The sequence below is a fragment of the Caulobacter segnis genome (assembly GCF_023935105.1).
In the GTDB taxonomy this organism is placed as follows: Bacteria; Pseudomonadota; Alphaproteobacteria; order Caulobacterales; family Caulobacteraceae; genus Caulobacter; species Caulobacter segnis_B.
In genome coordinates, this window is sequence record NZ_CP096040.1 from 5,215,539 (window position 1) to 5,271,650 (window position 56,112).

53 protein-coding genes and 1 pseudogene (2 of these 54 running past the window's edge) are annotated in these 56,112 nt (G+C 68.8%); 36 read left to right on the top strand and 18 right to left on the bottom strand.

What is annotated here, in order from left to right:
• Window positions 1-507: the 3' portion of a nitroreductase gene (locus tag MZV50_RS24165; RefSeq protein ID WP_252631886.1), read on the top strand. The gene continues 156 nt to the left of window position 1, outside the view; 507 of the gene's 663 nt are visible here — the last part of the coding sequence; its start codon lies beyond the left edge, outside the window; the stop codon is at window positions 505-507.
• Here the strand turns inward: MZV50_RS24165 and MZV50_RS24170 are convergent.
• A complete protein-coding gene (locus MZV50_RS24170; protein WP_252631887.1) occupies window positions 504-1,535 on the bottom strand; it encodes a WD40 repeat domain-containing protein in 1,032 nt (343 codons plus the stop codon). The two genes, MZV50_RS24165 and MZV50_RS24170, sit on opposite strands and share 4 nt — an antisense overlap.
• Before the next feature lie 263 nt (window positions 1,536-1,798).
• On the opposite strand from MZV50_RS24170, the gene MZV50_RS24175 reads away from it, so the two are divergent.
• On the top strand, window positions 1,799-2,245 hold the full coding sequence (locus MZV50_RS24175; protein WP_252631888.1) for a biopolymer transporter ExbD: 447 nt from the start codon (window positions 1,799-1,801) through the stop codon (window positions 2,243-2,245).
• Window positions 2,246-2,437: 192 nt separating this feature from the next.
• Here the strand turns inward: MZV50_RS24175 and MZV50_RS24180 are convergent, their stop codons facing one another.
• Together MZV50_RS24180 and MZV50_RS24185 are read right to left on the bottom strand one after the other, a co-directional pair.
• Window positions 2,438-3,568 (bottom strand): CobW family GTP-binding protein, encoded by a 1,131-nt coding sequence (locus MZV50_RS24180; RefSeq protein ID WP_252631889.1) that lies wholly within the window; start codon window positions 3,566-3,568, stop codon window positions 2,438-2,440.
• A gap of 48 nt (window positions 3,569-3,616) precedes the next feature.
• The gene (locus MZV50_RS24185) at window positions 3,617-4,246 is read right to left on the bottom strand and encodes a hypothetical protein (RefSeq protein WP_252631890.1); all 630 of its coding nucleotides are present in this window, start codon (window positions 4,244-4,246) and stop codon (window positions 3,617-3,619) included.
• Between the two features lie 204 nt (window positions 4,247-4,450).
• Here MZV50_RS24185 and rplU point away from each other — a divergent pair, with 204 nt between their 5' ends.
• The 3 genes from rplU to MZV50_RS24200 all read left to right on the top strand — a co-directional run bounded on the left by rplU (window position 4,451) and on the right by MZV50_RS24200 (window position 6,061).
• Window positions 4,451-5,023, top strand: a complete 573-nt coding sequence (gene rplU, locus MZV50_RS24190) for a 50S ribosomal protein L21 (RefSeq protein WP_252631891.1) — start codon at window positions 4,451-4,453, stop codon at window positions 5,021-5,023.
• Window positions 5,024-5,053: 30 nt separating this feature from the next.
• Window positions 5,054-5,323 (top strand): 50S ribosomal protein L27, encoded by a 270-nt coding sequence (gene rpmA / locus MZV50_RS24195; RefSeq protein ID WP_252631892.1) that lies wholly within the window; start codon window positions 5,054-5,056, stop codon window positions 5,321-5,323.
• A 204-nt stretch (window positions 5,324-5,527) separates the two neighbouring features.
• Window positions 5,528-6,061 (top strand): GNAT family N-acetyltransferase, encoded by a 534-nt coding sequence (locus MZV50_RS24200; RefSeq protein WP_252631893.1) that lies wholly within the window; start codon window positions 5,528-5,530, stop codon window positions 6,059-6,061.
• Between the two features lie 129 nt (window positions 6,062-6,190).
• Here MZV50_RS24200 and MZV50_RS24205 read toward each other — a convergent pair whose 3' ends face one another.
• On the bottom strand, window positions 6,191-7,228 hold the full coding sequence (locus MZV50_RS24205; RefSeq protein ID WP_436792192.1) for a hypothetical protein: 1,038 nt from the start codon (window positions 7,226-7,228) through the stop codon (window positions 6,191-6,193).
• 137 nt (window positions 7,229-7,365) lie between these two features.
• Here MZV50_RS24205 and obgE point away from each other — a divergent pair, with 137 nt between their 5' ends.
• The 8 genes from obgE to MZV50_RS24245 all read left to right on the top strand — a co-directional run bounded on the left by obgE (window position 7,366) and on the right by MZV50_RS24245 (window position 15,920).
• Entirely contained in the window at window positions 7,366-8,430 is a 1,065-nt protein-coding gene (obgE, locus tag MZV50_RS24210; protein WP_252631895.1) for a GTPase ObgE, read from the top strand.
• Window positions 8,427-9,557 carry a glutamate 5-kinase gene (gene proB, locus MZV50_RS24215; protein ID WP_252631896.1) on the top strand — a complete coding sequence of 377 codons (1,131 nt, stop codon included), beginning with the start codon at window positions 8,427-8,429 and terminating at the stop codon, window positions 9,555-9,557. Before obgE ends, proB begins: the two co-directional genes overlap by 4 nt.
• Window positions 9,558-9,573: 16 nt before the next feature.
• Window positions 9,574-11,109, top strand: a complete 1,536-nt coding sequence (locus tag MZV50_RS24220; protein ID WP_252631897.1) for a UbiD family decarboxylase — start codon at window positions 9,574-9,576, stop codon at window positions 11,107-11,109.
• A 7-nt stretch (window positions 11,110-11,116) separates the two neighbouring features.
• Complete coding sequence (locus tag MZV50_RS24225; RefSeq protein ID WP_252635309.1) at window positions 11,117-12,931, top strand: M14 family metallopeptidase; 1,815 nt, start codon at window positions 11,117-11,119, stop codon at window positions 12,929-12,931.
• A 187-nt stretch (window positions 12,932-13,118) separates the two neighbouring features.
• Window positions 13,119-13,520, top strand: coding sequence for an MAPEG family protein (locus MZV50_RS24230; RefSeq protein WP_252631898.1), 402 nt, complete (start codon window positions 13,119-13,121; stop codon window positions 13,518-13,520).
• A 38-nt stretch (window positions 13,521-13,558) separates the two neighbouring features.
• Window positions 13,559-14,890 carry a TldD/PmbA family protein gene (locus tag MZV50_RS24235; protein ID WP_252631899.1) on the top strand — a complete coding sequence of 444 codons (1,332 nt, stop codon included), beginning with the start codon at window positions 13,559-13,561 and terminating at the stop codon, window positions 14,888-14,890.
• Window positions 14,887-15,666 (top strand): 3'(2'),5'-bisphosphate nucleotidase CysQ, encoded by a 780-nt coding sequence (locus MZV50_RS24240; RefSeq protein WP_252631900.1) that lies wholly within the window; start codon window positions 14,887-14,889, stop codon window positions 15,664-15,666. The genes MZV50_RS24235 and MZV50_RS24240 overlap by 4 nt, the downstream gene beginning before the upstream one ends.
• A 20-nt stretch (window positions 15,667-15,686) precedes the next feature.
• Window positions 15,687-15,920, top strand: coding sequence for a DUF4170 domain-containing protein (locus MZV50_RS24245; protein WP_252631901.1), 234 nt, complete (start codon window positions 15,687-15,689; stop codon window positions 15,918-15,920).
• 131 nt (window positions 15,921-16,051) lie between these two features.
• Here the strand turns inward: MZV50_RS24245 and MZV50_RS24250 are convergent, their stop codons facing one another.
• Window positions 16,052-16,717 carry a tyrosine-protein phosphatase gene (locus MZV50_RS24250; protein ID WP_252631902.1) on the bottom strand — a complete coding sequence of 222 codons (666 nt, stop codon included), beginning with the start codon at window positions 16,715-16,717 and terminating at the stop codon, window positions 16,052-16,054.
• 140 nt (window positions 16,718-16,857) lie between these two features.
• Between MZV50_RS24250 and MZV50_RS24255 the strand changes: the two genes are divergently transcribed.
• Genes MZV50_RS24255 through lpxK form a run of 5 tightly spaced genes read left to right on the top strand, consistent with a single transcriptional unit; the run spans window position 16,858 to window position 22,638 of the window.
• Window positions 16,858-18,639 (top strand): ABC transporter ATP-binding protein, encoded by a 1,782-nt coding sequence (locus tag MZV50_RS24255; protein ID WP_252631903.1) that lies wholly within the window; start codon window positions 16,858-16,860, stop codon window positions 18,637-18,639.
• Complete coding sequence (locus MZV50_RS24260) at window positions 18,636-19,343, top strand: lysophospholipid acyltransferase family protein (protein ID WP_252631904.1); 708 nt, start codon at window positions 18,636-18,638, stop codon at window positions 19,341-19,343. Before MZV50_RS24255 ends, MZV50_RS24260 begins: the two co-directional genes overlap by 4 nt.
• Before the next feature lie 31 nt (window positions 19,344-19,374).
• Window positions 19,375-20,388 (top strand): cation diffusion facilitator family transporter, encoded by a 1,014-nt coding sequence (locus MZV50_RS24265; protein WP_252631905.1) that lies wholly within the window; start codon window positions 19,375-19,377, stop codon window positions 20,386-20,388.
• Between the two features lies 1 nt (window position 20,389).
• Window positions 20,390-21,634, top strand: coding sequence for a 3-deoxy-D-manno-octulosonic acid transferase (locus MZV50_RS24270; protein ID WP_252631907.1), 1,245 nt, complete (start codon window positions 20,390-20,392; stop codon window positions 21,632-21,634).
• Window positions 21,631-22,638, top strand: a complete 1,008-nt coding sequence (gene lpxK, locus MZV50_RS24275; protein WP_252631908.1) for a tetraacyldisaccharide 4'-kinase — start codon at window positions 21,631-21,633, stop codon at window positions 22,636-22,638. Before MZV50_RS24270 ends, lpxK begins: the two co-directional genes overlap by 4 nt.
• Before the next feature lie 132 nt (window positions 22,639-22,770).
• Here lpxK and MZV50_RS24280 read toward each other — a convergent pair whose 3' ends face one another.
• The 3 genes from MZV50_RS24280 to purD form a co-directional block, all read right to left on the bottom strand.
• A complete protein-coding gene (locus MZV50_RS24280) occupies window positions 22,771-24,057 on the bottom strand; it encodes a metal-dependent hydrolase family protein (protein WP_252631909.1) in 1,287 nt (428 codons plus the stop codon).
• A 7-nt stretch (window positions 24,058-24,064) separates the two neighbouring features.
• Window positions 24,065-25,147 (bottom strand): phosphotransferase family protein, encoded by a 1,083-nt coding sequence (locus MZV50_RS24285; RefSeq protein WP_252631910.1) that lies wholly within the window; start codon window positions 25,145-25,147, stop codon window positions 24,065-24,067.
• A 172-nt stretch (window positions 25,148-25,319) separates the two neighbouring features.
• Window positions 25,320-26,600, bottom strand: a complete 1,281-nt coding sequence (gene purD, locus MZV50_RS24290) for a phosphoribosylamine--glycine ligase (protein WP_252631911.1) — start codon at window positions 26,598-26,600, stop codon at window positions 25,320-25,322.
• A gap of 111 nt (window positions 26,601-26,711) precedes the next feature.
• Here purD and MZV50_RS24295 point away from each other — a divergent pair, with 111 nt between their 5' ends.
• From MZV50_RS24295 to MZV50_RS24305, 3 genes are all read left to right on the top strand, one after another.
• Window positions 26,712-27,392 (top strand): hypothetical protein, encoded by a 681-nt coding sequence (locus MZV50_RS24295; protein WP_252631912.1) that lies wholly within the window; start codon window positions 26,712-26,714, stop codon window positions 27,390-27,392.
• A gap of 53 nt (window positions 27,393-27,445) precedes the next feature.
• Window positions 27,446-28,222, top strand: coding sequence for a LytR/AlgR family response regulator transcription factor (locus MZV50_RS24300; protein WP_252631913.1), 777 nt, complete (start codon window positions 27,446-27,448; stop codon window positions 28,220-28,222).
• Window positions 28,223-28,374: 152 nt separating this feature from the next.
• Window positions 28,375-30,027 carry an ATP-binding protein gene (locus tag MZV50_RS24305; protein WP_252631914.1) on the top strand — a complete coding sequence of 551 codons (1,653 nt, stop codon included), beginning with the start codon at window positions 28,375-28,377 and terminating at the stop codon, window positions 30,025-30,027.
• 28 nt (window positions 30,028-30,055) lie between these two features.
• On the opposite strand, the gene phoB is transcribed toward MZV50_RS24305, so the two are convergent.
• From phoB to pstC, 5 genes are read right to left on the bottom strand one after another with little or no spacing between them, the layout of a single operon-like run.
• Window positions 30,056-30,748 (bottom strand): phosphate regulon transcriptional regulator PhoB, encoded by a 693-nt coding sequence (phoB, locus tag MZV50_RS24310; protein WP_223392819.1) that lies wholly within the window; start codon window positions 30,746-30,748, stop codon window positions 30,056-30,058.
• Window positions 30,749-30,766: 18 nt separating this feature from the next.
• Window positions 30,767-31,459, bottom strand: coding sequence for a phosphate signaling complex protein PhoU (phoU, locus tag MZV50_RS24315; protein ID WP_223392818.1), 693 nt, complete (start codon window positions 31,457-31,459; stop codon window positions 30,767-30,769).
• Between the two features lie 21 nt (window positions 31,460-31,480).
• The gene (pstB, locus tag MZV50_RS24320) at window positions 31,481-32,323 is read right to left on the bottom strand and encodes a phosphate ABC transporter ATP-binding protein PstB (protein ID WP_252631915.1); all 843 of its coding nucleotides are present in this window, start codon (window positions 32,321-32,323) and stop codon (window positions 31,481-31,483) included.
• A gap of 58 nt (window positions 32,324-32,381) precedes the next feature.
• Window positions 32,382-33,680, bottom strand: a complete 1,299-nt coding sequence (gene pstA, locus MZV50_RS24325; RefSeq protein WP_252631916.1) for a phosphate ABC transporter permease PstA — start codon at window positions 33,678-33,680, stop codon at window positions 32,382-32,384.
• Entirely contained in the window at window positions 33,673-35,106 is a 1,434-nt protein-coding gene (pstC, locus tag MZV50_RS24330; protein ID WP_252631917.1) for a phosphate ABC transporter permease subunit PstC, read from the bottom strand. The genes pstA and pstC overlap by 8 nt, the downstream gene beginning before the upstream one ends.
• Before the next feature lie 400 nt (window positions 35,107-35,506).
• On the opposite strand from pstC, the gene MZV50_RS24335 reads away from it, so the two are divergent.
• Window positions 35,507-37,276 (top strand): methyl-accepting chemotaxis protein, encoded by a 1,770-nt coding sequence (locus MZV50_RS24335; RefSeq protein ID WP_252631918.1) that lies wholly within the window; start codon window positions 35,507-35,509, stop codon window positions 37,274-37,276.
• Window positions 37,277-37,279: 3 nt separating this feature from the next.
• Here the strand turns inward: MZV50_RS24335 and MZV50_RS24340 are convergent.
• Window positions 37,280-38,694 (bottom strand): annotated as a pseudogene (locus MZV50_RS24340) (sensor histidine kinase).
• Window positions 38,695-38,858: 164 nt separating this feature from the next.
• On the opposite strand from MZV50_RS24340, the gene MZV50_RS24345 reads away from it, so the two are divergent.
• The 10 genes from MZV50_RS24345 (at window position 38,859) to MZV50_RS24390 (ending at window position 50,066) form a co-directional block, all read left to right on the top strand.
• Entirely contained in the window at window positions 38,859-42,116 is a 3,258-nt protein-coding gene (locus MZV50_RS24345) for an autotransporter outer membrane beta-barrel domain-containing protein (protein ID WP_252631919.1), read from the top strand.
• A 274-nt stretch (window positions 42,117-42,390) separates the two neighbouring features.
• On the top strand, window positions 42,391-43,854 hold the full coding sequence (locus MZV50_RS24350) for an OprO/OprP family phosphate-selective porin (protein ID WP_252631920.1): 1,464 nt from the start codon (window positions 42,391-42,393) through the stop codon (window positions 43,852-43,854).
• 117 nt (window positions 43,855-43,971) lie between these two features.
• Entirely contained in the window at window positions 43,972-45,021 is a 1,050-nt protein-coding gene (locus tag MZV50_RS24355; protein ID WP_252631921.1) for a sulfate ABC transporter substrate-binding protein, read from the top strand.
• A 171-nt stretch (window positions 45,022-45,192) separates the two neighbouring features.
• Entirely contained in the window at window positions 45,193-46,299 is a 1,107-nt protein-coding gene (gene lovK, locus MZV50_RS24360) for a photosensory histidine protein kinase LovK (RefSeq protein WP_252631922.1), read from the top strand.
• A 16-nt stretch (window positions 46,300-46,315) separates the two neighbouring features.
• Window positions 46,316-46,783: a response regulator gene (locus MZV50_RS24365; protein WP_252631923.1), complete on the top strand. Its 468-nt coding sequence runs from the start codon at window positions 46,316-46,318 to the stop codon at window positions 46,781-46,783.
• Complete coding sequence (locus MZV50_RS24370; protein WP_252631924.1) at window positions 46,783-47,055, top strand: SemiSWEET family sugar transporter; 273 nt, start codon at window positions 46,783-46,785, stop codon at window positions 47,053-47,055. The genes MZV50_RS24365 and MZV50_RS24370 overlap by 1 nt, the downstream gene beginning before the upstream one ends.
• A gap of 88 nt (window positions 47,056-47,143) precedes the next feature.
• On the top strand, window positions 47,144-48,058 hold the full coding sequence (argB, locus tag MZV50_RS24375; RefSeq protein WP_252631925.1) for an acetylglutamate kinase: 915 nt from the start codon (window positions 47,144-47,146) through the stop codon (window positions 48,056-48,058).
• Entirely contained in the window at window positions 48,055-48,720 is a 666-nt protein-coding gene (locus tag MZV50_RS24380) for a pyrimidine 5'-nucleotidase (RefSeq protein ID WP_252631926.1), read from the top strand. The genes argB and MZV50_RS24380 overlap by 4 nt, the downstream gene beginning before the upstream one ends.
• Window positions 48,717-49,562 carry a 2,3,4,5-tetrahydropyridine-2,6-dicarboxylate N-succinyltransferase gene (gene dapD / locus MZV50_RS24385; RefSeq protein WP_252631927.1) on the top strand — a complete coding sequence of 282 codons (846 nt, stop codon included), beginning with the start codon at window positions 48,717-48,719 and terminating at the stop codon, window positions 49,560-49,562. The genes MZV50_RS24380 and dapD overlap by 4 nt, the downstream gene beginning before the upstream one ends.
• Before the next feature lie 75 nt (window positions 49,563-49,637).
• A complete protein-coding gene (locus MZV50_RS24390; RefSeq protein ID WP_252631928.1) occupies window positions 49,638-50,066 on the top strand; it encodes a DUF805 domain-containing protein in 429 nt (142 codons plus the stop codon).
• A gap of 210 nt (window positions 50,067-50,276) precedes the next feature.
• On the opposite strand, the gene MZV50_RS24395 is transcribed toward MZV50_RS24390, so the two are convergent.
• On the bottom strand, window positions 50,277-50,612 hold the full coding sequence (locus MZV50_RS24395; protein WP_252631929.1) for a cell surface protein: 336 nt from the start codon (window positions 50,610-50,612) through the stop codon (window positions 50,277-50,279).
• Between the two features lie 110 nt (window positions 50,613-50,722).
• Between MZV50_RS24395 and fmt the strand changes: the two genes are divergently transcribed.
• Entirely contained in the window at window positions 50,723-51,649 is a 927-nt protein-coding gene (gene fmt / locus MZV50_RS24400) for a methionyl-tRNA formyltransferase (RefSeq protein ID WP_252631930.1), read from the top strand.
• On the top strand, window positions 51,649-52,407 hold the full coding sequence (gene truA, locus MZV50_RS24405; protein WP_252631931.1) for a tRNA pseudouridine(38-40) synthase TruA: 759 nt from the start codon (window positions 51,649-51,651) through the stop codon (window positions 52,405-52,407). The genes fmt and truA overlap by 1 nt, the downstream gene beginning before the upstream one ends.
• Before the next feature lie 102 nt (window positions 52,408-52,509).
• On the opposite strand, the gene MZV50_RS24410 is transcribed toward truA, so the two are convergent.
• The 3 genes from MZV50_RS24410 to dapE are packed head-to-tail and all read right to left on the bottom strand — an operon-like array spanning window position 52,510 to window position 55,027.
• Entirely contained in the window at window positions 52,510-53,430 is a 921-nt protein-coding gene (locus MZV50_RS24410) for a glutaminase (protein ID WP_252631932.1), read from the bottom strand.
• Window positions 53,427-53,867, bottom strand: a complete 441-nt coding sequence (locus MZV50_RS24415) for an EamA family transporter (RefSeq protein ID WP_252631933.1) — start codon at window positions 53,865-53,867, stop codon at window positions 53,427-53,429. Before MZV50_RS24415 ends, MZV50_RS24410 begins: the two co-directional genes overlap by 4 nt.
• Window positions 53,867-55,027 (bottom strand): succinyl-diaminopimelate desuccinylase, encoded by a 1,161-nt coding sequence (gene dapE / locus MZV50_RS24420; protein ID WP_252631934.1) that lies wholly within the window; start codon window positions 55,025-55,027, stop codon window positions 53,867-53,869. Before dapE ends, MZV50_RS24415 begins: the two co-directional genes overlap by 1 nt.
• A 64-nt stretch (window positions 55,028-55,091) precedes the next feature.
• On the opposite strand from dapE, the gene MZV50_RS24425 reads away from it, so the two are divergent.
• Together MZV50_RS24425 and MZV50_RS24430 are read left to right on the top strand one after the other, a co-directional pair.
• Window positions 55,092-55,571: a cupin domain-containing protein gene (locus MZV50_RS24425; protein ID WP_252631935.1), complete on the top strand. Its 480-nt coding sequence runs from the start codon at window positions 55,092-55,094 to the stop codon at window positions 55,569-55,571.
• Window positions 55,572-55,617: 46 nt separating this feature from the next.
• Window positions 55,618-56,112, top strand: partial view of a hypothetical protein gene (locus MZV50_RS24430; RefSeq protein WP_252631936.1) — the 5' portion only. Its footprint extends 120 nt past the window's final position; 495 of the gene's 615 nt are visible here — the first part of the coding sequence; it begins with the start codon at window positions 55,618-55,620; its stop codon lies off the right edge, out of view.

Here is a 56,112-nt window from a genome sequence, read left to right on the forward strand (position 1 = left end):
GCGCCGCTGGAGGCGCTGAAGGCGGACATGCTCAAGCGCGTGGCCTCGCCCGACCCGACCGAGTACGACGTCTATCCGGCCAACCTGTGGGAGCCGTTGCGCGGCCGCCGCTTCCAGGTCGGCGAGGACCTGTACGGGGCCTTGGGCATCCCGCGCGAGGACAAGCTGCGGCGCCTGCAATGGTTCTCGACCAATGGCCAGGGCTTCGGCGCGCCGGTTCAGCTGTTCTTTTCGATCGACCGTCGCTGCGGCCCGCCGCAATGGAGCGACGTCGGCATGCTGATGCAGACCTTCATGCTGCTGGCCGTCGAGCGTGGGCTCGACACCTGCCCGCAGGAGTTCTGGTCGCATTACAACAAGCTGGTCGACGCGCATGTCGGCCTGCCCGAGGGGCATATGCTGTTCTCCGGCATGGCCCTGGGCTATCGCGACGAGGCCGCCCCGGTGAACAACTTCCGTTCGCAGCGGGCGCCGTTCGAGGAGTGGGCTGAGCTGAAGGGATTCTAGCCCGCGAACTCGCGCGGGCCGCTGATGTCGGGGATCTCCAGCACGCCAGCCTCGCCGCTCTCGTCGCCCCAGGCGAAGAACTTGCCGTCGGCGCTGACCGACAGGGCGCTGATCGGGGCGCCCTTCTCGGCCTTGACGGTCTCGATGCGGCCGTTGCGCATGTGGGCGATCCAGATCTTGCCGTTGTCCTGGGCGGCCAGGCAGACCGGGTGCGTGTCGATGCCCGCCACCCGGACGACCATCGAATCGCGCGAGAAGCCGATCTCGGCGGCTTCCTTGCCCATCGGGCCGTTGGCGCCGGCGAACGGCCAGATGACCGCCCCCGAGGCGCCGGCCGTGGCCAGCAGATTGCCCTTGTCGAAGAAGGCCACGCTCTTGATCTTGGACGGATAGCCGCCCATCCGCATGTCCTTGCCGTCCGACAGGCGCCAGCCGTGCAGCTGGTTCTCCTGCATCGACGAGATCAGGAACTTGCCGTCCGGGCTGAAGGCCACGGCGATGTGGCTGCCGGCCCACTTCATCAGGGTCGGCTTCTGATCGGCGATGCGGGCGTACCAGAGATAGGCCCCGCCGTAGGTGGCGCTGGCCAGGCGTCGGCCCTTGGGCTCGAAGGCCAGGCCCGACACAGTCTTGTCGTGCGTGAAGGTCCGGGCGAAGGCCGGATCGGCGGCGTCGCGGACATGCACGTCCTTGCCGGCCGTGAAGGCGATCAGGCCCGAGGCGGCGCTGGTCGCCACGTGCTCGATCCACTTGTTCTTCACCTCGGCGATCAGGGTGGCGGCGACCTCGCCTCCCTCGATTCGGCTCCAGACCACCTTGCCGTCGTCGCCGCCGGTGACGACGCCGACGCCGCTGGGGTGGACGGCGGCGGCCAGCACGGCCCCGCCGAGCGGTCCGCCATGGGCCTCGACCGTGACGAATCCGTCCTGCGTCTGCAGGCGGACGGTGCCGTCGCCCAGGGCGAACATGGCGCGGCCGGAGCGGTCGAACAGGGCGTCGGTGACGAAGGCGTCGAAAGAAAAGATCATGCGCGCGAGATAAGGCGCCGGCCGCCCGACGACCAGACTCTTTGAAGAAAGCCCGCTTACGGGGCCGGTTTCGCGCCTCGGGCCAGAACATGGGCCGCGCGGCGCCCGTTCGAACAGCGTTCGACAAAAAAGACTCGAAAAGGGGTTGCCATCGCGCCGCGTCCTCGGGCTTTACTTCCGCGCCCGTCTGCGCCAGACGTGGCGAGGTAACGACATTTCAGGCGCGCCCCAAGCGGCGCGGCCTTCTGGGAGACAGTCAGGCTATGGCGGCTAAACTTGCTGGCGGCGGCGGTGGCCGTTATTCGCTGGGCCAGAATTCCGAAATCAACGTCACGCCCTTCGTGGACATTCTGCTGGTTCTGCTGATCATCTTCATGGTCGCGGTGCCGATGGCCGTGACCTCGATCAAGATCGACCTGCCTCCGGCGGTGCCGAATCCGACTCAAGAGAAGCCGAAGGAACCGGTCTTCATCTCGATCCAAAAGTCGGGCGCGATCTTCATCGCCGACAAGCAAACCAGCCTCGATGGCCTGGAAGCCGACCTGAACGCCAAGTTCAACGCGACCGGCCAAGCCGGCCCGAAGGACGATCAGCGCGTCATGATCCGCGCCGACGCCGACGTGCTGTACGCCGACTTCATGGGTGTGCTGAACCAGCTGCAGACCTCGGGCTGGTTCAAGGTCGGCCTGATCAACGAAGATATCCACTAGGGATCGTCCTCGGCGACAGCCAAGAACACGAAAGCCCCGGAACGAAAGTTCCGGGGCTTTTTCGTATTCAATCCTCTCCCCGTGGGAGAGGTGTCGGCTCGAAGAGACGACGGAGAGGGAAGTAGCCGGCTCGACTGGACTTCCCCCTCCGGTCCTTCGGACCACCTCCCCCTCTTGGGGGAGGATTGCTCCTTACGCCGCCGTGGCCTCGAAGCCCTTGCGCAGTTCGGCCTCGTCCAGGTCGCGGCCGATGAACACCATGCGGCTGTAGCGCTTGTCCTTATCGGTCCACTCGCGCTGGAAGTCGCCTTCCAGGATCATGTGCACGGCCTGGAAGACGAGGCGCTTGTTCTCGCCCTTCACGTCGATGATGCCCTTGGCGCGCAGGATGTCGGGGCCGCGCTTGGCCAGCAGGTCATTGAGCCAGGCGGTGATCTTCTGGCCGTCGACCGGCTTGTCCAGCGTCAGGGAGATGCCCTTCACGCCGTCATCGTGGATGGCGCTGGCGTGGCTGTGCCCATGGTGGTCGTGACCGCAATGCTCGTCGTGCACGTGGTCGTGGTCATGATCGTGGTGATGATGGCCATGGTCGTGGTGATCGTGGCCGCAGTGCTCGTCATGCACATGTCCCGCCTCGCCGTGGGCGGGATTCAGGAACGCCGGCTCCAGCTCGGTGATCCGCTCCAGGTCGAAGCTGTGCTTGCCGAGGATCGCCTCCAGCGGAACGTTGGAGCGCTGGGCGCGATGGATCGGGGCCAGCGGGTTGATCCGGCGGATGCGGGCCTCGACGTGGCGCAGGTCGTCTTCCGACACCAGGTCGGTCTTGTTCAGCACGATCTGGTCGGCGAAGGCGATCTGCTCGACGGCCTCCTTGCTGTCGCCCAGCCGCAACATGATGTGCTTGGCGTCAACGACGGCGGTGACTGAATCGAGAGCCGTGCGGGCCTTGACGTCCTCGTCGACGAAGAAGGTCTGGGCCACCGGGCCCGGATCGGCCAGGCCCGTGGTCTCGACCACGATGGCGTCGAAGCCGCCCTTTCGTTTCATCAGGCCCTGCAAGACGCGGATCAGGTCGCCACGCACCGTGCAGCAGACGCAGCCGTTGTTCATCTCGAACACTTCCTCGTCGGCCCCGACCACCAGGTCGTTGTCGATGCCGACCTCGCCGAACTCGTTGACGATCACGGCGTAGCGCTTGCCGTGCTCCTCGGTGAGGATGCGGTTCAGCAATGTGGTCTTGCCGGCGCCGAGATAGCCGGTCAGCACGGTGACGGGGATCTTGCTGGAAGCGGCGGGCGCGGCCGGGGAGGTGTCTTGGGTCATGGAGCGCTATTTAGGCGCTCGCCCCGCCAAACAAAAGCGGCGGACCGACTACAGCTCGAGGAAAGCCACCCCGATGCCCATGGCGATCAGGGCCAAGCCCAGGATGGTCGACTCGTAGCGGGCGATACGCTCCAGCCCCAGATGCTTGACGCCGGCCAGGCTCAGCGTCGTGAACAGCAGCATGCCGCCGGCCGTGGCGGCCATCAGCACGGCGCTGAGCGCGGCGAAACCGGTCCAGCCATGCTTCACCCCGGCCAGGTAGATCGGCAGGAAGGCCTCGCAGGGCGACAGGGTCAGCAGCACCACCAGCGCGATGATCGCCGCGCGGTCCGAGGCGTAGCGGCGGGTCGAAACCTGGCCTTCGCCATGGTCGTGACGACCGCGCCATAGATAGAAGAGCCCCAGGCCCATCATCAGAGCCCCGACCACCCAGCCGAACAGGTCGCCCATTCGCGGCTGCACGGCCAGGCCCGCGCCGACCAGGACGAGGCCCAGCAGGATGGTGAACGCCACATGCCCCAGGCCTGCCAGGAAGGTCACGCCCAGGGTCTTGCCCGCCGACCAGTGCTGACCGCGCCCGACCAGGACGAAGGGCAGCCAATGCGTCGGCAGGGCCGCGTGCAGGAAGGCGACCGTAAAGCCGGTGATGGCGATGGGAGCGAGAAGCGTCGGGTTCACAGGAAGGCATATAGCGTGTTATAAAATAACACACCAGAGACTTCATAAGGTCTATTCGCGCTTAAGGGCGGCGATCGCCAGAATCCGCCTTCACGGCGTTGACTCTCGGCCTTCTGGCTGTATAAGTCGCGCCCTCTTCGCCCGCCGGGTTTCCGAGCGGGCGTTCCCTATTTTGCGAACGCACGTTTTTAAGGCGCTAAACCTATGTACGCGGTGATCAAAACCGGCGGCAAGCAGTACCGGGTTCAAGCCGGCGACCTGCTGGTTGTCGAAAAGCTCGAAGGTGAACCCGGCGCTGCCGTGGCCTTTGGCGAAGTCCTGATGCTTGGCGAAGGCGAGGCCGTGACGGTCGGCGCCCCCACCGTGGACGGCGCTGTCGTCTCCGGCACCCTCATCGAAACCCGCAAGGGTGAGAAGGTGAAGATCTTCAAGAAGATCCGTCGCCAGGGCTACCGCCGCACCCGCGGTCACCGCCAGCTGGAAACCGTCGTGCGCGTCACGTCGGTCGCCGGCGCCGGCAAGGAAGCCAAGTGGGAAGGGTCGATCGACCTGACCCCGAAGGTCATCCTGGACGCCCGCGCTCGCGGTCTCGGCGACGCCGCCGTGCCGTTCTCGGTTCCGGCCGCCGTTGAAGCGACCCCGGTCGTGAAGAAGGCCACGAAGGCTAGCCCGGTTGTGAAGGCCGAAGTCGTCGAGCACGCCGACGCCGTCGCCGAAGCCCCGAAGAAGAAGGCTGCCCCTAAGAAGGCCGCCAAGAAGGAAGACGGCGAAGCCTAAGGCGACGCCCCCAGAGGATAGGAGAGCAAGATGGCTCACAAAAAATCTGGCGGTTCGTCCAGCAACGGCCGCGACTCAGAGTCGAAGCGCCTTGGCGTGAAGAAGTTCGGCGGCGAGAAGGTTCTCGCCGGCAACATCCTCGTGCGTCAACGCGGCACCAAGTTCTATCCGGGCGCCGGCGTCGGCATCGGTAAGGACCACACCCTCTTCGCGCTCGTCCAAGGCGCTGTTGGCTTCGTGACCAAGAAGCACAACCGCACCTACGTGACGGTGACGCCGGCCGCTCAACCGGCCGAGTAAGCACGAACCAGAGTTTCTTCGGATCGTGCTTCTCAAACAGAAGACGATCCGGACAGACGATCTCTAGCGGGGAGTCCGGAACGCCGGGCTCCCCGCTTTTGTTTTGTCTCGCCGCCCCTGGAAACCGAAGTCTGAAACAAACTTCGCCATGGCGGCGTCACGGTCCCACAGCAAAGAGGGCCGGAAGAACTCTGGGAGGCGCCGATGTGCGTCATCGAAGAAAGACCCGTCATCGAGACCCAGCGGCTGACGCTGCGCGTGCCGGCCGAGGCCGACGCCGAACGCGTGGCGGCCTTCTGCGCCGATCATGACGTGGCGCGCATGACCACGCGCATGCCCTGGCCCTACAGCCGCGCCCATGCGCAGGACTTCGTGGCCCGCTGCGGGACCCAGGATCGGTCGCGTGACAACACCTTCGCCATCGAACTGGCCGACGAGGGCCTGGTCGGGACCATCGGCATGTTCACCACCGCCGAGGGCCAGATCGAGCTGGGCTACTGGATCGGCCGTCCCTACTGGGGCCGCGGCTATGCCAGCGAGGCGACCAGGGCGGCGCTGGACTGGGCCCGATCGGCCTGGCGCAAGCGCTATGTCGTCGCTGGCCACTTCGCCGACAACGACGCCTCGGGCCGGGTGCTGGTCAAGGCCGGCTTCCTCTATACCGGCGTCGTCGAGCACAAGCCCTCGATCGCCCGGGGCGAGCCGGCGGCGACGCGGATGATGGTGTGGCTGGCGTAAGGTCTCACGCTCCTCCCTCTCTGGGGGAGGTGGCCCAGAGGGCCGGAGGGGGCAGCTCGGCGTAGGCCGGCGACGCCCCCTCAGTCGGCTCTGCCGACAGCTCCCCCGAAAGGGGAGCAGATTCTTTCCTTAAGCCGCTCGGTGGGTGTGGATCACCTTCTGCGGGCCTTCACGGAAGCGCTTCTCGGCGACGGTGATCCGCTCGCACAGGGCGTCGAGGTCCGACAGCAACGAGTAGGTCGCGTAGATGGGAATTTCCATCAGCGCCACTTGGGCCCGCGGCATGAACTCCGTGTATTTCTTCCAGGACACGTGGCTGTCGCGAGCCGCCATGGCCCGCTGGCCCAGCGGATTCCACAGGTCCAGGTCCATCAGCTCGTCGCGGCACTGCTTCATGACCGGCAGGGCGATGTAGAGGAACAGGAACGTCGGGGTGGCGGCGCGGGCGAACTGCGGCTGCACCTGCAGGTGCCAGATGCGGTAGGCCTCGAAGAAGCCCGCCTTGCGGGCCGGATCCGGCGGCAGCCAGGTGGCGCTCTCGTTGATCAGCTCGTTGACCACGCCCGAACGCTTGACCAGCTCGTCGGCGCTGGTGCCGGCCGGCATGGTCTTGGACAGGGCCGCGACCGGGATGGCCAGCTTCTTGGCGACGTCAGTATAGGCGACCTGCTTGCCGGCCATCGGCGTCCACTGGCCGAACGACGGCGCGCCCGGCGTACCGGCGCGCTTCACCGCGGCGGTCTTGTGCATGATCAGCTGTTCTTCGCGCTGCTTCTCGGCGCGCAGGCGATCGAACTCGGCCTCGTGGGCGGCCTGCTCCTCGGCCGTCATCCAGCGCGCGCGGCCCGGACCGTAGGTGCGTTCGAAGCGGTTCAGCAGAACCAGGCTGTGATCGGTGGACGGCTTGGTCCCCACCTCGGCGAGGAACGTCTTGAACTCGCGCCACTGCGGCGCGACGCCGGTGCCGCGTCCGATCAAGATGTTGCGGTGCGTCGAGGCTTCGGCGCTATACTTACGGTGAAGCTCTTGCGTCGACAGATCGCTAAGATCCTTCGCCAGCACCGCCTTTCCGTCGTCTTCCGTCGCCAAGGTCAGCCTCCCACTCCGTCGAAGATGAAACGACGGTTTTGCTGCCAAGACACTTTGTCGCACTAGGTGTTTTAACATTTCGTCACGACGCCGAACCACGGTCACGCTTTTTCGACGCCGCCCCCAGTGACGCAACGTCACAGGCGGCGAGGCTCGAAATCGCCGCGAGGGCCTTTTGGCTCGACGCGCGGGACGCCTTGGGACAAAAGAGCCCCATGAAATTCTTGGACCAATGCAAGATCTACATCCGCTCCGGCAACGGCGGCGGTGGATCGGTGTCGTTCCGCCGCGAGAAGTACATCGAGTACGGCGGCCCGGACGGCGGCGACGGCGGTCGCGGCGGCGACGTGTGGATCGAGGCCGTCGAAGGCCTCAACACCCTGATCGACTATCGCTACCAGCAGCACTTCAAGGCCGGCACGGGCGTGCACGGCATGGGCCGCGCGCGTCACGGCGCCGCCGGCGAGGACGTCCTCCTGAAGGTGCCCGTCGGCACCGAGGTGCTGGAAGAGGACAAGGAGACCCTGATCGCCGACCTCGACCACGCGGGCGCGCGCCTGCTGCTGGCCAAGGGCGGCAACGGCGGCTGGGGCAATCTGCACTTCAAGGGCCCGGTCAACCAGGCGCCAAAGTACGCCAATCCCGGCCAGGAAGGCGAAGAGCGCTGGATCTGGCTGCGGCTGAAGCTGATCGCCGACGTCGGCCTGGTGGGGCTGCCCAACGCGGGCAAGTCGACCTTCCTGGCCGCCGCCAGCGCCGCCAAGCCCAAGATCGCCGACTATCCGTTCACCACCCTGACCCCGAACCTGGGCGTCGTGGACCTGTCCAGCAGCGAGCGCTTCGTGCTGGCCGACATCCCCGGCCTGATCGAGGGCGCGTCGGAAGGCGCGGGTCTGGGCACCCGCTTCCTGGGTCACGTCGAGCGCTCGGCCACCCTGATCCACCTGATCGACGCCACCCAGGACGACGTCGCCGGCGCCTACGAGACGATCCGGGGCGAGCTGGAAGCCTATGGCGACGAGCTAGCCGACAAGGCCGAGATCCTGGCCCTGAACAAGATCGACGCCCTCGACGAGGAGACCCTCGCCGAGAAGATCGCCGAACTGGAAGCCGTCTCCGGGATCAAGCCGCGCCTGGTCTCCGGCGTCTCTGGCCAGGGCGTCACCGAACTACTGCGCGCCGCCTACCGGCAGGTGCGCATCCGTCGCGGCGACCTCGAGGACGAGATCGACGAGGACGAAGACCACGTCGACGAGACCCCCGGGGGCTGGACGCCGTGAGCCAGGCTGCCGGGGCTTTCTCGGGGGCCCGCCGCATCGTGTTCAAGGTCGGCTCGGCCCTGCTGGTCGACGCCGAGACGGGCAGCGCCAACCGCGCCTGGCTGGAGGCCTTCTGCGCCGACGCCGCCGCCCTGCGCGCGGCCGGCAAGCAGGTGCTGGTGGTCTCGTCGGGCGCGGTCGCCCTGGGCCGCCGGCGACTGGGCCTCACCGGCCGCAAGACCACCCTGCCGGAAAAGCAGGCCTCCGCCGCCGCCGGCCAGAGCCTGCTCATGCATGCCTGGGAACAGGCTTTCGCGCCGCACGACATCGGCGTCGCCCAGATCCTGCTGACCCGCGACGACACCGAGATGCGTCGCCGCTGGCTGAACGCCCGCGCCACCACCGAGACCCTGATGGGCCTGGGCGTGGTGCCCGTGGTCAACGAGAACGACACGGTCGTCACCGAAGAGATCCGCTACGGCGACAACGACCGCCTGGCCGCCCGCGTGGCCCAGATGGCCGGCGCCGATCTCTTGGTGCTGCTCTCGGATATCGACGGCCTCTACACCGCCGATCCGCGCAAGAACCCCCAGGCCCAGCACATCCCGCTGGTCTCGGAGATCACGCCCGAGATCGCCGGCATGGCCGAGGGCGCCAACGCCGCGGCAGGCGTCGGCACCGGCGGCATGGCCACCAAGATCGCCGCCGCCCGCATCGCCCGCGCCGCCGGCTGCGCCACCCTGATCACCCTGGGCTCGCGCCCCCGCCCGCTGACCGCCATCGCCGACGGCGAGAAGGCTACCCTGATCGAGGCCGGGGCGTCGCCCGCCGCCGCCTACAAGGCCTGGATCGCCGGCTCGCTGGCGCCCCAAGGCTGGGTGACGATCGACGCCGGCGCCGCCAAGGCCCTGGCGTCCGGCAAGAGCCTGCTGTCGGCCGGCGTCCGCGCCATCGAGGGCCCGTTCGACAAGGGCGACGCCGTCCGCGTCCGCGACGAGACCGGCCGCGAGGTCGCGCGCGGCATCGTCCGCTATGACAGCGCCGACGCCCAGCGCATCGCCGGCCTGCGCTCAGACGCCATCGAGGCCGAGCTGGGCTTCACCGAAGGCCCGATGATCCACGCCGACGACCTGGCGGTCGCCAACTAGTCCCGAGAGTCCCCCAATGGCCTACCGTTCCCTCCGCGAATTCATCGACGTGCTGGAGGCCAAGGGCGAGCTGGTCCGGGTCAAGGAGCCCGTCTCCAGCGTGCTGGAGATGACGGAAATCCAGACCCGCCTGCTGGCGACCGGCGGTCCGGCGGTGCTGTTCGAGCATGTGCTACTGCCCGACGGCAGCCGTTCGGAGATGCCCGCGCTCGCCAACCTGTTCGGCACCGTCAAGCGCGTGGCCATGGGCGTCACCCTCGGCGGCGAGCCGCGCGAGACGGCGGGCGAGCTGCGCGAGGTCGGGGAACTGCTGGCCTTCCTGCGCCAGCCCCAGCCGCCCAAGGGCATCAAGGACGCCCTCGACATGCTGCCCCTGGCCAAGACGGTCATGAGCATGCGCCCCGGAACGGTGAAGAAGGCCCCGGTGCAGGAGGTCGTCCTGACCGGCGACCAGATCGATCTCACCAAGCTGCCGGTCCAGACCTGCTGGCCGGGCGAGCCCGCGCCGCTGATCACCTGGCCCCTCGTGGTGACCAAGGGTCCGGGCAAGGACCGTGAGGACGACTTCAATCTCGGCATCTATCGGATGCAGGTCCTCTCGAAGGACAAGTGCATCATGCGCTGGCTGGCCCATCGCGGCGGGGCCCAGCACTACGCCCGCCACAAGAAGGCCGGCAACAAGGAGCCCCTGCCGGCCTGCGCCGTGCTGGGCGCGGATCCCGGCACCATCCTGGCCGCCGTGACGCCGGTGCCCGACACCCTGAGCGAATACCAGTTCGCCGGCCTGCTGCGCGGAGCCAAGGTCGATCTCGTCCCGGCCAAGACCGTGCCGCTGATGGTCCCGGCCCACGCCGAGATCGTCATCGAGGGCCACGTCCTGCTGGACGAGTTCGAGGACGAGGGTCCCTACGGCGACCACACCGGCTACTACAACAGCGTCGAGAAGTTCCCGGTCTTCCAGGTGACGGCGATCACCATGCGCAAGGACCCGATCTATCTGACCACCTTCACCGGCCGTCCGCCAGACGAGCCCTCGGTTCTGGGCGAGGCGCTGAACGAGGTCTTCATCCCGCTGATCCGCCAGCAATTCCCCGAGATCGTCGACTTCTGGCTGCCGCCCGAGGGCTGCAGCTACCGCATCGCCGTGGTGTCGATGAAGAAGGCCTATCCCGGCCACGCCAAACGCGTGATGCTGGGGGTGTGGAGCTATCTGCGCCAGTTCATGTACACCAAGTGGGTGATCGTCGTGGACCACGACATCAACGCCCGCGACTGGAAGGACGTGATGTGGGCGATCAGCACCAAGACGGACCCGGCGCGGGACATCACGGTGATCGAGCACACGCCCATCGACTATCTGGACTTCGCCAGCCCCGAGAGCGGCCTAGGCTCCAAGATCGGCCTCGACGCCACCGACAAATGGCCGCCCGAGACCAAGCGCGAATGGGGCCAGGAGATCCGCATGGACCAGGCCGTGGTCGACACGGTCAGCGAGAAGTGGTCGCGCCTGGGCCTGCCGGGGGATGGCGCGCCGATCTGGAAGAAGCCCTAAGGTGCGCATCCTCACCCTGGCGGCCCTGGCCGTCGCCCTGACAGCGAGTACCAGCATGGCCCAGACCAAAGCTCCCTGGGACGAAGCCTTCCTGCCGCCGGCCCCGCATTGGCAGGGCGCCAGTCAGGCGCTGATCCGCGACAAGGCCGATCCGTGGGTGACGCCGTTCGAGGCCGACGCCGAGCATGACTTCTCGCCGACCTATGTCGACACCCGCGCCTGGTTCGATCGGCTGGACAAGGCGTCCAAGCTGATCCGCGTCGAGGACTTCGGCGTGTCGCCGCAGGGCCGCGCGATCTTTGCGGTCATCGCCAGCAAGGACGGCGACAAGCTGGACCCGAAGAAGCCGCTCCTCTTGGTCCAGTGCGGCATCCATCCCGGCGAGATCGACGGCAAGGACGCCGGCATGATGCTGCTGCGGGACATGGCCTTTCACGGCAAGGACGGGCTGCTGGACAAGGTCAACCTGGTCCTGATCCCGATCCTGTCGGTCGATGGCCACGAGCGCTCGGGCCCCTATTCGCGCCCCAACCAGCGCGGGCCGCGCATCCAGGGCTGGCGCAACACTGCGACCAACCAGAACCTGAACCGCGACTTCATGAAGCTGGACCAGCCGGAGATGCAGGCGCTGAAGCGCCTGCAGGCCAAGTACAAGGCCGATCTCTATGTCGACGTCCACGTGACCGACGGCATGGACTACCAGTACGACGTCACCTACGGCTTCAACGGCGAGAACGGCGTCTGGAACCGCTCGCCGGCCATCGCCCAGTGGCTGGACGACGTCCTCAAGCCGACCATGAACAAGGGCCTGGAGGCCGAAGGCCACATTCCCGGCGAGCTGGTGTTCGGCGTCGATGAGCACGACCCGAAGAAGGGCCTGTCGGACGGCGGCCTGGGCGAGCGGTTCTCGAACGGCTGGGGCGCGGCGGCCCACGTCCCGACCATCCTGATCGAAAACCATAGCCTCAAGCCCCACGCCCAGCGCGTGCTGGGCACCTATATCTTCATCGAGACGGCCCTGAAGCTCCTGGCCGACAAGGGCGGCGACCTGCGCGCGGCGATCGCCGCCGACAGCGCCCTGCGTCCGGCCGAGGTGCTGGCCAATTTCGCCTCGGACGACAAGCCGGCCTACATCCGCGACTTCAAGGGCATCAAGTACGAGACCTACGACAGCCCCGCCTCGGGCCGGAAGGAAGTGCGCTGGCTGGGCGAGGCCGATCCGGAGCTCTGGAAGGTCCCGTTCTACGGCTCGCATTCGACGCTGAGCCTGAAGCGTCCGGTCGCCTACTACGTGCCCAGCTACCGCGCCGACCTGATCGAGCGGCTGAAGCTGCATGGCGTGACGCTGGAGACCCTGCCGGCCGACAAGACCGTCCAGGTCGAAATGATCCGCCTGGTCGATCCCAAGCTGGCGACCCGCGCCAACGAGGGGCACGTCCAGATCAGCGTCGACAAGGTCACGACCCAGACCCGCGCCTGGACCTTCCCCAAGGGCTCGGTCCGCGTGCCGACCGACCAGCCGCTGGGCGACCTGGTGGTGCTGTTGCTGGAGCCGCAGTCCAGCGAGAGCTTCTTCGCCTGGGGCATGATCCCCGAGGTGCTGAGCCGCGTCGAATATATCGAGCCCTACGCCATCGCCCCGCTGGCCGAGAAGATGCTGGCGACCGATCCGACGCTGAAGGCGCAGTTCGAGGCCAAGCTGGCCGCCGAGCCGAAGTTCGCCGCCGATCCGGACGCGCGCCTGGCCTGGTTCTACGAGCGCACGCCGTTCTACGACGACCACTACCTGCTGTACCCGATCGCCAGAGAAGTCGCGCGATAGGCGGCCTGACTTGCCGACCTTGGGCGGAAGGCCTCATATGACCGCCTTCGCGCTCGGAGCCTGCCCGCGCGAAGCGCGGATGAGCAGGCTCCGCACTATACATTCTGAGCGCGATGACCGACGAAATCGGCATCCGCTTTCGTCGGTCATCGCGCTCGGGGGCGGGCGGCGTACTAGGGTTTGAGTGATGGATACGATCGTTTCCGGCCATGCCGCGGCGCTTTGGGCCGGGCTGCACCTTTTTCTGTTGCTGATCCTGTCGGCGCTGGTCGTGCGTCTGCGCCAGAAACACAAGGTCGCCCTGGGCGACGAGGGCATTCCGGAGCTGGCCCGCGCCATCCGCGCCTTCGGCAACGCCTCGGAATACATCCCGACCGGCATCGCCGCCCTGGCCGTGCTGGCGGTCGCCGGCGCCGCGCCGCTGGCCATCCATGTCGTCGGCTTCGTGCTGTTCGCCGGCCGGGTCGCCCACGCCGTCGGCCTGTCCAACAGCGGCGGCGCCTCGATCCCGCGCGCGGTCGGCATGGTCGCCACCTGGCTGGCCTATGTGTTCGCGGGCGTGGCCCTGCTGCTGTCAGCCATCGGCTAATGCTTGCCCCTGCGGGGGCCGGTCGTCCATAAGACCGCATGGACGATAATCTGCTGCATGACGTGGTCGCCGCCGCGCGCAAGGCCGGGGCGGACGCCGCCGAAGCCGTCTTCGCCGAGCGCCAATCCCTCTCCGTCTCCGTTCGCCTGGGCGAGCTGGAAGAGGTCGAGCGCGAAGAGGCCCGCGATCTGGGCCTGCGCGTCTTCATCGGCCAGCGTAGCGCCACCGTTTCCGGCTCGGACATCTCGGCCGAGGCGCGCGCCAAGCTGATCGAGCGCGCCGTGGCCATGGCCCGCCTGGCGCCGGAAGACCCCTATGCCAGCCTCGCGCCGCGGGAGCGTCTGGCCAGAGGCCCGTTCCCCGACCTCGATCTGATCGACGCCTACGAGCCCTCGGCCGAAACGCTGGAGACCCAGGCCCGCCAGGCCGAGGAACATGCCCGCGCGGTCAAGGGCGTGACCAATTCCGACGGCGGCTCGGCCACCTGGAGCTCGTCGGCCTGGGCGCTGGCCACCAGCGACGGCTTCCACGGGACCCACGCCGCCACCGGCCACTCGATCTCGGCCTCGGCCATCGCCGGCGAGGGCGCGGGCATGGAGCGCGGCGGCGAAGGCCGCTCGACCCGCCACTTCGGCGACCTGCCGGCCGCCGGCGACATCGGCATGGAGGCCGGCCGCCAGGCGGTGGCCCGCCTCAACCCGCGCAAGATCGCCTCGACCACCGCCCCGGTGATCTTCGAGAACCGCCTGGCCATGAGCTTGATCGGCCCGCTGCTGGGCGCGATCTCCGGCCCGTCGATCGCCCGGGGCACCTCGTTCCTGAAGGACAAGCTGGGCCAGCCGATCTTCGCGCGCGGCGTCAACCTGCTGGAAGACCCGCACCGCGTGCGTGGCCTGGGCTCGGCCCCGTTCGACGACGAGGGCGTGGCGACGGAAGCGCGCGCCCTGATCGACGACGGCGTGCTGACCACTTGGCTGCTGAACACCTCGTCCGCCAGGCAACTGGGCCTGGTCACCACCGGCCACGCCTCGCGCGGCCTGGCCGGCCCCTCCGGCGTCTCGACCCACAACCTGACGCTCCAGCCGGGCGAGAAGGACCTTCAGGGCCTGATGAAGGACGCCGGGACGGGCCTGGTGGTCACCTCGATGTTCGGCCCCTCGCTGAACGGCAACACCGGCGACTGGTCGGTCGGCTGCTCGGGCTACTGGTTCGAGAACGGCGAAAGCACCGGCCCGGTCACCGAGATCACCGTGGCCGGCAACCTGATCGACATCTACGCCCGCCTCGTTCCTGGCTCCGACCTGCAGTTCCGGGGCGCCAGCAACAGTCCGTCGATCCTGGTCGACGCCCTGGCGATCGCGGGCAAATGAACGACCTGGACCTGATCCTCGAAGCCGCCAAGGAGGCCGGGGCGCTGGCGCTCTCGGCCCGTGAACGCGGCCTCAAGATCTGGTCCAAGGAGGGCGGCTCGCCCGTCACCGACGCCGATCTGGCCGTCGACACCCTGCTGAGGACGCAGCTGCGGGCGGCGCGGCCCGACTATGGCTGGCTGTCGGAAGAGACCGCCGACGATCCGGCGCGGCTGTCCACCGCCCGTCAGTTTGTCGTCGACCCGATCGACGGCACCGTGGCCTTCATGAAGAGCAAGCCGTGGTTCGCGGTCTCGATCGCGATCGTCGAAGACGGTCAGCCCGTCGCGGGCGTCGTCCACGCCCCGGCGCTGGACGAGACCTACGCCGCCACGCTGCACGGGCCCGCCCTGCTGAACGGCGCCCCGATCGCGCCCAGCGCGACGGACCAGCTGTTCGGCGCGGCGATGCTGGGCGACGCCAAGATGTTCGCCCACCCGGCTTGGCGCGAACCCTGGCCGGACATGCGGATCGAAAGCCGCAACTCCATCGCCTATCGCATGTGCCTGGTGGCCGCCGGGACCTTCGACGCGGCCATCGCCCTGTCGCCCAAGAGCGAGTGGGACGTGGCCGCCGCCGACCTGATCTGCCGCCGGGCCGGGGCCGCGCTCAGCGACCACAAGGGCCGCGACTTCGCCTATAATCGCCCCGTTCCGCAGGTTCCGAGCCTGGTTTGCGCCAATAAGGCGCTTCATCCATTGATCCTGTCACGCGTCGGGCATATCGAGCTGCCATAAAACCAATTCCTCGCAGGAACTTGCTCCAAATGGCTGACAAGCAGCTTCTTCATATCGTCATCGGTGGTGAACTGAAGGACGTCTCGGGCGCCGAATTCCGCGACCTCGACAAGGTCGAGTTCGTGGGCGCCTTCCCGAACTACGATGCGGCTCACAAGGCCTGGAAGGCCAAGGCCCAGGCCACCGTCGACAACGCCCACGCGCGGTATTTCATCATCCACGCCCACAAGCTGCTGGATCCGAGCGCGGACTGAAGGTTGCAGGGGGCCGGGTCACTGGCCCCCACCTGACCGCTTCGCGGTCGTCCGCCCCCAGAGGGGGCGGAAGGTAATCCTTCTTCCCCCTCTGGGGGCGGAGCGCGAAGCGCGGAGGGGGCAAGTATCCCCTACTCCCGCCGCAGCACCTTGTCCGTCAGCACCTTGCCCAGCATCCCGGCCCGGAAGGTCTTCTTCATCGCGACGGGATCGTACTCGTCGCTCTCGACCCATTCGCTGAACGTCAGCCCCTTGGGTTCGCCGACCTCCAGATATTGCTCGAACACGTAGTCCAGCACGCCGGTGTTGCCGTGCTTGATGTGCAGGTAGCGCGGGCCCAGCTGCTGCATAGCCTCGCGGATCGGCAGGCCCAGGCGGTAGTGGGCGTAGAAGACGCTCATGATCCCCGCCCGATCCGCGCCCGACTTGCAGTGCATCAGGGCCGGATATTCGATGCTGTCGAACAGCGCCTTGGCGCCGCGCACCCGCTCGCGGATCGGCACCTCGCGCGAGGTGATGGTGAAGTCGACGAAGTTCAAACCCAGGCGCTGACAGGCGTCCTTCTCGAGCGCGTAGAAGCTGCCGTCGAAGCCGCCGCGCAGGTTCACGATCGTCTTGATCCCCTGCTTCTTCCACCAGGCCAGCTGGAACGGCCAGGGCTGGTTGGCGCGAACCATCTCGGGACTGATCCAGTGGGCGTTCGAGAAGCCCAGGCGCAGATAGGCGTGGTCGTTCCACAGATAGTGGAGATAGGTCTTGAACCGGCCCCAGGGCGTGGTGAGGTCGAACTTGGCCAAGCGGGCGCGATCCTTCGATGACGAAGCCTAATTAGGCGCCACGGCCCTGTAATGCAAAAGCCACAGAGCCGCACCCCCGCCGCAATGACCCGCCATTGCCGAGCTTGACAGTCCGCCCCCGACATCCGACCCCTGCCGCCATGACCGAGCCCGCCGCGCCGCCAGCCCCCAACCGCGCCCTCGCCGCGCGGATCTGGCGCGAGTATCTGCGGCCTCGGCGGGGCCGGCTGGCCGCCGCCCTGCTGTGCGCGGCCGCGGTCGCGGGACTGAGCGCCGCCCTGGCCGCGGTGCTGAAGCCCGCCATCGATCACCTGATCACCCATCCCCAGCCCGGCGCGCTGCTGCGCATCCCGTTGCTGATCGCCGCCATCGCCATCGCCCGCGGCGTGTTTCAGGTGCTGCAGACCACCTCGATCAACCGGATCGGCAACGGCGTCGTCGGCGACATGCAGCTGCGGCTGTTCGGCAAGCTGATGCGCTCGGACCTGGCCCGCCTGCGCGGCGCCCACTCGGGCTCGTACGTCTCGTCGATGCTGTATGACGCGACCCTGATCCGCGAGGCGGCGACCAGCGGCGTGGTCAACTACACCCGCGAGTTCCTGACCGTGGTCGGCACGCTGGTGGTCATGTTCCAGCTGGACTGGGTCTTGGCCTCCGGCGTCCTGATCATCGGCCCGGTCGCCAGCCTGTTCATCCGGCGGTTCTCGAAGAAGACCACCAAGGCCGCCAAGGGCGCCATGGGCGAGACCTCCAATCTCTCGACCGCGATCATGGAGAGCCTGGACGGGATCAAGATCGTCAAGATGGAGAACCGCGAGGCCTATGAGGAAGGCCGCGTCGCCGCCGTGATCGAACGTCGCCAGCGCCACCTGATCAAGGGCAGCAACGCCAAGGCCATGGCCGCGCCCGCCACCGAGGCCTTCGGCGCCCTGATCACCGCCGGCGTCCTGGCCTATGCCGGCTGGCGGGCGACGACGGGCGGCATGACCGCCGGGGTGTTCACCGCCTTTCTCGGAGCCCTGGCCATGGCCCTGCAGTCCCTGCGCCAGGTCGCCAACCTGCAGACCGTGTTCAGCGAGGGCTTCACCGGCGCCCGGCGCCTGTTCGCCGCGCTCGACGTCGAGCCGGCCATCGTCGACCCCGCCGACGCCAAGGCTCTGCCGGCCGGCGACGGCGTCATCGTGCTGGACCACGTCACGTTCTCGTACGGCGCCGAGATTCCGGCCCTGTCCGACGTCTCGCTGACCGCGCGCAAGGGCGAGACCGTGGCCCTGGTCGGTCCCTCAGGCGGCGGCAAGAGCTCGATCCTGAACCTGATCCCGCGCTTCTACGACGTAAACGGCGGGGCCGTGACCATCGACGGCCACGACGTCCGCGCGGTGACCCTGGCGTCCCTGCGCGACCGCATCGCCCTGGTGACCCAGGAGCCGTTCCTGTTCGACGACAGCGTCCGCGCCAACATCGCCTATGCCCGCCCCGGCGCCAGCCAGCTGGAGATCGAGGCCGCCGCGCGCCAGGCCGCCGCCCATGACTTCATCCTGGCCCTGCCCGAGGGCTACGACACTGCCGTCGGCGAGGCCGGGACGCGCCTGTCGGGCGGCCAGCGCCAGCGCATCGCCATCGCCCGCGCCTTCCTGAAGGACGCCCCGATCCTGCTGCTGGACGAGGCCACCAGCGCCCTGGACACCGAGAGCGAGGCCCAGGTCCAGGCGGCCCTGGAGCGGCTGATGGCCGGCCGCGCGACCATGCTGATCGCCCACCGCTTGTCGACGGTGAAGAACGCCGACCGCATCTACGTGATCGACAAGGGCCGCGTCGTCGAGACCGGGAACCACGTCGAGCTGGTCCGCGCCGGCGGGCTCTATGCGCGCCTGGCCAAGGCCCAAGACCTGGACCATGCTCCGGAAGGAACGACGACGTGAGACCCCTGCGTTCGCCGTTCGTGATCTGGCTGCTGTCCTCGATCTTCGCCGGCTATTCCAAGCTGGTGTTCCGCACCCTGCGCATGACCGTCGAAGGCGCCGAGCAGGCCGAAGCGGTCTGGAAGCAGGGCCGCGAGACGGGCGCAGGCGCGATCCTGTGCTTCTGGCATTCGCGCATCCCGATGTCGCCGCTCAGCTGGCCGCAGGACCTGGCCCGCCGTCAGGACATGCGCGCCCTGATCTCGCGCTCGAACGACGGCGAGTTCATCGCCCGCACGGTCGAGAAGCTGGGCTTTCCGTCGATCCGGGGCTCGTCGGCCAAGAAGACGGACCTGACCAAGAACAAGCACGGCGAGCAGGCCTTCCGCGACATGGTCCAGTGGGTCCGGAGCGGCGGCGGGATCGCCATCACCCCCGACGGCCCGCGCGGCCCGGCCGAGCACATGGAGAAGGGCACGCCCTCCCTGGCCCGCGTCACCGGCGCGCCGGTGATCTTCGTCGGCCTGGCCGCCAAGCCCTGCATCCGCCTGGGCTCGTGGGACGCCACCCTGGTTCCCCTGCCCTTCGCCAGGGCCGCCATGGTCTGGGACGGCCCGACCGGGGCGGGACGCGGCGATGATGTCGACCAGTTGGCGGAAGACTGGGCCGATCGCCTCTCGGCCGTCACCCGCCGGGCGGAAGACCTGGTCGGGCTGGACGATTGATCCCGTCCCGCCTTGGTGGGATGTAGGGCCCATGCCGCACGACGCTCACGACCACGCGCCCGATCACAAGCATGATCACGATCACCACGATCACGATCACGATCATGATCATGGCCACGGTCATCATCATGGCCATGGCCACGGTCACCATGGCCACAGCCACGCGCCCAAGGACTTCGGCCGCGCCTTCGCGATCGGCACGGCGCTGAACCTGGGCTTCGTGGTGGTCGAGGCCGGCGCGGGCCTGGTCACCCATTCGCTGGCCCTGCTGGCCGACGCCGGCCACAATCTGTCGGATGTGCTGGGCCTGCTGCTGGCCTGGGGCGCGGCGGTGCTGGCCAAGCGCGCCCCCAGCGCCCGTCGCACCTATGGCCTGCGCAAGGGCACCATCCTGGCCTCGCTGGGCAACGCGGCCCTGCTGCTGCTGGCCGTCGGCGCCATCGCCTGGGAGGCCGTCCGCCGCTTCGGCGCGCCCGAGCCTATCCAGACCGGCCCGGTGATGGTCGTCGCCGCCATCGGCATCGTCATCAACACCGCCACGGCCCTGATGTTCATGAAGGGCAGCAAGGACGACCTGAACGTCCGCGGCGCCTTCCTGCACATGGCCGCCGACGCCGCCGTTTCGGCCGGCGTGGTCGTCGCGGCCCTGGCCATGGCCTTCACCGGCTGGCTGTGGCTGGACCCGGTGGTCAGCCTGGTCATCGTCGTCGTCATCGTGCTGGGCACCTGGGGCCTGCTGCGCGACTCGCTGGACATGGCCCTGGACGCCACGCCGCGCGGGATCGACTCCGAGAAGGTGAGACAATGGCTGACCGCTCGGCCCGGCGTCAGCGAGGTCCACGACCTGCACATCTGGGCGATGAGCACGACCGAGACGGCGCTCACGGCTCACGTCGTCCGTCCGCTGGACGGGGACCACGACCAGTTCCTGCACGACGCCTGCGCCGAGCTGGCCAGCAAGTTCAAGATCGGCCACGTGACCATCCAGGTCGAGAGCAGCCAGGGCGCGCACAGCTGTCGCCTGGCGCCGCACGACGTGGTCTAGGGTGACCCTGTCGCTGGGCCTCTACCGGGCCGCCACGGGCCTGCTGGAACCCATCGCGCCCGCGCTGCTAGCCGGCCGCGCCCGCAAGGGCAAGGAGGATCCGAAGCGTCTCGCCGAACGCCTGGCCAGGGCCCCGACGGCGCGCCCCGACGGTCCGCTGGTCTGGTTGCACGGCGCCAGCGTCGGCGAGAGCCTGTCGATCCTGCCGCTGGTCGAGCGCCTGCGGGCCGAGCGGCCCGAGGTCGCCGTGCTGGTCACCTCGGGCACCACCACCTCGGCCGCCTTGCTGGCCAAGCGCCTGCCGGCCGGCGCGATCCACCAATACGTTCCGATCGACGCCCCTGGCGCCGCCCGGCGCTTCATGGCCCGCTGGAACCCCAGCCTGGCCGTCTTCGTCGAGAGCGAGCTGTGGCCGAACCTGCTGCTGGAGGCCAAGGCGGCGGGCGTGCGCTTGGCCCTGGTCTCGGCCAAGCTGTCGGACCGCAGCTTCGCGCGCTGGAGCCGGCGCCCGGACGCCGCGCGGAAACTACTCTCCGGCTTCGACCTGATCCTGGCCCAGGACGCCCGCGCCCGCGAGCGCTTCGAGGCCCTCGGCGGCCTGGTCGGCGGCGAGGCCGATCTGAAGTTCGGGGCCGCGCCGCTGCCGGTCGACGAAGCCGCCCTAGCCGCCGAACGCGCGCGCTTCGAACGACCGCCCCTGCTGATCGCCAGCACCCATCCGGGCGAGGACGAGATCGTCCTGGACGCCATCACCGCATTGGAAGTCCGCCCGCCGGTGGTCCTGGCGCCGCGCCATGTCGAGCGCGGACCGGCGATCGTCGACCTGGCCAGGGCCCGAGGCCTAGCCGCCGCCCTCCGCAGCCAGGCGCCGGACGAGCGCGCCGACATTCTCGTGGCCGACACCCTGGGCGAGATGGGCCTGTGGTTCCGGCTGGCCCAGACTTCGGTCATCGCCGGCAGCCTGGTCGAAGGCGTCGGCGGCCATAACCCGCTGGAAGCCGCGCGGCTGGACTGTCCGGCGATCAGCGGCCCGTTCGTCGAAAACTGGACCGCGGCCTTCGCGGGGCTGAAGGCTGCCGACGGCGTGTTGATAAGCTCACCGGAGAGCCTGGGCGACGCCCTGGCTTCCGACCTCGCCGATTCAGCCGCCGCTCAGGCCCGCGCCGTCCGCGCCCGCGCCTATGTCGACGCCCGCGACGCCGAGGCTCGCGCCGGCCTCTCCCGCATCCTCGAGTTGGCCCCATGAAACTCGGTACGCCGCGCTGGTGGTACGTGAAGAGCGGCGGCCCCGCCCCGCTGACCCGCGCCCTGCTCACCCCGCTGTCGTGGATCTGGGCCGACGCCACCCGACGCCGCATCGCCCGCACGACGCCGGCCATCGTCGGCGCGCCGGTAATCTGCGTCGGCAACGTCACCATGGGCGGGGCCGGCAAGACCCCGATCGTCCGCGAGCTGCTGCTGACCCTGACCCAGCGCGGCGTCGACGCCCATGGTCTGTCGCGCGGCTATGGCGGCCGGCTGAAGGGGCCGGTGCGGGTCGATCCAGCCCGTCACACGGCCGCCGATGTCGGCGACGAGCCGCTGATGCTGGCCCAGGACTTCCCGATGTGGGTCTCGGTCGACCGTGTCGCCGGGGCCAAGGCCGCGACGCGCGTCGGCGCCCAGGCGATCGTCATGGACGACGGCCACCAGAACCCGACCATCCGCAAGGCCCTGTCCCTGGTGGTGGTCGACGGCGAGACGCGCGGCGGCGAGTGGCCGTTCGGCGATGGCCGCGTCTTCCCCGCCGGCCCGATGCGCGAGCCGCTCAAGGTCGGATTGTCCCGCGCCGACGCGGTGATCGTGCTGCTGCCGGTCGACATGGAGCAGCCTGACTTCGACCTGCTGGTCCAGTTCGGCGACATGCCGGTGCTGGTCGCCCGCCTGGAAGCCGCCGCTCCGGTCCCGTCTGGTCCGCAGGTCGGCTTCGCCGGCATCGGCAAGCCCTGGAAGGTCGAGAAGGCCCTGACCGCCGCCGGCTGCCAGCTCGTGGACTTCGCCCCCTTCCCCGATCACGGCGAATATGACGAGGCGACGCTGAAGATGCTGGCCGACCGCGCCAAGGTCTATGACGCGGGCCTGGTCACCACCGAGAAGGACTGGGTGCGCCTGCCCGCCAAGTGGCGCGAGAAGGTGACGCCCTGGCCCGTGCGCGCGCGCTTCGACGACCCAGCGGCGGTGGCGGAGCTGCTGGCGTCGGTGGGATTGTAGAATAACTCTGCTCCCCCTCTGGGGGAGCTGTCGCGGGGCGACAGAGGGGGCTTCTCCGCATAGGCCGCGCCACCCCCTCCGGCCCTTTGGGCCACCTCCCCCAGAGGGGGAGGAGAAGCGCTTCAATCGCCCCTACTTGTAAACCACCCCGCCCTTGATCACCGACGTCACGCGCTGCAGCTCGGTGACGTCCTTCAGCGGATCGCCTTTCACGGCGATCAGGTCCGCCGCCTTGCCGGGGGCCAGGCTGCCGATCTCGGCCGACAGCGAGAAGTGGTCTGCGGCGTTGACCGTCGCGGTCTGGATGGCTTCCAGCGGGGTCAGGCCCGCCTTGACCAGCAGTGCGAACTCGCCGGCGTTGTCGCCGTGCGCGGAAACGCCGGTGTCGGTGCCGAACGCGATCTTGACCCCGCCCTCATGCGCGCGTCGGGCCATGGCCAGCATCTTGGGCCCGGCGTCCAGCGCCTTGGCGGTCTGGGCGGGGGTGAGGAAGTTGTTCGGGCCCGAGGCGATCCGGTAGACGAAGTCGCCGGCCATCAGGGTCGGCACCAGATAGGCGCCGTTCTTCTTGAACAGGGCGATGCTGTCGGCGTCCAGATAGGTGCCGTGCTCGATCGAGTCGCCGCCGGCCTTCAGGAAGCTGTTGATGCCGTCGACGCCGTGGGCATGGGCGGTGACCTTGCGGCCCATGCGGTGGGCGCTCTCGACGATGGCCGTGAGCTCGGCGTCCGAGAACTGCTGGTTCAGGCCCGCTGCGGTGTTGGAGAGCACGCCGCCCGTAGCGGTGATCTTGATGATGTCGGCGCCCAGCCAGACCTGCTCGCGCACGGCGCGGCGGCAGTCGTCGGGACCCGAGCACACCGAGGTCGGCCGCAGCACGTGCATGACCTCCTCGCTGTAGCCGTTGATGTCGCCATGGCCGCCGTGCACCGACACGGCCGAGCCGGCGGCGATGATGCGCGGGCCGGGCACGTCGCCGCGCCTGATCCCGTCGCGCAGGGCGAAGATCGCCTGGTTGGTCGCCCCCAGGTCGGCCACGGTGGTGAAGCCGGCCATCAGGGTCTTGCGGGCATAGCCGGCCCCGACCATCGCCTCGTCGGCGGCCGACTGCGTGACGTTGTCCAGCCGCGAGGTCGGGCCCTGCTGGCCGGTCAGGTGGACGTGGCTGTCGATCAGGCCCGGCAGGACGAAGCTATCCTTGAGGTCGGCGATCCTGCCGCCGGGCTCGGCGACATAGCCGTCGACGACGCGGGCGACCTTGCCGTTCTCCAGCACCAGGGTCTTGGCCGTCTCGACCTTGCCCGTGGCTGGATCGGCCAATAGGCGTCCGGCCTGGACGAAGACCGTCTCGGCCTGCGCGACGCCACTCAGCGCCCCGGCGATCGCCAGGGCGCAGACGCCCGACAGCAGTTTCCGCATGTTGCCCCTAAGCTCCCGCCTTCTGCGCGAAGGCCCAGGCGCCCTTGGCCAGGACCGGCACGCGCGCCTCCATCAGCTGCGCATGGGCGCTGGCGGCGGTGCCATCCCTGACACGACCCACGATGCCCTGGCAGATGCCGGCCAGTCTGAAGAGGTTGTAGCTGAAATACCAGTCCAGCTCGGGCAGGCCGTCGCGGCCCGTGGCCTTGCAATAACGCTCGACCGCCTGGGGAATGGTCGGCACCCCATAGGCCTCCAGGTCCTGGATCTCGGCCAGGCCCCCGCGCTGGTCCGACGGCATCACCCAGTTCATCAGGAAGTAGCTGAAGTCGGCCAGCGGATTGCCCAGGGTCGACAGCTCCCAGTCCAGCACCGCGACCACGCGCGGCTCGGTGGCGTGCAGGATCATGTTGTCCAGGCGGTAATCGCCATGGACGATCGAAGTCTTGTCGTCGACGGGGCAGCTCTTCGGCAGCCAGTCCATCAGCCGGTCCATCTCCTCGATGGTCCGGGTTTCCGACGCCTTGTACTGCTTGGTCCAGCGATCGATCTGGCGGGCGAAATAGTTGCCCGGCTTGCCGTAGTCGGCCAGGCCCACGGCCGCGTAGTCGACATTGTGCAGGGCCGCCAGGGTGTTGATCTCGGCCTCGTAGATCGCCCGGCGCTCGGCCGGCTGATAGTCGGGCAAGGTCCCGTCCCACAGGATGCGGCCTTCGACATTGTCCATGACGTAGAAGATCGTGCCGATGACGTCCTCGTCCATGCACAGCGCGTAAGCCTTGGCGACGGGGAAATTCGCCTTGTTCAGGCCCGAGATCACCTTGAACTCGCGGTCGACGGCGTGGGCGCTGGGCAGCAGCTTGCCCGGCGGCTTGCGGCGCAGGACGTACTTCTTTGCCGGCGTGACCAGCTGGTAGGTCGGGTTCGACTGGCCGCCCTTGAACTGGCGCACCTCCAGCGGGCCGGCATAGCCCTCGACATTCGCCGCGAGCCAGTCCGCAAGGCGGGCTTCGTCGATCGCGTGGCGGGGGTCGACCGGCTTGGTGCCCGAGTTCAGGTCCTGGGCGGACTGTTCGGCGGCTTCGGCCATGTCGCTTCTCCCCAACGCTTGTTTGAAAGGGAGTTTAGAGGGCCCGAGCGCTTAGGCAAGTCACTTGCCCCCTCCGCGCCTTCGGCGCTCCTCCCCCGGAGGGGGGAAGAAGGTCACCTTCCGCCCGCCTCCGGGGGCGGACGACCGCGAAGCGGTCAGGTGGGGGCGAGTGTCAGCCCTTCAGGGCCCGCCAGCCGATGTCGGTGCGATAGAAACCGCCTTCCAGGGTGATCGTCCCCAGCGCCGCATAGGCGACGTCGCGGGCCTCGTGCAGGGTCGCGCCCAGGGCGCAGACATTCAGCACCCGGCCGCCCGAGGCGACCAGCCGCCCCTGGAACTCGCGGGTCGTGCCGGCGTGGAAGACCACGGCCTCGTCGCCGAAGTCGGCGTCGGCGCCCTGGATCCGGCCGCCGGTCTTGGGCGCGTCGGGATAGCCCTCGGCGGCCAGGACCACGCAGATCGCCGCCTCGTCGCGCCACTTGGGCGGCTCGGCGCTGGCCAGGTCCCCCTTGGCGGCGGCCAAAAGGATCGGGACGATGTCGCTTTCCAGGCGCAGCATCAGGGTCTGGCACTCGGGATCGCCAAAGCGGGCGTTGTACTCGACCAGCTTCGGGCCGGTCGGGGTCAGCATGAGCCCGGCATAGAGCACGCCGACATACGGATTGCCCTCGGCGGCCATGCCCTCGACGGTCGGCACGATCAGCTCGCGCCAGGCCTGGTCGATCAGGGCGTCGGTCAGGACGGGCGGCGGCGAATAGGTGCCCATGCCGCCGGTGTTGGGACCCTTGTCGCCGTCGTAGGCGCGCTTGTGGTCCTGGGCGGCGCCGAACAGCACAGCGGTCTTGCCGTCCGAGATCGCGAACAGCGAGGCCTCCTCGCCGTGCATGAACTCCTCGATCACCACCCGCGCGCCGGCCGAACCGAAGCGGCCGCCCAGCATGTCGAGCACGGCGGCGTCGGCCTCAGCCCGGGTCGCGGCGATGACCACGCCCTTGCCGGCCGCCAAGCCGTCGGCCTTGATCACGAACGGGGCTTTCAGGGTGTCGAGGAAGGCGCCGGCGCCGCCCGCGTCCTCGAACACGCCGTAGGCCGCCGTCGGCAGGCCGTGGCGCTGGCAGAAGTCCTTGGTGAAGGCCTTGGAGGTCTCCAGCTGGGCGGCGCGCTGGCTGCCGCCGAAGCAGGGAATGCCGGCCTCGACCAGCTTGTCGGCGAGGCCGACCTCCAGCGCCGATTCCGGACCGACCACGACCAGGTCCGCGCCGATCTCCTTGGCCAGCGCCACCAGGCCGTCGGCGTCGGTCGCCTTGACGGCCTTGAGCTCGGCGACGGCCGCGATGCCCGGATTGCCCGGGGCGGCGACGAGGCGGCCGCACAGCGGCGACTGGGCGATCTTCCAGGCCAGGGCGTGCTCGCGCCCGCCGGACCCGACGAGGAGGATGGTCAGCTTTTCCATGAGCGCGGGGTGTGGCGCGGGCGAGGCCCCGGGTCAAGCGGTTCGCCCCCACGCGCCGTCGTTCGCCCCATCGTCGTGGCGCGACCGCCGACGGCCGTCAGGCTGCGGACCATGGACAAGCTGATCTTCTCCCCCGCCCTGGCCGTGCATGTCGGCTGTGGTTTCCTCCTGGTCGCCATCGGCCTGCTGCCGATCCTGACCCGCAAGGGCTCGCGCCTGCATCGCGGGTCGGGCCGCGTCTTCGTCGCCCTGATGAGCGTGCTGCTGGCCGCCGCCTGGGTCATGACCGCCTTGCATTTCAGCGCCTATTTCGCGGCCCTGTCGGCGACGGCCTCGATAACGCTCTTCTCCGGAACGCGAGTCCTTAGGCGCAAGCGACCCGACCTGGATCCTCGCCAGCGCGCCAACGCCCTGGACTGGGCCGCCACCCTGGGCTTGCTGACGATCGGCGCGTGGATCCTCCTGCTGGTCGCGCAGGGCCGGACGGGGAACAAGGCGACCGTCAGCGCCGCCCTCGTCTATGCCTGCTTCACCTACGGCGGCTGGGACCTCTGGCGTTTCATCCGCCCCACGGCATGGCCGTTCTCGCCGAACCTCTGGACCTACGAGCACCTTGTGAAGATGCTGAGCGCCTATGGCGCGGTGATCAGCGCCTTCTCGGGCAACTTTCTCACGTTCCCGCCGCCGCCATGGAGCCAGCTCTGGCCGACCCTGCTGTTCCAACCGATGGCCGTGATCTGGATCGCGGTGCTGGCCGCGCGCCAGCGGCGACGGGCCTTGTCACCCGCCTGAGGACTGCCCCGACCGCCGCCTGGGTCTGGGCGTTCACGGCCTATAGCTGGCTGATGACCACGGTCAGCGCCGCCTGGTTCGCGCGCCGGTTCGCGGCCGCGCGCGGGATCGCCCTGGACGCTCCAACCTCTCTACTGTGGCAGGGCGCGGTCTATGCCGCCTGGCTGCCGACGGCGGGCCTGGTCTGGTGGGTCCTGCGCCGGTTCGGGACCGGCCCACGCGGCCTGGCGGCCAGCTTCGCCGTCGGCGTCGCGACCGTACCTATCGAAGCCCTGGCCTCCAGCCTGATCGACCAGGTCTTCATCGGCGGGACGGACCTGGCCGGGCGGGCGCTGGGACGGGCTCCCGTCTGCATCCTGCTCTACACCGCCATCGTCGCCGTGGGCCTGGCCGCCGTCCATCATCGCAAGGCCGCCGAGGCCCGCGCCCGCAACGCCATGTTGGAGACCGCCCTGGCGGAGGCGCGCGCCGTCGTCGCCCCGTCCGAGCCAGAGTCCGAGCCCGAGCGGCTGATGGTGATGACCGGTTCGCGCCGGGTTCCCGTCGAGATCTCGGCCGTCGAGTGGTTCGGCGCGGCGGACAACTACGTCGTCGTCCACTGGGGCGATGGTCGCGAGGGTCTGCTGCGCGTTTCGCTGCAGGGCCTGGAGGCGCGCCTCGATCCACGCCTGTTCGCCCGCGCCCACCGCTCGGCCCTGGTCAACCTGGCCCATGTGCGCGAGGCCAGGCCGCTGTCGGACGGCTCGTGGCGGCTGACCCTGGCCAGCGGCGGCGAGGTGGTGACCAGCCGCACCTATCGCGAGGAGGTGCTCAAGCGCCTGGGACGCTAGCGCTTGGCAGTGCGTCCTATCGTCTCGTGTGGCGCAATTGGCGCCGGCCAAGCTTGTCAGTCGCGCCGCCCGACGGCTCTATGCCATATTGAGTTCGCGCATCGCTTCAACGCCTTACGGTCGGATGCGCGGGGAGGGAGCGAACGCCGCGCATGGCTTCAGACGAACACGCCCCGCCGGGTCGCGATCCGGCGGTCGCCGCCGACGCCTCGCATCCGACGAAGGCCCTGCACTCGCGCGCCTTCCTCGACGCCGTGGTCGAGAGCGTGCCGGCCATGCTGGTGGTCAAGAACGGCAAGGACGGCCGCTTCGTGCTGGTCAACCGCGCCGGCGAGGAGCTGCTGGGCGTGCCGCGTGAAGCGCTGATCGGCCGCAACGACGCCGACTTCTTCCCCGCCGACCAGGCCGCCTTCTTCGCCGAGATGGACCGCAAGGTGCTGGACAGCGACCGGGTGTGGGTCATCGACGAGGAGCCGCTGCAGACCCCGCACAACGGCGACCGCTGGCTGCAGACCAAGAAGATCGCCATCCCCGGCGAGGGCGACGAGAAGCTGCTGCTGATCATCAGCGAGGACATCACCGAGCGGAAGGCCTCGGCCGCGGCCCTGGAGGCCGCCGTCCAGAACGCCCAGGCCGCCAGCATCGCCAAGACCGAATTCCTGGCCAATATGAGCCACGAGATCCGTACGCCCCTGAACGGCGTGCTGGGCATGGCCCAGGTGCTGGCCCAGACCGAACTGACCGCCCGCCAGCGCGAGATGATGGACGTGATCCTGAACTCGGGCCGGGTGCTGAACGCCCTGCTCAGCGACATCCTCGACCTGGCCAAGGTCGAGACCGGCGAGGTCGAGCTGGAGACCGTCCCCTTCAACCTGCGCGGCGGCCTGACGGCGGCGGCGGCCACCTTCGAGGGCCTGGCCCACCAAAAGGGCCTGACCTTCTCGCTGGACTTCGCGCCGGGCTTCCACGATCGCGTCACCGGCGACGCCCTGAAACTGGGCCAGATCGTCAACAACCTGATCAGCAACGCGGTGAAGTTCACCAGCGAGGGCGCGGTCGCGGTGCGCGCCGCCACACGCGTGGTCGACGAGACCGCGATCGAATTGACGGTCGAGGTGCAAGACAGCGGCGAAGGCTTCACCCCGGAGGTCCAGGCCAGCCTGTTCGAGCGCTTCGTCCAGGGCGACGGCTCGATCACCCGCCGGTTCGGCGGCTCGGGCCTGGGCCTGAACATCGCCCTGCGCTTCGCCAAGCTGATGGACGGCGACATCACCTGCCAGTCGACGCTGGGGGAAGGCGCGACCTTCCGCTTCACGGCCCGTCTGGCCCCGGCCCTGGCCGAGGCTCCGACGCCCGTCCGCCGGGCCATGCCCGCGCCGTCGAGCGAGCGATTGCGCGTCCTGCTGGCCGAGGATCATCCGACCAACCAGCGCGTGGTCGAGCTGATGCTGGGCGAGACGGCGGATCTGGTCGTGGCCGAGAACGGCGCCCTGGCGCTGGAGGCCTTCGCCGGCCACCCCTTCGACGTGGTGCTGATGGACACCCAGATGCCGGTCATGGACGGGCTGACGGCGATCCGCGCCATCCGGGCCCGCGAGCAGGCGGGCGGCGGCGGCGGGCGCATCCCGATCATCTCGCTGACCGCCAACGCCATGCCGCATCAGGTCGAAGCCGCCCTGGAGGCCGGCGCCGACCTGCACCTGGCCAAGCCGATCACGGTGGCGGCGCTGTTCGAGAGCATCGCCGCGGCTGCCGACCTCGCCGCCCAGGCGGGAGAGGCCGGGGACCGCTTGGCCGGATCCTAGGTCGGCGCAGCGAAACCGCGCCCGCGGCTTAAGCCGCGTCCAGGTCCAGCGAGTAGCCGGCCGAGCGGACCGTGCGGATGGGATCCCCGTCCGACGAGCCGTTCAGGGCCTTGCGCAGGCGGCCGATGTGGACGTCGACGGTGCGGGCCTCGACATAGACGTCCGAACCCCAGACGGCGTCCAGCAGCTGCTCGCGGCTGAACACCCGCCCCGGGTGCTGCATCAGATAGTCCAGCAGGCGGAACTCGGTGGGGCCGAGGTGGATCTCCTTGCCGTCGCGCTTCACGCGGTGGGCCACCCGGTCGATGATGATGTCGCCGACCGTGATGCGGTCGTCGGCCAGGCCCGGACGGATGCGGCGCAGCACCGCGCGGACGCGGGCGGTCAGCTCGACCATCGAGAAGGGCTTGACGACATAGTCGTCGGCGCCGGTGTCGAGGCCGCGGATCCGGTCGGTCTCCTCGCCGCGCGCCGTCAGCATGATGATCGGCACGTTGCGGGTCTCGGCCCGGCCGCGCAGGCGGCGACAGACCTCGATGCCCGAGACCTTGGGCAGCATCCAGTCGAGGATGACCAGGTCCGGGGCCCGCTCGTTGGCCATGATTAGGGCTTCCTCGCCGTCGCCGGCCACGCCGACGCGGTAGCCTTCCTTGTCGAGGTTGTAGTGCAGCAGGGTGGCCAGGGCGTCTTCGTCCTCGACCACCAGAACGTAGGGAGTCACTTCCGATCGCCTCCTGGCTTACTGCGAGACCACGTCCAGCTTCGGACGCTGGGACACCAGCTCTTCGCCGGTCAGCTCGAAGTGGATGATTTCCGCGATGTTGGTGGCGTGGTCGCCGATGCGTTCCAGGTTCTTGGCCACGAACAGCAGATGAGCGCAGGCGTTGATCGTGCGCGGGTCGCCCATCATGTAGGTCAGCAGTTCGCGGAAGATCGAGTTGTAGTGCTCGTCGACTTCCTCGTCGCGGCTCCACACGCCGATGGCGCGCTGCAGGTCCGAGGTGGTGTAGGCGTCCAAGACGTCCTTCAGGCGGCTCTGCACCAGCTTGCCCATGCGCTCGATCGAGCGGGTCAGGGCGGTCATCGGATCGGCCTCGGTCAGGATCAGCGCGCGCTTGCCGATGTTCTTGGCCATGTCGCCGCAGCGTTCCAGGCTCATCGAGATCTTAAGGGCGGCGACGGCGTGGCGAAGGTCCACGGCCATCGGCTGGCGCAGGGCGATCAGGCGGAAGGCCTTGCGCTCGATCTCGCCCTGCAGGGCGTCCAGGCGCTCGTCGCCGGCGACCACGGCCTGGGCCAGCGGTCCGTCGCGGCGGGCGATGGCGGCGATGCAGTCGGCGACCTGGCTCTCGGCGATGCCGCCCATGCGGGTGACTTCGGCCGTGAGGTGGGCCAGCTCTTCGCCGTACGACTTGACGGTATGTTCGGTCATGTCCGTTCTCTCCCGAGTCGCTTAGCCGAAGCGGCCGGTGATGTAGTCTTGCGTGCGGCTGTCGCGAGGATTGGTGAACATCTCCTCGGTCGGACCGCTCTCGACCAGCTTGCCCAGGTGGAAGAAGGCCGTGCGTTGCGAGACGCGGGCGGCCTGGGCCATCGAGTGGGTGACGATGACGATGCAGAACTGGGTCCGCAGTTCGTCGATCAGCTCCTCGATCTTGGCGGTGGCGATCGGGTCCAGGGCCGAGCAGGGCTCGTCCATCAGGATCACTTCCGGCGACACGGCGATGGCGCGGGCGATGACCAGGCGCTGCTGCTGGCCGCCCGAGAGACCGGTGCCCGGCTGGTGCAGGCGGTCGGCGACCTCGTTCCAGAGGCCGGCCTTCTTCAGGCTGCTCTCGACGACGGCTTCCAGCTCGTCCTTGCGCGAGGCCAGGCCGTGGATGCGCGGGCCGTAGGCGACGTTCTCGAAGATGGTCTTGGGGAAGGGGTTCGGCTTCTGGAACACCATGCCGACCCGCGAGCGCAGGACCACCGGGTCGACGCTCTTGAGATTGACGTCATTGCCGTCGATCTCGATCGAACCCTCGACGCGGGCCGAGGGGATGGTGTCGTTCATCCGGTTGATGCAGCGCAGGAAGGTCGACTTGCCGCAGCCCGACGGGCCGATGAAGGCGGTCACCGACTTGCCCGGAATGTCCAGGTCGACGTCGAACAGGGCCTGTTTCTCGCCGTAGAAGACCTTGACGCTGCGCGCCTTGATCTTGGCCTCGCCCACCGGCGCGGCGGCGTTGGCGTGCGGCACGGTGGCGTGGATCACCGGCGTGCGGGCGGTGTCGTCGGGGCTTTGGACGGTCATGGCGTGTCCGCGGAGAAGGGGCGAAGCGTTGGGGTTCAGGATCAGGATCATGTGAAACCTACCAGCGGCGTTCGAAGCGACGGCGCAGGATCACGGCCGCGGCGTTCATGACGATCATGAAGACGAGAAGGACGATGATGGCGGCGGCGGTGCGCTCGTGGAAGGCCCGCTCCGAGGCGTTCTCCCAGATGAACACCTGAACCGGCAGGACGGTGGCCGCGCCGGTGAAGCCTTCGGGCACGCCGGGCACGAACGAGACCATGCCGATCATCAGCAGCGGGGCCGTCTCGCCCAGGGCGTGGGCCAGCGACAGGATGGCGCCGGTCATCACGCCGGGCATGGCCAGCGGCAGGACGTGGTGGAAGACCGTCTGGGTCTTGGACGCGCCGACGCCCAGGGCGGCCTCGCGGATCGACGGCGGCACGGCCTTCAGCGCCGAGCGGGTGGCGATGATCACGGTGGGCAGGGCCATCAGGGCCAGGACCAGGCCGCCGACCAGCGGCGAGGACCGCGGCACGTTCAGCCAGTTGATGAACAGGGCCAGGCCCAGCAGGCCGTAGACGATCGACGGTACGGCCGCGAGGTTGTTGATGTTGACCTCGATGATGTCCGTCCAGCGGTTCTTCGGGGCGAACTCTTCCAGGTAGGTCGCCGCCAGCACGCCCACCGGCACCGCGATCAGGGCGGTGATGATCAGCATCATGGCCGAGCCGACCACCGCGCCCAGCACGCCGGCCTGTTCGGGCTCGGTCGAGTCGGAATTGGTGAAGAAGGCGAAGTTGAAGCCCGACTTGATCGCGCCGGTCTTTTCCAGCTTGTCCAGCCAGTCCAGCTGCTGGTTGTCCAGCTTGCGGTCGCCCTCGGCCGTCGCGCGCTCGATCTCGCCCTTGAAGTAGAGATCGGCGTCGGCCTTCAGCGGGCCGTGCAGCTCGATCGTCTTGCCGATCAGCGACGGGTCGGCCTTCAGCTTGTTCAGGATCTGGAAGCCGAAGTCGCGGCTGACCAGGTCCTGGACCTTGGTCGAGACCGTGCCCAGGTCGTCGTCCTGCACGCCCAGCTTCTTCATCACCGCCTCGGCGACGATGTAGTCGTAGTTGACCCCGCTGAGGTCCGATTTGTCGATGCGGTCCGGGTTCAGATAGACCGGCACGGACAGGGTGTGGGCCTCGAACGTGGTGTAGCCCTGGGCCACGATGCGGCCGACCAGCACCACCAGGAAGATCAGCGCCACGACGATCGCGGCCATGCCCTGGGCCTTGAAGGTCCGCTCGGCGGCATGGCGCTTCTTCAGCCGGGCTTCCATGGCTGTCGAGGCGGCGGAGCGCGGGGCGGCCGCGCCGAGAGTGGCGTCAGTCATATTGTTCCCGGTACTTCTGGACGATGCGCAGGGCGACGATGTTCAGGCTCAGGGTCACCACGAACAGGGTGAGACCCAGGCCGAAGGCCGACAGCGTCTTGGGACTGTCGAACTCCTGGTCGCCGGTGAGCAGCGTGACGATCTGGACGGTGACGGTGGTCACCGTGTCGAGCGGGTTGACGGTCAGCTTGGCCTGCAGGCCGGCGGCCATGGTGACGATCATGGTCTCGCCGACGGCGCGCGACACGGCCAGCAGCATGGCGGCCATGATGCCCGGCAGAGCGGCCGGCAGGACGACCTTCTTGACCGTCTCGGACTTGGTCGCGCCCATGGCGTAGCTGCCGTCGCGCAGGCTTTGCGGCACGGCGTTGATGATGTCGTCCGACAGCGACGAGACGAACGGGATCAGCATGATCCCCATCACCACCCCGGCCACCAGGGCCATCTGGTTCTGGACTTCCATCAGGTACTGGGCGATCGGGCCGGGCGGCAGGGCCGCGCCGATGGCGTTGAAGCCGGCCCGGAACAGCGGGCCCACGGTCAGGGCGGCGAAGAAGCCGTAGACCACGGTCGGCACGCCGGCCAGGATCTCCAGCAGCGGCTTGACCACGCCCCGCACGGTGCGGCTGGCGTATTCCGAGAGATAGATCGCCGAGTAGAGGCCGACGGGCGCGGCCACCAGCATGGCGATCAGCATGATCAGGAAGGTGCCGGCGAACAGCGGCACGGCCCCGAAGGCGCCCGCCGAGGCGACCTGGTCGGCGCGCATGGCGATCTGCGGGCTCCACTCCGTCCCGAACAGGAACGACAGCGGATTGACGCTCTGGAAGAAGCGCCAGCTTTCCCAGACCAGCGAGAGCACGATGCCCAGGGTGGTCAGCACCGCCGCGACCGAGCAGCCGATCAGCAGAATGCCGACCCAGCCCTCGACCCGGTTGCGGGCGCGGAATTCGGTGGAGATGCGCGGGAAGGCCAGCAGGAAGCCGGCCAGGGCCAGCACGCCGGCGCCGGCCAGCATGCCGACATTCAGCACCGTCTCGATGCGCTTGGCCTCGGCCACCTTGGCGTCCAGGGCGACCTTCAGATCCCCCTCGTAGGTCACCTCGGACGGGGCCTGCTTGGCGGCGATCGCGTGGGCGTCGCTGTAGAAGACGGCCTGACGGTCCGGCTCCAGCGCCTGGACGGCGGCCGGGCGGTCGGACTGCAGGATCGCGTCCTCGACGCGGCCGCCGAACGCCGCGCCCAGCAGCAGCAACAGCGCGGCCGGCACGCCGGCCCACAGGGCCGCGTAGGTCCCGTAGTAATCCGGCAGGGAATGGAGGACGCGGGCGCGACCTCCGGTGGCGGCCACGGCGCGACGGCGGCCGGCCGTGAAGGCCACGCCGGAGAACAGCGCCAGGACGAGGAGCGAGAGCCAGGTCAGCATGCGTGAGGCTAATCTTGCGCGAGTTGTCGAAGGCCTCGCAGGATCGCGGACCTTCCCCCGAGCCCGATCTATGCCGGGCCGGCGCTGTGCTTATGCGACAGTTGCATGACAGTTTGACGACAGTGGCCTGCCCCACCCCCATCATGGCCGGGGACCGGTTCGGATAACGGCGTTGGTCGATATGTCGCACCGCGACTCTCACGGGACCTGCCCCAAATCGGGTTGAAGAATTCCGGCGTTATTTCAAGGGCCTAAGCCAGGCATACTGATCGCGGGCGATCATATCGCCCAAAATGAAACACCCTGCGTCGTCGCGCGCCGTGTTGCGTTCAGAACTTATTGACCAGCTTCGCCACCAGTGTGGCCGATCCCGCGCCTTCAAGGACAAGAAGACGACATCATGTTCAAGCGATCCCAAGCCCATGCGGTTGAAACCCTCGCCGCGCTGGACCGCTCCCTCGCGACGATCGAGTTCGACCCCAGCGGCAAGATCTTGGTGGCCAACGCCAACTTCTGCTCGGCCATGGGCTACAGCTTGAAGGAGATCGTCGGCCAGCATCACCGCATGTTCGTCGAGCCGGCCTACGCCGCGAGCGCGGAATACGAAGCGTTCTGGCGCAAGCTGGGCCGCGGCGAGTTCGACGCCCGCGAATACATGCGCCTCGGCAAGGGCGGCGTCGAGATCTGGATCCAGGCCTCGTACAATCCGATCCTCGATGCGCGCGGCCGCGTCTCGCGCATCGTCAAGATCGCCACGGTGATCACCGACGAGAAGCGCCAGAGCGCCGAGGAACGCGGCAAGATGGACGCCGTCGGCCGCGCCCAGGCGGTGATCGAATTCACGCCGGAAGGCCAGATCATCACCGCCAATGAGAATTTCCTGGGCGCGCTGGGCTACGCCCTGTCCGAGATCCAGGGCAAGCATCACCGGATGTTCGTGGACCAAGCCTATGCGGCCTCGCCCGACTACACCGCATTCTGGGCCAAGCTGAACGCCGGCGAGTTCGTCGCCGCCGAGTTCAGGCGCCTGGGCAAGGGCGGCAAGGAGGTCTGGATCCAGGCCTCGTACAACCCGATCTTCGACCACAAGCGCCGCATCACCAAGGTCGTGAAGTTCGCCACCGTGGTCACCGGCCGCGTCCACGCGGTCAACGAGATCGCCGCCGGCCTGGAGCATCTGGCGCACAACGACCTGACCTATCGCATCGCCAAAGAGGTCGACCCGCAGTTCAGCAAGGTCCGCGACGACTTCAACACCGCCATGACGGCGCTGGACGAGGCGATGGGCGTGGTCGCCCACGCGACCCAGAGCGTCGGCGCCGGGGCCCAGCAGATCTCGACCGCTTCCGAGGACCTGGCCCAACGCACCGAGCAGCAGGCGGCCAATCTGGAAAAGACCGCCGCGGCGCTGGATGAGATCACCGCCACGGTCAGCCGGAGCGCCGACGGGGCCAAACAGGCCTCGGAAGCGGCGACCGCCGCGCGCGCCGACGCCGCCCGCTCGGGCCAGATCGTCGGCGACGCCGTCGCCGCCATGGGCGAGATCGAAAAGTCCTCCGGCCAGATCACCAGCATCATCGGCGTGATCGACGAGATCGCCTTCCAGACCAACCTGCTGGCCCTGAACGCCGGGGTCGAGGCGGCTCGCGCCGGCGAAGCCGGCCGCGGCTTCGCGGTCGTCGCCCAGGAAGTGCGGGCCCTGGCCCAGCGTTCAGCCGAGGCCGCCAAGGAGATCAAGACCCTGATCGCCAGCAGCACGTCCCAGGTGGCGCGCGGCGTGCGCCTGGTCGGCGACACCGGCGAGGCGCTGTCGACCATCGCCGACAAGGTCAGCGAGATCGACGGCCTGATCCACGAGATCGCCGAATCGTCCCGCGAACAGGCCGTCGGGCTCTCGGAGGTGAACACCGCCGTCAACCGGATGGACGAGGTCACCCAGAGCAACGCGGCCATGGTCGAGGAAGCCAACGCCGCCTCCGCCAGCCTGAAACAGGAATCCGGCGAGCTGACCGCCCTGGTCGCGCGCTTCTCCACCAGCGCCGGCGGAGCGAGCACGACGACGGCCGCGCGGCCGGCTCCCGCCGCCGCCCAGCGTCCCGCCCGCGCGCCCATGCGACGACCGGGCGGCGCGGCGCTCGCGGTCAAGCATGACGAATGGGACGAGTTCTAGCGTCTAGGCCTCGGCGGCGGTGATCGGCGGCGGCGGCGCGACTTCCGCGCCGGCCTTGGCCATCGGCAGATAGACTCCGAAGGTCGCGCCCTCGCCCTGAACGCTCTCCACCGTCAGGCCGCCGCGATGGCGGTTCATGATGTGCTTGACGATGGCCAGGCCCAGGCCCGTGCCCGAGCGCTCGCCGCTCTTCTGGCCCTCGACGCGATAGAAGCGCTCGGTCAGGCGCGGCAGATGCTCGCGCGCCAGGCCGGGTCCCCGGTCGGTGACCCGCAGCACGGCGTAGCGCTCGGACGGATCGTGGTCGGGGGTCAGCAGCGACATCCGCGCCGCGGCCGGGTCGCGGGCGGCGGCGGCGGCCTCGGCGGCCAGCCCCGGGAAGATCTCGACCCGCACCAGGCTGCCTCGCGGCGTGTACTTGATGGCGTTGTCGATCAGGTTCTGGATCACCTGGATGATCTGGTCGCGATCGCCGTCGACCACCGCCCCGCCGCGCGGCGGCAGCACCGGGTCGAAGCCGACCGCCTTGTCGCGCGCCTGCGGGGCCAGGGCGTCGATCACGTCGATCGCGGCCATCGCCAGGTCGACCCGGCCCAGCGGCGCGATGTGCTCGTTCAGCTCGATCCGCGACAGGCTCATCAGATCGTCGATCAGGCGCGACATCCGCTCGGCCTGGGCCAGCATGATGGCCAGGAACTTGTCGCGTGCGCCCGGGTCGTCCTTGGCGTGGCCGCGCAGGGTCTCGATGAAGCCCGACAGCGAGGCCAGCGGCGTGCGCAGCTCGTGGCTGGCGTTGGCCAGGAAGTCGGCGCGGGTCCGCTCGCTGCGGCGGGCGTCGGTCTCGTCGCGCAGGGCCAGCAGGGCCAGGCGCGAGCGCCCCGCCCCTCCTCCAGCGGCCGGGCGTAGGCTAGCCACGACCGCCCCTGGGCGCCGCCGGTCTCGAACTCGACCACGCCCTCGACGCCGCCGAACAGCGCCTCGTCGACGGCCTCCAGAACCCGGGGGTTGCGGACGGCGGTGACCAGCAGCGCGCCCTGGTGCTGGATCTTGAACAGCTCGCGCGCGGCGGCGTTGGCGAACAGGAAGCGGCGACCGGTCAGGTCATCGGCCTCCTCGGCGGCGATCACCATCAGCGGATCGGGCAAGCGGTCGAGAATCGCCGCGAAGGGCGGGACCTCCTCGACGGCCGCGGCCGGGACCAGGCCGCCGGCCGCCGGCGACTCGGGCGGCGCGGCCACCCGGCGCGAAAGCCACCAGCCAGCCGCGCCCGTCGCGAGGGCGGCGACCACGGCCGGCCCCGGCTGGGCCAGGCCCACGACGCCCAGGCCCAGGATCACGCCGGGTCCGATCATGGACGGCCAGAATGCGCTCGCCCAGCGGCGTTCGGATCCGTCCGGGGGCGTGTTCGCCAGCGGCATGGGCAGGTCCACCGATTTCAAGCGGGAAATGATTCGTCGTTCCAGATATGGCGCCCCGCCAAGCCATGCGATAGACGGTTGGCGCTTCTGTACGTGTCACGCGCGAGACTCACCGCAATTTCGCCGCAACGTGACCCGATTTAGGTGCGCCGGTTTCTATCGAGGTGTCGTTCGTAATGCAGCGCAAGGTCCTGGTCGCGACGGTCGCGGCCGCTCCTCTCTTGGCCATGGGTTTCGCCGCGTCGGCGGAAACCTCGGTCTCCACCGCGCGGACGACGCCGATCGCGACCAGCACGGCCACCGGCACGGCGGCCGACGACATCCGCATCACCGCCGACGGCTCCATCAAGCCGACGACCGCGGGCGCCATCGTCACGATCGACAGCAACAACAAGGTCACCAACCTGGGCACGCTGTCGACCAACAACGTCAATGACGGCGTGGGCGTGCTGATCATCGGCGGCCGGACCGGCGGGCTGACCAACTCGGCCACGATCTCGCTGGTCGAGGACTATACGCCCACCGACAGCGATTCCGACGGCGACCTGGACGGTCCGTTCGCCCAGGGCGCGAACCGTTTCGGCGTGCGCCTGACCAACGCCGGAACCTTCACCGGCGACATCATCAACGACACGGCCGGCTCGATCACCATCGAAGGCAACAACTCGGCCGGCATGCTGCTGGAAGGCCCGGTGGTCGGCAACGTCACCAACCTGGGCACCATCAGCGTCATCGGCGACAACGCCTATGGCGTGCGCATCGCCGCGCCGGTCACCGGCAAGGTGACCCTGGGCGGCACGATCAACGTCCAGGGCTCGGGCGCGGTCGCCCAGGCCATCGATTCGAACGTCAACGGCGCGCTCGTCCTGCAGGGCGCGACCAGCGCCACCGGCTATCGCTACACCTCGCGCCCGACCACGGTGGACGCGCTGAACAAGCTAGACGCCGACGACCTGCTACAGGGCGGCCCGGCCGTCCGCGTCGCCGGCGACGTGACCGGCGGCGTGCTGCTGCAAGGCTCGAACTTCTCGACCAAGGTCGGCACGGACGGCAACACCGTCACCACCACGATCACCTCCAGCACGACCGGCACCTCCAGCATCAGCGCCTTTGGCGGCTCGCCCGCCCTGCTGATCGGCTCGACGACGCAGGACGTCACCCTGGGCGCGGTCGGGACCGGCGACAACGCCTACGGCCTGGTCGCCAAGGGTACGATCGGCGCGGCGGGCGTCTATAACGGCGTCGCCGCGACGGCCGTCTCGATCGGGGCCGGCGGGGGCCGCGCGACCACGATCACCGGCGGCGTGCGCAACGACGGCCAGATCACGGCCACCTCGTTCGAGGCCAACGCCACCGGCCTGACGCTGAATTCCGGCGCCACCGCCAACGAGATCCTGAACCGCGGCTCGATCTCGTCCAGCGCGTCGTCCTACGCCGCCTCGGGCGTCACCGCCGCCGCGCGCGGCGTGGTGCTGGCCGCCGGCTCGACCTCGACCAGCCTGCGCAACACCGGCGCGATCGTCGCCTCGCGCGTCGGTGAAACCGGGGACGCGGTGGCGATTCTCGACCAGGCCGGCACGCTGAAGACGATCACCAACACGGGCGCGATCCGCGCCACCGTCGCCGCGCCGGGCTTCAAGACCGATGGCACGACGGCCACGGTCACGGCCGGCGGCCAGGCGATCGCCCTGGACCTGCGGGCCAACAATTCGGGCGTGACCTACACCCAGTCGGGTCCGGCCAGCTTCACCTCGACGACGACCTTCCCCAGCACCGACACCACGACCAGCACCGACACCACCACGACCACCGTCGCGCCCAGCACGATCGGCGACGTGCTGTTCGGCGGCGGGAACGACACCCTGAACCTGTGGAGCGGCTCGCTGCTGGGCAACATGGCCTTCGGCGCCGGCCAGGACCGACTGTCGATCGACGGCGGCGCCGTGGCCCTGGGCAAGCTGACCGACAGCGACGGCCGCCTGGACATCGCGGTGACCAACGGCAGCCTGGGCATCGTCAATACCGACACGATCAACGTCAGCAGCGTGAACCTGGGCAGCAAGGCCAAGCTGCTGTTCTCGGCCGACGCCGCCGCCGGGACCAACACCAAGCTGGTCGTCTCGGGCGCGACCGACATCGCCACCGGGGCCGAGCTGGGCATCCGCCTGACGAATCTGGTCAAGCAGCCGACCACCTTCACGGTGATCCAGGGCAGCAACATCAATGTCGGCACGATCGGCGGCGGTCTGCTGGCCGAGTCGCCCTATCTGTACGTGGCCACCAGCCGGGCCGACACCAACAACGTCTATATCGACGTTCGCCGCCGCAGCGCCGCCGAGATCGGCTTCAACAAGACCGAGACCTCGGCCTACGACGCCGTGTTCGCGGCGCTGGGGACCGACTCGGCCCTGGCCAACCAGTTCCTGGGCCAGAGCACCCGCGACGGCTTCCGCGACCTCTACGACCAGATGCTGCCCGACCAGGGGCTGGGCATGTTCTCGGCCCTGCAGTCGGTCAACCAGCAGATCTCGGCCGCCACCATGTTCCGGCCGGATCCGGGCGATCGCTACGGTCCCGACAGCCTCTGGGTCCAGGAGATCAACTCGCTGACCCGTCGTGAAACCGACCAGACCCTGGGTTCGGACACCCAGGCCTTCGGTTTCGTGGCCGGCTACGAGGCCATGGGCGACGCGGGTGGAGCCCTGGGCCTGACCCTGGCCTATGTCAGCGTCGAGGAGCACGACACCGTCGCCAAGGTCGGCGAGCAGACCACCGCCTCGTTCGTCCAGACCGGCGCCTACTGGCGTCGTTCGGTCGGCGGCTGGCGCTTCAACCTGGGCGGCGGCGTGGGCTACGGCTTCTTCCAGGGCGACCGTCGCTTCATCGCGCCGGACAGCAACGCCGACGGCATCGCCGATCTGGTGCTGAAGAACACCGCCGACTGGAACGGCCTGACCGCCAACGCCTTCGCTGGCGTCGCCTACGAGCAGAAGTTCGGCCGCTTCTTCGCCCGTCCCGAAGGCCGCCTGGACTATGTCACGCTGCGCGAGGGCAAGCGCACGGAAGCCGGCGGCGGCGACGGTTTCGACCTGACCGTCGACAAGCGCAACTCCAGCAACCTCAGCGGCGAGCTGGGCGTGGTGTTCGGCGCCGACTTCGGCAAGAACGTCTGGTGGCGTCCGGAAGTGCGGGTCGGCTATCGCCAGACCCTGGCCGGTTCGCCCGGCGACACGGTCGCCCGCTTCAAGGGCGGCAACCCGTTCACCCTGGCGGCGCTGGACGACAAGGACGGCGCCCTGACCGCGGGCTTCGCCCTGCGGGCCGGCACGCCGATGTCCTACCTGGCCCTGGAAGGCGGCGTCGAAGCCACCAAGAAGCAGAAGCGCTACAACCTGCGCCTGGCTGGCCGGGCGATGTTCTAAGGCGCTTCAAGGGGACGATTTCGTCCCTCTTATGAGTTCTGGAAATGCTTGAAAGCCGCCACGGGAGACCGTGGCGGCTTTTCCGTGCACGGAACATTAATCGTTCAAGCGGCTGAATTGATGGAAGTTTCGCGGCGGTTTCCGCGACGCTTCGCCGCGCCTCCAGAAAAACTCACGGCCGGTTTTCCTAAATCTCGATTCCGGAGCTAGGAATAATCGTCTTCCCTAGCTCGCGCAGGTCGGCCCCGCCCAGCGGCGCCGAGAGGGGACTAAAATGAGCAAGACCAAAACCGCATTCCGCGCCGCGTTGATCGCCGGCGTGTCGCTTCTGGCGACCGCCGGCGCCGCGTCGGCCCAGACCGCCGCGCCCACATCGCCGGAGGAGGCCGCCGCCCGCATCGCCGCGCTGGAAGCCCAGCTCTCGGCGCTGCAGCAGCAGGTCGCCGACCTCAAGGCCGCCACGGCCGCCAGCTTCAAGGACGTCCGCACGGCCCAGAACGCCACCACCGTCAGCATCGCCGCCGGCAGGCCGACGATCGCGTCCGGCGACGGCGCCTATAGCGCCACGCTGCACGGCGTGATGCAGCTGGACGCCGCCCAGTACTATCAGGACAAGGGCCTGCCGGCCGTGCTGGGCAACGCCCGCGACCTGAACAACGGCACCAACTTCCGCCGCGCCCGCCTGGGCGTCGACGGCAAGTTCGCCAAGAACTTCGACTATTCGATCCTGCTGGATTTCGGCGGCGCGGGCACCGACGGCGCCGGCCAGCTGCAGGAGCTGTTCGTCCAGTACAACTACGCGCCGTTCAAGATCCGGGTCGGCGCCTACGCCCCGAACCTGGGCCTGGAGGACGCCGCCTCGACCAATGGCTCGCTGTTCCCGGAACGTCCGTCTTCGGCCGAGGCCGCGCGCGGCCTGGCCGGCGCGGACCGCCGCATCGCCCTGCAAGGCCAGGTCGTTCAGGAGCGCTGGATCCTGTCGGGCGCGGTCACCGGCGCCAAGGCCGGCGACGGCCAGACCTTCGACGAGCAGATCGGCTACGTGGGCCGCTTCGCCTTCATTCCGCTGAAGGGCTATGACTGGCTGGTCCACGCCGGCGTCAACGCCAGCGTCGTGACCACCCCGGCCCAGAGCACGGCCCTGACCGGCGCCTACGCCGTCACCATCCAGGACCGCCCGGAACTGCGCGTCGACGGCCAGCAGCTGGTCACCACCGGCGCCATCGACGCCAAGAGCGCCCGCCACTACGGCCTGGAGTTCGCCGCTCAGAAGAAGAACCTGCTGATCCAGAGCGAATATTTCGACTACAAGATCGACCGTCGCAATCCGGCGGCCGGCGTCACGGATCCCAAGTTCACGGGCTGGTATGTGGAAGGCGGCTGGGTGCTGACGGGCGAGGCCCGCCGGTACAACCCCAACACCTTCGCCTTCGACGCCCCGGCCATCAACAACCCGTTCGATCCCAAGGCCCGCAAGTGGGGCGCCTGGGAACTGGCGGGCCGCTACTCGGTGCTGGACCTGAACCACCACGAGAACGCGACCCTGGCCGGCGACCGCGTGCGCGGCGGCGAACAGACCATCTGGACGGTCGGCCTGAACTGGTTCCCCAACTCGGTGACCAAGTTCTCGGTCGACTACCTGGACGTCGACGTCGACCGCAAGGATCCGGCCGGCGGCCTGCTGCCGCTGAGCCAGAGCTACCAGGCGGTCAACTTCCGCAGCCAGTTCGCGTTCTAGTGACCGGCGCCGTCCGCCTCCTCGGTTGCAGCCCTGGGGCGGGCGGCCCACCTCTTTCTCCAAGACCGCCGCGCCGTCGGCGCCGCCTCGCGAAGACCTTCCAGAAAGGACCGTCCCATGAGTGACATCATCAAGGCTCCGACCCGACGCGGTCTGCTGGCCGGCGCCGGCGCGGGCGCCGCGGCCCTCGTGGCGGGCGCGGCGCCAAGCCTGGCCCACGCCCAGGCCGGCAAGACGATCACCCTGCTCAACGTCAGCTACGACCCGACGCGCGAGCTCTACAAGGACATCAACGCCGCCTACGCCAAGTACTGGAAGGACCGTGTCGGCCAGACCCTGGTGATCAACCAGAGCCACGGCGGCTCGGGCAAGCAGGCCCGCTCGGTGATCGACGGCCTGCAGGCCGACGTCGTCACCCTTGCCCTCGCCTACGACATCGACGAGATCGCCGCCCGCGCCAGGCTGCTGCCAGCCAACTGGCAGTCGCGCCTGCCGCAGAACTCCACGCCCTACACCTCGACCATCGTGTTCCTGGTCCGCAAGGGTAACCCCTGGAAGATCAAGGACTGGGGCGACCTGGTGAAGCCGGGCATCGACGTGATTACCCCGAACCCGAAGACCTCGGGCGGCGCGCGCTGGAACTACCTGGCCGCCTGGGGCTGGGCCCTGAAGCAGCCGGGCGGCAATCCCGCCAAGGCCGAGGCCTTCGTGAAGACCCTGTTCGAGCACGTGCCCGTACTGGACACCGGCGCCCGCGGCGCCACCACCAGCTTCACTCAGCGCGGCCTGGGCGACGTCCTGCTGGCCTGGGAGAACGAGGCCTACCTGGCCCAGGAGGAGCTGCCGGGCAAGTTCGACATCGTCTATCCGTCGCTGTCGATCCTGGCCGAGCCGCCGGTCGCCGTCGTCGACAAGAACGTCGACCGGCACAAGACCCGCACCATCGCGGAAGGGTATCTGAACTTCCTGTACAGCCCGCTGGCCCAGGAGCTGATCGCCAAGAACTACTACCGTCCGCGCAACGCCGACGTGGCGGCCAAGTACGCCAATCGCTTCAAGAAGCTGCCGCTGGTGACGATCGACGACACCTTCGGCGGCTGGAAGAAGGCCCAGGCCACGCACTTCGCCGACGGCGGCGTGTTCGACAGGATTTATCAGCCGAAGTAACCCCTTTTCCGAGGTCCCCCGTCCCGGGAAGCACGGGCGGATCATCGGACGACGCGGCGGGAGTCCTCACGGACCCCGCCGTTTTTCGTTTTCCGCTCCGACCTATGTTGGGAACCCGACAGGATCGGGTACGTTCAGCGTCCACGGGGTGGTGGGAGCTTGACCACAAGCATGAACGACTATTCGGAATCGCGACGCGCCGGGGACCGACTGGCCGCCGGGCATGGGGTCGACGACCCTTTCGCCGCCGCGATCCGCGCCACGCGCATGGCGATGATCGTCACGGACGCGACCCAGGACGACAACCCGATCATCTTCGCCAACGACGCGTTCCTGAAGCTGACCGGTTACGAGCGCGACGAGGTCATCGGCCGCAATTGCCGCTTCCTGCAAGGCCCGGACACCGATCCCAAGGCCGTCGAAGCCCTGCACGCGGCGACCGAGGCCGGCGAGGACATCGCCATCGACCTCCTGAACTACAGGAAGGACGGCTCGACCTTCTGGAACGCCTTGTACCTCTCGCCGGTGCGCAACGACAGCGGCCGGATCGTCTACTTCTTCGGCTCGCAGTTGGACACCAGCGACAAGAAGGTCGCCGAACTCAACCTGCTCGAACGCCGTGACGACCTCGAGCAGGTGATCGAGGCGCGCACCCAGGAGCTGCGGGAAGCCCTGGACCAGAAGACCGCCCTGCTCCACGAGGTGGACCACCGGGTGAAGAACAACCTGCAGCTCATCTCCAGCCTGCTGCTGCTGCAGAACCGGCGCGTGGCCGATCCGGCCTTGAAGGCCTCGCTCAAGGGCATGCTGGGCCGGGTCAACGCCATCGCCACCGTCCACCGCCGCCTGTTCCAAAGCGAGGACGTCGAGCGCTTCGACGTTTCGGCCTTCATCCGCGACATGGTCGCCGACCTGATGGGCTCGGCCATGCGCGACGACATCCGCATGGAGCTGGATTTGGAACGGGTTGAGATCCCCGCCTCCAAGGCCGCGCCGTTCGCCCTGGTGATCAACGAGCTGCTGACCAACGCCCTGCGGCACGGCTTTCCGGAAGGCCGGGGCGGCCGGATCTTCGTCGGCGTGACCCGCCGGGAAAACGATTTCAGGATCGAAATCACTGACGACGGCGTTGGACTCGCTAAGGACGGCCCAACGTCGGGTTTCGGACTCACCATCGTTCAACTGCTCTGTCAGCAGCTGAAGGCCAAATGTGAGACCGCTCCCGCGGAACCGGGTGTTCGCGTAGTCATTTTGCTGCCGGTGAACGGCGCGCATTGATTTGAGGATTTCTGTTATGAGCGGCCGAACGCTCGAGGTGCTGATTGTCGAGGACGAGATGCTTCTCGCGATCGAGCTTGAACATCTGGTCGAGGAGGTGGGTTGCCACTCGCTCGGCTGCGCGATGAGTTCGGATGAGGCGGTCGACCTGGCCGAGAAGCTGCATCCCGACCTGGCCCTGGTCGACGTCCATCTCAGCGACGGCCCGACCGGCGTCGACGTGGCCCGCAAGATCTCGCAGGACTGCGGGGGCGTGGCGCTGTTCATGACCGCCAACGTCAAGCGCCTGCCCGACGACTTCGCCGGCGCCTGCGGCGTGATCGGCAAGCCCTATTCCGAACACGGGGTGAAGACCGCCCTCGGCTATCTCAGCTACTGCCTGACGGAGGGACATGCCCCCGGCCCCGCGCCGGTCGGCCTGACCCTGGCCCCGGCCTATGCCGCGCTGTGGGGTCTCGACGACGTCATGCAACGGACGGCCTGATGGCCGTGCCGCCGGTCGCCGCCGTCGTCGGCGCCGCCGCCGCCCTGCTCTCGATCACCAGCTTCGCGCCCCAGATCGTCAAGATCTGGAAGGAGAAGGACGCCTCGTCCGTCTCGCTGCGCACCTATGTCGTCACGGTCACCGGCTTCGCGTGCTGGATCGTCTACGGGATCCTGATCAAGGCCTGGCCGGTGATCGCCTCCAACATCGCCTGCCTGCTGATGTCGGGCGCGGTGCTGCTGATGAAGTGGCGGTTCGATCGCCGGGCGTGAGACCCCCTTTTTAGTGACAGGGGGGGCGGGGTCCGCTATCGAGGCGCCGCCTATTTCGCATCCCAATCCTGTACTGAGGGACCGCCCCTTGACCGACGCCGCCGAGGAAGCCGGCTGGGCCACCGCCAAGACCCTGGCCGAGGCCCTGCCCTACATCCAGATCTACGACCGCGAAACGGTCGTGATCAAATACGGCGGCCATGCCATGGGCCAGGAAGAGGTGGCCAAGGTCTTCGCCGCCGACGCGGTGCTGCTGAAGCTGCTGGGCGTCCACCCGGTGGTCGTGCACGGCGGCGGTCCGCAGATCAGCCGCATGCTGGACAAGGCCGGCGTCAAGTCGACCTTCGTCGACGGCCTGCGCGTCACCGACGAAGCCACCATGGAAGTGGCCGAGATGGTCCTGTCGGGCGCGATCAACAAGGAGATCGCCAACTGGATCACCCTGGCCGGCGCCGAGGCCGACGTGCGCGGCGTGGGCCTGTCCGGCAAGGACGCCCGGATGATCACCGCCGAGAAGGTGACCCGCACCCGCAAGGATCCGGACAGCAACATCGAGCAGGTCGTCGACCTGGGCTTCGTGGGCGAGCCGACCAAGGTCGATCCGCACATCATCCAGGCCCTGCTGACCTCCGAGACCGACTACATCCCGGTGATCGCGCCGATCGGCGTCTCGACGCAGGGCGAGACCTTCAACATCAACGCCGACACCGTGGCCGGCGCCTTGGCGGGCGCGCTGAAGGCCAAGCGGATGCTGATGCTGACCGACATCAAGGGCGTGCTGGACGCCAATGGCGAACTGATCCGCCAGATGACGCTGGAAGAGGCCCGCGCGCTGATCGAGACCGGCGTGGCCACCGGCGGCATGATCCCCAAGCTGGAAAACGCCATCCACGCCGTGGAGTCGGGCGTCGAGGCCGTGGTCATCCTGGACGGCCGCCGGCCGCACGCCATGCTGGTCGAGCTGTTCAGCGAGCATGGCGCGGGCACGCTCATCTCGAAATGAGCGCCGACCTTTCGCACGTCGACACCTGGCTGTTCGACCTCGACAACACCCTGTACCCGCTGGAAAGCGCGTTCATGGGCCTGATCGAGGCCAGGATGACCGACTTCGTGGCGCGCGAGACGGGACTTCCGCGTGAAGAAGCGCGCGCCCTGCAGCATGGCTATTTCACCGAGCACGGCACGACGCTGGCGGGGCTGATGGCCAATCATGGCATCGAGCCCAAGGCCTTCCTGGACGAGGTGCACGACGTCTCGATGGACGCCCTGATCCCCAGCCCCGCGCTGCGCGCGGCCATCGCCCGCCTGCCGGGTCGCCGGCTGATCTTCACCAACGGCTCGCTGGGCCACGCCGAGCGGGTGCTGACCCACCTGAACCTGCGCGACCTGTTCTCCGAGATCTTCGCCATCGAGACGGCCGACTACGTGCCCAAACCCTCGCTGGCCACCTTCGACAAGATCACCAAGCTGCACGCCATCGATCCGCCGATGACCGCCTTCTTCGAGGACAGCGAGAAGAACCTCGCGCCGGCCGCGCGACTGGGCATGACCACCATCCTGGTCGGTCCGCACGCGGCGGACTCCACCTCCGAACACGTCCATTTCCGCACCAACGACCTCGCCGAGTTCCTGAGCTCGGCCCGCCTGCAAGGAAGCCAAGCATGAGCGCCGTCACCCTCTCGGACCTGCAAACCGAGATCGAAGCCGCCTGGGAAGCCCGCGCCGACGTCTCGACCGCCACCACCGGCCCGGTCCGCACCGCCATCGAGGAGTCCCTGCTGCTGCTCGACAGCGGCAAGGTCCGCGTCTCCGAGAAGGTCGACGGCGAGTGGGTCACCCACCAGTGGCTGAAGAAGGCCGTGCTGCTGTCGTTCCGCCTGAACCCCAACACCGTCATGCGCGCCGGGACCCTGGGCGGCGGCGTCGGTCCGTGGTGGGACAAGGTGGCGAACAAGTTCGACGGCTGGGACGCCCCGCAGTTCGAGGCCGGCGGCTTCCGCGCCGTCCCGGGCGCTATCGTCCGTCGCGGCGCCCACATCGGCAAGAACGTCATTCTGATGCCGTCGTTCGTGAACATCGGCGGCTTCGTCGACGAAGGCACGATGGTCGACACCTGGGTCACGGTCGGCTCGTGCGCCCAGATCGGCAAGAACGTCCACCTGTCGGGCGGCGTCGGCATCGGCGGCGTGCTGGAGCCCCTGCAGGCCAACCCGACCATCATCGAGGACAACTGCTTCATCGGCGCCCGCTCGGAAGTCGTCGAGGGCGTAGTGGTCGGCGAGGGATCGGTCCTGTCGATGGGCGTGTTCATCAGCGCCTCGACCAAGATCGTCGACCGCAAGACCGGCGCCGTCCACATCGGCAAGGTCCCGCCCTACAGCGTCGTCGTCCCCGGCAGCCTGCCCGACCCGAACGGCGGCCCCAGCCTGTACTGCGCCGTGATCGTGAAGACCGTCGACGCCCAGACCCGCTCGAAGACCTCGATCAACGACCTGCTGCGGGACTAGTCGCCCGCACCCCAGCGCCCTAAGGTTGTCCCCGTCGAACGGGGACGACCGATGGGTTGGCTGAAGCCTTATTTCATGACGAGGGGCCGGCTGACGCCCCTGCAGTATTGGCGCCTGCAGTTGCGCCTGATGCTCGCGCTGGCCGTCGTCGCCGTCGTGACCTGCTTGGCCACCATCGCCGGCGGCTGGCTGGGCGCCGCACCCTGCCTGTTCGCGATTCCGATCTTCCTGGCCGGCCTGATCGCGGGACTGCGGCGGCTTCACGATCGCGGCAAGGGCGTCGTCTGGCTGGCGATCTTCACCCTCGGTCCCGCCGCCTTGGCGGCGCCCGCCCGCCTGATCGAACGCGGCGCCTCGGCCGGCCTGATGCTGGGCGCGTTGCTGCTGGCCTTGGCGGGCCTGTTGCTGACGATCTGGGCCTGGATCGAGATCGGCTTCCTACGCGGCCAGAAGGGGCCGAACCGCTACGGACCCGATCCCAGGGCGCTGTCCTCGGCCGCGTAGTCGAACTGCTCGTAGGGCCAGCACCGCAAACGCCGCGCGCCAGTCGTGCTTGGCGGCGCGCGCGATCGGGTCGTTGCGATCCTTCTCGCCGACCTCGAGAAATCGGCGACCAGCGCCTAGCCCGACGCCCGCCCCGCCCCGCCCGTGTCGAGCACAAGGGGATCCAGTACGGCGTGACTAGGAATCGAAATCAGGTCCGTCGAGGCGCCGCTAGTGCGTCGCCTCGTTCAGTTGCTTCTTGCTCTCGGCCGCGCCTTCCTTGGCGTCCTTCTTCAGGTCGCGGCCAGCTTCCTTGGCTTCCTGGCTGGCCTTGGCGCCCAGCTCCTTGGCCTGGTCGGCGACCTCGCCGGCCGTTTCCTTCGTGCTTTCCTTGATCGCCGTGCCCGCTTCCTTGACGTCGGGGTCGTTGGCGATGTTGTGGGCGGCGTCCTTGATGTCGGAAGCGGCGGCCTGCGCGCCCTCCTTCACCTCGGTGGCGTGCTCCTGCGAGCAGGCGGTCATGGTCAGGGCCACGGCGCAGCCGGCGACGAACAGAATGGAACGCATGGTCTGGCTCCCTAGAATTGGTTCTGGTGTGTCGGCTGGATAACGAAACCCCACGGCCCAGGTTCCGACTTCGACTTTCCCCGACGGCCCGGGGCGTCTAAACCCCCGCCATGCGCATCGCCTTCCTCGGCACTCCCGACTTCGCCGTGACCTGCCTGGCCGAACTGGTCGCCTCGGGCCACGAGATCGTCGCCGTCTATTCCCAGCCGCCGGCCCCGCGCGGGCGCGGCCAGGACCTCAAGCCCTCGCCGGTCCACGCCTTCGCCGAAGGCCTAGGCCTGCCGGTCCGCACGCCGGTCTCGATGAAGACGCCGGAAGAGATTGCGGCCTTCCAGGCCCTGGAGCTGGACGCCGCCGTCGTCGTCGCCTTCGGCCAGATCCTGGTGAAGGCGGTGCTGGAGGCGCCCAAGTTCGGCTGCTTCAACCTGCACGCCTCGCTGCTGCCGCGCTGGCGCGGCGCGGCCCCGATCCAGCGGGCGATCATGGCCGGCGACGCGGTCACCGGCGTCCAGGTCATGCGGATGAGCGAGGGCCTCGACGAGGGTCCGATCCTGATGTCGCAGCAGGTGGCCATCGCCGACGACGACACCGTCGCCAGCCTGCATGACAAGCTGGCCGCCACCGGCGCGCGCCTGCTGCCGGTCGCCCTGGCCGCCATCGAGCGCGGCGTGGTCCAAGAGACGCCCCAGGCCGAGGACGGCGTCACCTACGCCAAGAAGATCAAGTCGGCCGAGGCCCGCATCGACTGGACTCGCCCGGCCGCCGAGGTCGACCGCCACATCCGGGGCCTGTCGCCCTTCCCCGGGGCGTGGTTCGAGGCGCCTTCGGACAAGGGGCCCGTGCGCGTGAAAGCCCTGCTGTCGCGCGTTGAAGCGACCTCGGGAACACCCGGAACCGCGCTGGACGACAGCTTGCTGATCGCCTGCGGTGAAGGCTCCGTGCGCCTGCTCAAGGCCCAGCGCGAAGGCAAGGGCGCCCAGGACGCGCAGACCTTCACCCGCGGCTTCCCCGTCTTGGCCGGGACCGTGCTGGCCTGATGCCCCGCTACCGCCTCCTCGTCGAGTATGACGGCCGCCCTTACAGCGGCTTCCAGGCCCAGGCCCTGCTGCCGTCGGTGCAGGGCGCGATCGAGGCGGCGGTGAAGGCGTTCAGCGGCCAGGACGTGCGCATCGCCGCCGCCGGCCGCACCGACACCGGCGTCCACGCCACCGGCCAGGTGGTCCATGTCGACCTCGACAAGGACTGGCCAGCCCAGACCGTGTTCAACGCCCTCAACGCCCACCTGACCCGCGAGGCGGTGTCGATCCTGTCCGCCCAGGTCGCCGAGGACGGCTGGCACGCCCGCTTCTCGGCCAACGAACGGCGCTACCTCTACCGGATCCTCAACCGCCGCGCCCCGCCGGCCCTGGACAAGGGTCGGGTCTGGCACATGAAGAAGGACCTGGACCACGAGGCCATGCACGCCGCCGCCCAGCACCTGGTCGGCCTGCATGACTTCACCACCTTCCGCGACATGCACTGCCAGGCCAAGAGCCCGGTGAAGACCCTGGACGTCGCCCGCGTGCGCCGGGTCGGCGAGGAGATCCACCTGGACTTCGAGGCGCGGTCCTTCCTGCATCGCCAGGTGCGGTCGATGACCGGCACCCTGGTCGAGGTCGGCGCGGGTCGCTGGACGCCGGACGACGTCAAGGCGGCGCTGGAGGCCAAGGACCGGCGCGAATGCGGGCCTGTGGCGCCGGCGGACGGGCTTTATCTGGTGGGGGTGGGGTATGGTGAGGCGACTCCCCCCACCTGACCGCTTCGCGGTCGTCCGCCCCCAAAGGCGGGCGGAAGGAAGGCGCACGACCTTCTTCCCCCTCCGGGGGAGGAGCGCCGAAGGCGCGGAGGGGGCCGGCTCCTACAGCACCGAGCAGTTGGTGATCTGGCTGAACGCCTCCAACGCCGCCGTGCCGACCACGCTGGTGCCGAAGCGGTCCAGTTCCGGCGCCCACACCGCCACCGTCGCCTTGCCGGGGATCACCGCCACGATCCCGCCGCCGACGCCGCTCTTGGCCGGCAGGCCGACGCGATAGGCGAAGTTGCCGACGCTGTCATAGATGCCGCAGGTCAGCAGCAGGGCGTTCAGCCGTCGGGTCAGGCGCTCGGGGAATACCGTCTCCTGAGCGACCGGCGAAAAGCCGCCCGCCGCCAGCGGCAGGAAGGCCCGCGCCAGCTGGCGGCAGCTCATGGTCAGGGCGCACTGGCGGCAATAGGCGGCCACGACGCTCTCGGGATCGTGGTTCAGCGTGCCCTTGCCGCGCATCAGGCTGGCGATGGCGCGGTTTTGCCAGGCGTTGGCCAGTTCCGAGGCCGCCACGGTCGGGTCGATCTCGAGCCGCTCGTCGGCGAGGAAGCCGGCGAAGTCGCGGACCAGGGCGGCGGGATCCTGGGTCACGTCCATCAGCACGTCGGTGATCGCCAGCGCCCCGGCGTTGATGAACGGATTGCGCGGCACGCCCCGCTCGGCTTCCAGCAGGGACAGGTGGTTGAACGGCGTGCCGGACGGCTCCTTGCCCACCCGCGTCCAGGTCTCGTCGCCCAGGCGATTGAGCGCCAGCCCCAGGGCGAAGACCTTGGTGATGCTCTGGACCGAGAAGCCCTCGTCGGCGTCGCCGATCACATGCTCGTCGCCGTCGACCGTGCGGACGGCCATGCCGAACTTGCTCCCCGGCACGCCGGCCAGTTCCGGGATGTAGTCGGCGGTCCGCCCCTTGCCGAAGTGCGGCTTGACCAGCACGGCCACCTCGGCCAGCACGTCGGGGATCGAGAGCGCCTTCACACGCGCACCGCGACCAGCACCGCGCCGCCCGCGATCAGCGCCACGCCCAGCCAGTTCACCGGCGACAGCTTCTCGCCCAGGAAGACGGCGGCGATGATCGCCACGAACACGACGCTGAGCTTGTCGATCGGCGCGACCTTGGCCGCCTCGCCGATCTTCAGGGCCCGGAAATAGCAGAGCCACGAGGCTCCGGTGGCCAGGCCCGACAGCACCAGGAACAGCCACGACCGACGGGCGATCTCGCCCGGCGCGCGCCACTCGCCCGACACCGTGACGACCAAGGCGGCGAAGGCCAGGATCACCACGGTCCGCACCAGGGTCGCGAGGTTGGAGCCGACGCCCTCGACGCCGATCTTGGCCAGGATCGCGGTCAGGGCCGCGAACACCGCCGAGGCCAGGGCCCAGAAGGGCCAACTCGCCAGGACGGCCTTGGCCATCAGGCGAAGGCCGCGAAGTAGCGGTTGATCAGGGCCTCGTAGGCGTTGGCCAGATGGCGCACTTCCTCGACCGGAACCCGCTCGTCGACCTGGTGCATGGTCGAGCCGACCAGGCCGAACTCGACGACGGGGCAGAGGCTGCGGATGAAGCGGGCGTCGCTGGTGCCGCCGGTGGTCGACAGCTCCGGCACGCGGCCGGTGGCGTCGCCGACGGCGGCCACGATCACGTCGGTGAAGGCGCCCGGCTCGGTCAGGAAGGCCTCGCCGCTGATCTTGCACAGCGCCTCGACCCGGCCTGAAAAGCCCTCGGCCGCCTCGCGGCACTCGCCCTCGATCCAGGCGGCCAGGTCCTTGCCCTTGTGGGCGGGGTTGAAGCGGATGTTCACGCGGGCCTTGGCCGAGGCGGGAATGACGTTAGTGGCGGTGTTGCCGACGTCGACCGTCGTCACCTCCAGGTTCGACGGCTGGAAGCCGGTATAGCCCTCGTCCAGCACCCGACTCTGCAGGCGCGAGAGGATGTCGACCAGCACCGGGATCGGGTTGGCGGCGCGGTGCGGATAGGCCACGTGGCCCTGCGTGCCGTCGACGGCGATCCAGGCGTTGATGCTGCCGCGCCGGCCGATCTTGACTATGTCGCCCAGCAGGTTCGCGCTGGTCGGCTCGCCGACGATGCAATGGTCGATGATCTCGCCCTCGGCGGCCAGGGCCTGCACGACCTTGACCGTGCCGTCCTCGGCCACGCCCTCTTCGTCGCCGGTGATCAGGAAGCTGATCGAGCCGGCGTGCTCGGGAACCTTGGCCACGGCGGCGACGAAGGCGGCGATGGCGCTCTTCATGTCGACCGCCCCCCGGCCGTACAGGATCCCGTCCTTGATCTCGGCCTCGAACGGCCCGGCGGTCCAGGCCGCGTCGTCGCCGACCGGCACCACGTCGGTATGGCCGGCAAAGCAGAGGTTCGGCCGCGCCGTCCCGCGCCGGGCGTAGAGGTTCTCGATCTCGCCGAACTTCATCCGGCGGCAGGTGAAGCCAAGCGTCTCCAGCTGGCGCTGCAGCGTGTCCATCGCCCCCGCGTCGGCCGGGGTCACCGAGGGACGCCGGATCAGGGCTTGAGCCAGGTCGACGGGGTCGATGTTGACGGAAACGGGCGCGGGGCTGGTCATGATCCTGGCTTTAGGCTTCCCTTTCCGCCGACGCAAACCCAGCAAATCCCTTCCAAGGTCCGCGATGCCCAAGATCGATCTCGCCTCGGCGCCGACGCGCATCGGCACGGCCTATCCCGCGCCGTTCAACACACCCTGCCTGCAACGGCATCGCACCAAGCTGGGCGACGCGGTCGGCCTCGACCAGTTCGGCGTCAACCTGCTGCGCCTGCCGCCCGGCGCCTGGTCCAGCCAGCGCCACTGGCACACGGCCGAGGACGAGTTCACCTGGGTGGTCGAGGGCGAGGTGGTGCTGGTCGACAATGACGGCGAGACGACGCTGCGGGCAGGCGACTGCGCGGGCTTCAAGGCCGGTGTCGCCAACGGCCACCACTTCCAGAACCGCTCGGACAAGGATGTGCTGCTGCTGGAGATCGGCTCGCGCAAGCCCGACACCGACGGCTGCGACTATCCGGACATCGACCTGGTGCTCCGCGAAGGCGAAGACGTGTACCGGCATCGTGACGGGACGCCATACGACACCGATCAGGGGCGCAAGCGGTAATAGAAGGCCCATTTCGCTCCGCTCGGACACCGCCTAGGTTGACGGCATGCGCGCGCTCGTCCTCACCTTGCTCCTGGCCGTCTCGTCCTGTTCCGCCCCGCCGGAATCCGCCAAGGCCGCTCCGCCTCAGGCCGGGAGCGGGAACGCGCCGGCCATTCCGGTTCAGGTCTCCTATCGCGTCCAGCAGCAGGGCGGCGGCCTCGGCGTCTTCGTCGACGAGGCGGCGGTCTTCTACGAGGTTGGCGACCCACCGAACCGCGTCTGGGTGCTCGAGCGGCGACGGCGCGACCAGAAGATGGGCCAGGTCACCTTCCGCGCCGACTGGATCGACGGCCGCGCTTGTCCGGCGCTGGAGGCCGCGATCGCCAAGCTTGGCCGACTGCCGCCGATCGGCATGGCCGGCCTGGATACGCGCTCCGGCGTCATGATCAGCGATACGCCAGAGGTGACACTGATGGGTCCGGCGGCGCCCAAGGACGGCGGTTTCATCATGCGGCGGGACACCCAGGGAACGGTCTCCCACTGGTGGTGGGAGACATCG

Coding starts and splice junctions, on each gene's coding strand:
- dapE (WP_252631934.1), bottom strand. CDS start 55,027: ATGACCAGCCCCGCGCCCGTTTCCGTCAACATCGACCCCGTCGACCTG.
- pstC (WP_252631917.1), bottom strand. CDS start 35,106: ATGCTGACCTGGCTCTCGCTCCTCGTCCTGGCGCTGTTCTCCGGCGTG.
- MZV50_RS24365 (WP_252631923.1), top strand. CDS start 46,316: ATGAGCGGCCGAACGCTCGAGGTGCTGATTGTCGAGGACGAGATGCTT.
- MZV50_RS24180 (WP_252631889.1), bottom strand. CDS start 3,568: ATGACCCAAGACACCTCCCCGGCCGCGCCCGCCGCTTCCAGCAAGATC.
- MZV50_RS24255 (WP_252631903.1), top strand. CDS start 16,858: ATGACCGAGCCCGCCGCGCCGCCAGCCCCCAACCGCGCCCTCGCCGCG.
- dapD (WP_252631927.1), top strand. CDS start 48,717: ATGAGCGCCGTCACCCTCTCGGACCTGCAAACCGAGATCGAAGCCGCC.
- MZV50_RS24295 (WP_252631912.1), top strand. CDS start 26,712: ATGGACAAGCTGATCTTCTCCCCCGCCCTGGCCGTGCATGTCGGCTGT.
- MZV50_RS24370 (WP_252631924.1), top strand. CDS start 46,783: ATGGCCGTGCCGCCGGTCGCCGCCGTCGTCGGCGCCGCCGCCGCCCTG.
- MZV50_RS24285 (WP_252631910.1), bottom strand. CDS start 25,147: ATGGCCGAAGCCGCCGAACAGTCCGCCCAGGACCTGAACTCGGGCACC.
- MZV50_RS24335 (WP_252631918.1), top strand. CDS start 35,507: ATGTTCAAGCGATCCCAAGCCCATGCGGTTGAAACCCTCGCCGCGCTG.
- truA (WP_252631931.1), top strand. CDS start 51,649: ATGCCCCGCTACCGCCTCCTCGTCGAGTATGACGGCCGCCCTTACAGC.
- obgE (WP_252631895.1), top strand. CDS start 7,366: ATGAAATTCTTGGACCAATGCAAGATCTACATCCGCTCCGGCAACGGC.
- MZV50_RS24355 (WP_252631921.1), top strand. CDS start 43,972: ATGAGTGACATCATCAAGGCTCCGACCCGACGCGGTCTGCTGGCCGGC.
- MZV50_RS24240 (WP_252631900.1), top strand. CDS start 14,887: ATGAACGACCTGGACCTGATCCTCGAAGCCGCCAAGGAGGCCGGGGCG.
- MZV50_RS24350 (WP_252631920.1), top strand. CDS start 42,391: ATGAGCAAGACCAAAACCGCATTCCGCGCCGCGTTGATCGCCGGCGTG.
- MZV50_RS24205 (WP_436792192.1), bottom strand. CDS start 7,228: ATGTTAAAACACCTAGTGCGACAAAGTGTCTTGGCAGCAAAACCGTCG.
- MZV50_RS24230 (WP_252631898.1), top strand. CDS start 13,119: ATGGATACGATCGTTTCCGGCCATGCCGCGGCGCTTTGGGCCGGGCTG.
- pstA (WP_252631916.1), bottom strand. CDS start 33,680: ATGACTGACGCCACTCTCGGCGCGGCCGCCCCGCGCTCCGCCGCCTCG.
- MZV50_RS24170 (WP_252631887.1), bottom strand. CDS start 1,535: ATGATCTTTTCTTTCGACGCCTTCGTCACCGACGCCCTGTTCGACCGC.
- rpmA (WP_252631892.1), top strand. CDS start 5,054: ATGGCTCACAAAAAATCTGGCGGTTCGTCCAGCAACGGCCGCGACTCA.
- MZV50_RS24300 (WP_252631913.1), top strand. CDS start 27,446: ATGACCACGGTCAGCGCCGCCTGGTTCGCGCGCCGGTTCGCGGCCGCG.
- MZV50_RS24390 (WP_252631928.1), top strand. CDS start 49,638: ATGACGAGGGGCCGGCTGACGCCCCTGCAGTATTGGCGCCTGCAGTTG.
- MZV50_RS24235 (WP_252631899.1), top strand. CDS start 13,559: ATGGACGATAATCTGCTGCATGACGTGGTCGCCGCCGCGCGCAAGGCC.
- rplU (WP_252631891.1), top strand. CDS start 4,451: ATGTACGCGGTGATCAAAACCGGCGGCAAGCAGTACCGGGTTCAAGCC.
- MZV50_RS24395 (WP_252631929.1), bottom strand. CDS start 50,612: ATGCGTTCCATTCTGTTCGTCGCCGGCTGCGCCGTGGCCCTGACCATG.
- MZV50_RS24280 (WP_252631909.1), bottom strand. CDS start 24,057: ATGCGGAAACTGCTGTCGGGCGTCTGCGCCCTGGCGATCGCCGGGGCG.
- MZV50_RS24200 (WP_252631893.1), top strand. CDS start 5,528: ATGTGCGTCATCGAAGAAAGACCCGTCATCGAGACCCAGCGGCTGACG.
- pstB (WP_252631915.1), bottom strand. CDS start 32,323: ATGACCGTCCAAAGCCCCGACGACACCGCCCGCACGCCGGTGATCCAC.
- lovK (WP_252631922.1), top strand. CDS start 45,193: ATGAACGACTATTCGGAATCGCGACGCGCCGGGGACCGACTGGCCGCC.
- MZV50_RS24305 (WP_252631914.1), top strand. CDS start 28,375: ATGGCTTCAGACGAACACGCCCCGCCGGGTCGCGATCCGGCGGTCGCC.
- lpxK (WP_252631908.1), top strand. CDS start 21,631: ATGAAACTCGGTACGCCGCGCTGGTGGTACGTGAAGAGCGGCGGCCCC.
- MZV50_RS24175 (WP_252631888.1), top strand. CDS start 1,799: ATGGCGGCTAAACTTGCTGGCGGCGGCGGTGGCCGTTATTCGCTGGGC.
- purD (WP_252631911.1), bottom strand. CDS start 26,600: ATGGAAAAGCTGACCATCCTCCTCGTCGGGTCCGGCGGGCGCGAGCAC.
- phoU (WP_223392818.1), bottom strand. CDS start 31,459: ATGACCGAACATACCGTCAAGTCGTACGGCGAAGAGCTGGCCCACCTC.
- MZV50_RS24380 (WP_252631926.1), top strand. CDS start 48,055: ATGAGCGCCGACCTTTCGCACGTCGACACCTGGCTGTTCGACCTCGAC.
- MZV50_RS24415 (WP_252631933.1), bottom strand. CDS start 53,867: ATGGCCAAGGCCGTCCTGGCGAGTTGGCCCTTCTGGGCCCTGGCCTCG.
- MZV50_RS24220 (WP_252631897.1), top strand. CDS start 9,574: ATGGCCTACCGTTCCCTCCGCGAATTCATCGACGTGCTGGAGGCCAAG.
- MZV50_RS24425 (WP_252631935.1), top strand. CDS start 55,092: ATGCCCAAGATCGATCTCGCCTCGGCGCCGACGCGCATCGGCACGGCC.
- MZV50_RS24265 (WP_252631905.1), top strand. CDS start 19,375: ATGCCGCACGACGCTCACGACCACGCGCCCGATCACAAGCATGATCAC.
- fmt (WP_252631930.1), top strand. CDS start 50,723: ATGCGCATCGCCTTCCTCGGCACTCCCGACTTCGCCGTGACCTGCCTG.